The sequence below is a fragment of the Paenibacillus sp. FSL F4-0100 genome (assembly GCF_037993005.1).
Taxonomy (GTDB): domain Bacteria; phylum Bacillota; class Bacilli; order Paenibacillales; family Paenibacillaceae; genus Paenibacillus_AQ.
The window spans coordinates 82,501-140,000 of sequence record NZ_CP150303.1; the positions used below are offsets into that span (position 1 = coordinate 82,501).

Sequence of the window (57,500 nt, forward strand, 5' to 3'; positions counted from 1 at the left end):
AGGAGGCATACCCAGGGAACTGAAACATCTAAGTACCTGGAGGAAGAGAAAACAAGAGTGATTCCGTCAGTAGCGGCGAGCGAACGCGGAACAGCCTAAACCAGAGAGCTTGCTCTCTGGGGTTGTGGGACGTCTCACATGGAGTTACAAAGGAATTTATTAGGCGAAGAGGTCTGGAAAGGCCCGCTATAAGAGGTAAAAGCCCTGTAGCCGAAAGTATATTCCCTCCGAGACGGATCCCGAGTAGTGCGGGGCACGTGAAACCCCGTATGAATCCAGCAGGACCATCTGCTAAGGCTAAATACTCCCTAGCGACCGATAGTGAAACAGTACCGTGAGGGAAAGGTGAAAAGCACCCCGGAAGGGGAGTGAAATAGATCCTGAAACCGTGTGCTTACAAGAAGTCAGAGCCCTATCTATGGGTGATGGCGTGCCTTTTGTAGAATGAACCGGCGAGTTACGTTCCCATGCAAGGTTAAGGCGAGAAGCCGTAGCCGCAGCGAAAGCGAGTCTGAATAGGGCGAATTAGTATGTGGACGTAGACCCGAAACCGTGTGATCTACCCCTGTCCAGGGTGAAGGTGCGGTAACACGCACTGGAGGCCCGAACCCACGTATGTTGAAAAATGCGGGGATGAGGTGGGGGTAGCGGAGAAATTCCAATCGAACTCGGAGATAGCTGGTTCTCCCCGAAATAGCTTTAGGGCTAGCCTCGGAATTGAGAGTCGTGGAGGTAGAGCACTGATTGGGTGCGGGGCCCGCAAGGGTTACCAAGCTCAGTCAAACTCCGAATGCCATAGACTTATATCCGGGAGTCAGACAGTGAGTGCTAAGATCCATTGTCAAAAGGGAAACAGCCCAGACCATCAGCTAAGGTCCCCAAGTGTGTGTTAAGTGGGAAAGGATGTGGAGTTGCACAGACAACCAGGATGTTGGCTTAGAAGCAGCCACCATTTAAAGAGTGCGTAATAGCTCACTGGTCGAGTGACTCTGCGCCGAAAATGTAACGGGGCTAAACACACCACCGAAGCTATGGCTTGATGCTTTGCATCAGGGGTAGGGGAGCGTTGTGTATGCGTTGAAGGTGTACCGTAAGGAGCGCTGGAGAGTACACAAGTGAGAATGCCGGTATGAGTAACGAAAAGATCAGTGAGAATCTGATCCGCCGAAAGCCCAAGGTTTCCTGAGGAAGGCTCGTCCGCTCAGGGTAAGTCGGGACCTAAGGTGAGGCCGAAAGGCGTAATCGAAGGACAACAGGTTGAAATTCCTGTACCACCGTAAACCGTTATGAACGATGGGGTGACGCAGGAGGGTAGTGACGCGGACTGATGGATGTCCGTCCAAGCAGTGAGGCTGATGTGTAGGCAAATCCGCACATCGATAAGGCTGGGCTGTGATGGGGAGTGAAAATTATAGTAGCGAAGGTCATGATCTCACACTGCCAAGAAAAGCCTCTAGTCAGGTGAAGGTGCCCGTACCGCAAACCGACACAGGTAGGCGAGAAGAGAATTCTAAGGCGCGCGGAAGAACTCTCGTTAAGGAACTCGGCAAAATGACCCCGTAACTTCGGGAGAAGGGGTGCCTCGGTAGGGTGAATAGCCCGAGGGGGCCGCAGTGAAAAGGCCCAAGCGACTGTTTAGCAAAAACACAGGTCTGTGCGAAGCCGTAAGGCGAAGTATACGGGCTGACGCCTGCCCGGTGCTGGAAGGTTAAGGGGAGCGGTTAGGAGCAATCCGAAGCTGTGAACCGAAGCCCCAGTAAACGGCGGCCGTAACTATAACGGTCCTAAGGTAGCGAAATTCCTTGTCAGGTAAATTCTGACCCGCACGAATGGCGTAACGACTTGGGCGCTGTCTCAACGAGAGATCCGGTGAAATTTTAATACCTGTGAAGATGCAGGTTACCCGCGACAAGACGGAAAGACCCCATGGAGCTTTACTGCAGCTTGATATTGGATTTGGGTACGATCTGTACAGGATAGGTGGGAGCCTTTGAAGCATGAGCGCCAGCTTGTGTGGAGGCGACGTTGGGATACCACCCTGATCGTATCTAGGTTCTAACCTGGTACCGTAATCCGGTACGGGGACAGTGTCAGGCGGGCAGTTTGACTGGGGCGGTCGCCTCCTAAAGAGTAACGGAGGCGCCCCAAGGTTCCCTCAGAATGGTTGGAAATCATTCGAAGAGTGCAAAGGCATAAGGGAGCTTGACTGCGAGACCTACAAGTCGAGCAGGGACGAAAGTCGGGCTTAGTGATCCGGTGGTACCGCATGGAAGGGCCATCGCTCAACGGATAAAAGCTACCCTGGGGATAACAGGCTTATCTCCCCCAAGAGTCCACATCGACGGGGAGGTTTGGCACCTCGATGTCGGCTCATCGCATCCTGGGGCTGAAGTAGGTCCCAAGGGTTGGGCTGTTCGCCCATTAAAGCGGTACGCGAGCTGGGTTCAGAACGTCGTGAGACAGTTCGGTCCCTATCTGTCGTGGGCGTAGGAAATTTGAGAGGAGCTGTCCTTAGTACGAGAGGACCGGGATGGACGTACCGCTGGTGCACCAGTTGTTCCGCCAGGAGCATGGCTGGGTAGCTACGTACGGAAGGGATAAGCGCTGAAAGCATCTAAGCGTGAAGCCCCCCTCAAGATGAGATTTCCCAATTAGTAAGACCCCTTGAAGACCACGAGGTAGATAGGTTGGAGGTGGAAGTGCAGCAATGCATGGAGCTGACCAATACTAATCGGTCGAGGGCTTATCCAAAAAACACCCCAATATTACATTGGGGAAATGCTACGGATTCTAAAACACGCAAATTCGTTTCGTATCTAGTTTTCAGGTGATCAAGCATCTGAGCCGTTTGGTGGCGATGGCGGAAGGGTTCCACGCGTTCCCATACCGAACACGACCGTTAAGCCTTCCAGCGCCGATGGTACTTGGACCGAAGGGTCCCGGGAGAGTAGGACGTCGCCAAGCGAACAACCATAAAGACCGTTATCGAGTAATCGATAGCGGTCTTTTCCTATATTCAATAGCACGTATTTATGAAATCGAGACTATCTCGTACCAGGTTGGGTGATACTAAACGACAGCTATTCATTGAACCTCTAGGAAATACCTTAAGGGATTGGCATATTGGCAGACGAGGCTTAAACGCGGGTGATTCTCCATTTAATAGAAGAAACCCGCCGTTTGTCCATTCCTAAGGGACAGGATAACGCGCTGGATGGATACTTGCGAACTTCGGGCAAAGGGCGAATTTCAATCCTTGACAGCCTATGGGCCCTTTGCTAAGATGGCAATAATATATTTCTGAAAATACTTGAAAATGCCGTCCGGTCCAGCTCTGACAGTAGTTGTAGTCCGCAGGAAGACGACAAAAAGGAGGAATAACCCAGGTGTGGGAAGATAAGTTTAGCAAGGAAGGCTTCACTTTTGACGATGTATTGTTGGTTCCTAGAAAATCCGAGGTACTTCCAAAAGAAGTGGATGTTAGCACCAAATTGAGCGAGCATGTGAAATTAAACATCCCGCTCATCAGTGCTGGGATGGACACCGTAACGGAAGCTCCTTTGGCAATTGCCATTGCTAGAGAAGGCGGAATCGGCATTATTCATAAAAATATGACCGTTGAGCAACAGGCAGAAGAGGTTGATCGGGTTAAACGTTCGGAAAGTGGTGTTATTACGAATCCTTTTTCCCTCCATGCTAATCATCTTGTATCCGATGCAGAGGAGCTCATGGGTAAGTTCCGGATTTCCGGTGTACCGATCGTAGATGAGAACAATAAGCTGATCGGGATTTTGACGAATCGTGATCTTCGTTTTGTTCATGACTACAATACGGTAATCAGTGAAGTGATGACCAGCGAGAATCTGGTGACAGCTCCGGTCGGAACGACTCTTCAAGATGCCGAAATGATCCTACAGAAGCATAAGATTGAGAAGCTGCCTTTGGTAGACGATGATAATGTTCTTAAAGGACTTATCACCATTAAAGACATTGAGAAGGCGATTCAGTTCCCTAGAGCAGCTAAGGACGCTCAGGGTCGCCTGCTTGTAGGTGCAGCGATCGGAATCTCCAAGGATACCTTCGAAAGAGCAGAGGCGCTTGTGAAAGCTGGCGTAGACGTCATTACCGTTGACTCTGCCCACGGTCATCACATCAATATCATTGACTCCGTTCGCAAACTGCGCGAAGTGTATCCGGATTTGACGATTATCGCTGGTAACGTGGCTACAGGCGAGGGCACAAGAGAGCTTATCGAGGCCGGTGCATCCGTCGTTAAAGTCGGAATTGGGCCTGGATCGATCTGTACGACCCGTGTCATTGCCGGGATTGGCGTACCTCAAATCACAGCAATTTATGACTGTGCAACGGTTGCTAAGGAGTATGGAGTGCCAATTATCGCAGATGGCGGTATCAAATACTCAGGCGAAATTACGAAGGCGATCGCAGCCGGTGCAAATGCCGTTATGCTGGGCAGCATGTTTGCCGGTACGGAGGAGAGCCCAGGCGAAGCTGAGATCTATCAAGGACGCCGTTTCAAGGCTTACCGCGGTATGGGTTCCCTTGCTGCCATGAAACAAGGCAGTAAAGATCGTTATTTCCAAGATGACGACAAGAAATTGGTTCCGGAAGGTATCGAGGGTCGTGTTGCTTACAAAGGGCCTTTGGCAGATACTATCCATCAGTTGATCGGTGGATTGCGCTCCGGCATGGGCTATTGTGGTACGCAAAACCTGGAGGAACTACGGACGGACACCCAGTTTATCCGTATCTCTGGCGCAGGACTTCGTGAGAGCCATCCACATGATATCCAAATTACCAAAGAAGCACCTAACTATTCGTTGTAATTCACTCGAAAGAACAAGGATAAACAATATATGTCATTTATTTCCTGGACAGGCTGGATGAAATTCATCTAGCTTGTCTTTTTTTGATACCCCCCCTATGATAGAATAGAACGAGTTAATGACTTATTGAGAATTAGAGGGGAGTAGTTCCATTGATAGACATGTCTGTAAAGAAGAATAAGCGACAACGCATTCAAAGAACGTTGGCATCCTTGATGCTGTTTAATATACTTTGTTTCTCTGCTGCACCTGCGGTTTCACTCGCGGCACCTAGTATGCTGGCAACAGCGGATACAACGAACGCCACAGAGGACAAAGCGACAACCGAGAAGGCGACAACAAATAATGCGAAGCCGGATAAAGTGCCATCGATTGATCAGCTTGGACTGGATGTAAGCTCTGCCGTATTGATAGAGCCATCAACAGGACAAGTCCTACTATCCGTTAATGCTGATGAGGCATTACCACCGGCGAGCATGACGAAGATGATGACGGAATACATCGTTGCAGAGAAAGTAAAGCAAGGCGAATTAGCTTGGGATGACGAGGTCACTGTAAAAGAAAACGCAGCAAAAACGGTAGGCTCACGGATATTCTTGGCTGAGGGTGACCAACATACAGTGGAAGAGCTCTACATAGCCATGGCTGTTGGTTCAGCGAACGATGCTACGGTAGCATTGGCTGAACATGTGGCTGGTTCCGAAGAAGAGTTTGTTGCCATGATGAACGATACGGCGAAAAAGATGGGCTTGAAAACAGCTTTTTTCATCAATTCTACAGGCCTCAGCCGTGCGGATATGCCTGAAAAATATCGTCCTGAAGAGGATAAGGAAACGGTTATGTCGGCAATGGATACAGCTTTGCTTGCCAAATTCATTGTCGAGGATCACCCTGATTTTGCAAGATTCACAGCTATACAATCCCACAAATTCCGGGATCGGGATACGAATCCGATCATCAACTACAACTGGATGCTTGAAGCCAATAAAGATATTACCAACTTCAAGAAATATGCTTATGAAGGATTGGATGGTTTAAAAACAGGTCATACCAATGCGGCTAAGTATTGCTTCGCGGGCACCGCTGAGCGTGATGGCATGCGGCTGATTAGTGTGGTCATGGGTACGAAATCCGAAGGAGCCCGTTTTGTAGAGTCCAAAAAAGTCCTTGATTACGGCTTTGACAACTTCGAAGTGAAGGAAGTTCAAGCTGCCGGTGCAACCGTGCAAGGCTTTGAAAACGTCGAAGTGAAGAAGGGTAAAGGCAAGGAAGCTGCACTCGTAACCGATAAAGCAGTCACTTTTGTTGTACCCAAAGGCTCAACAGGCAAGAACATTACCTTTGAAGCCAAGCAGGACTCCTCCAGCTTGACAGCTCCTGTTGCTAAGGATACGAAGGTTGGTACGGTGACCTACACATATAAAATAGAAGGTATGAAGGACACCCAGACCGAAACGGTAAATCTAATCACCGCGGAGGAAGTTGAGAAGGCAGGCTGGTTCAGTTTGTTCCTGCGGGCGATTGGAGACTTTTTCGCCGATTTATTTGATTCCATCAAAAATCTTTTCTAACCGCCGATAAATTCCGAGTAAATGGGTTGTGTATTTGATTTTGATGCGGTAAAATATCAAGTTAGATTCATTGCAAGCATGCACCTATACAGGTACAGACTAGGTCGCCAGGTAATGCTGTAATGGCGATGAGATACAACATATAATCGGGAGGCTAGGGGACATGGAAACAGGAACATCAACTGTAAAAAGAGGTATGGCGGAAATGCAAAAAGGCGGCGTCATTATGGACGTCATGAATGCGGAACAAGCGAAGATCGCTGAAGCTGCCGGTGCAACGGCAGTTATGGCGCTGGAGCGCGTTCCTTCCGATATTCGCGCTGCTGGGGGAGTAGCACGGATGGCTGACCCAACCATCGTTGAGGAAGTCATGAAAGTTGTATCCATTCCAGTTATGGCCAAAGCTCGTATCGGTCATTATGTCGAGGCAAAAGTGCTTGAATCTCTTGGCGTGGATTATCTCGACGAGAGTGAAGTGCTGACACCGGCGGATGAAGTGTTCCATATCGATAAATGGGATTTCACGGTACCGTTCGTATGCGGTGCGAAGGACCTCGGTGAAGCGCTTCGTCGTATTGGTGAAGGTGCATCCATGCTCCGTACGAAAGGCGAGCCGGGAACAGGTAATATCGTGGAAGCCGTTCGCCATATGCGCCTCATCAACAGTCAAATCCGTAAAGTTCGTAACATGTCGAAGGACGAGTTGTATGCGGAAGCGAAGAACCTCGGTGTTTCCTATGACCTCCTGAAGGGCATTCATGAGACAGGCAAGCTGCCTGTCGTTAACTTTGCAGCTGGCGGCGTGGCAACACCTGCAGATGCCGCATTGATGATGCATTTAGGCGCTGACGGTGTCTTTGTTGGATCCGGTATTTTCAAATCGGACAGCCCTGAAAAGTTCGCTCGTGCGATTGTTGAAGCGACTACGCATTATGATGATTATAAATTGATTGCTGAAGTATCCAAGAACCTGGGTACTCCGATGAAAGGCATCGAGATATCCAAGCTTAGTCCAGCTGAGCGCATGCAGGATCGCGGCTGGTAAGAGAGAAGGGGTAACATGAAGGTCGGAGTACTGGCACTTCAGGGTGCCGTTGCAGAGCATATACGGAGCATTACGCTTGCTGGTGCCGAGGGGGTGCCGATTAAGAAGGTCGAGCAGCTAGACTGCATTGACGGCTTGATCATCCCTGGCGGCGAGAGCACCACCATCGGCAAGCTGATGCGCAAGTATGATTTTATGGATGCGATTCGTCAGTTCTCAGCCCAGGGTAAACCGATATTCGGAACATGCGCCGGACTGATCGTGCTGGCTGAGCGAATTCAAGGCGACGAAGAGGCTCATCTGAAGCTGATGGACATTACGGTGGCGCGGAATGCATTTGGACGTCAGCGTGAAAGCTTCGAGACCGATTTGCCTGTAAAAGGAATCGAGGAACCGGTACGGGCTGTCTTCATCCGTGCGCCGCTCATTCTAGAAGTGGGTGCGGGCGTTGAGGTCCTGTCCACTTATAAGGATGAGATCGTCACAGCCAGACAAGGACATCTGCTCGCAGCTTCCTATCATCCGGAGCTGACGGACGATTACCGACTTCATCAATATTTTGTGGAGATGGTTCGATCCCGGTCTACGGCACCACAGACGTAATAGTTACAGTAGAAGACATCTTGACTCTTTGGCAGTATGTGGGAGTCAAGTTGTCTTTTTCGCTGAAATACAATAAGATGTATCGTATGTAATAACGTACAATGCAGCCTTGTCCCAAGACTTTTTATCAACATATAGGGCAGCTGCTTCGATATACTTGATGGATGTTTTACTTTAGGAGGGTTTCCCGTGTTAGACGTAAAAATATTGCGCAGCGAGTACAGTCGTGTAGAAGAAGCGCTGAAGAATCGAGGCAAATCGCTCGATCTGATTGCGGATTTTCCTAAGCTTGACGCCCGGCGCCGGGAATTGCTGCAGGAAAGCGAAAGTTTGAAGAATCGCCGCAACACCGTGTCGGCTGAAGTAGCCAAGCTGAAGAAGAATCGTGAGAATGCCGATGATCTGATTCTGGAAATGCGACAAGTGTCAGACCAGATTAAAGCGATGGATGAGGAAGTTCGTGAGCTGGAAGCCAGCATATCCGAGCTTACTTTGGCGATTCCGAATATCCCTCATGAGAGTGTGCCGGTTGGCGCTTCGGAGGAGGAGAACGTGGAAATCCGCCGCTGGTCGGAGCCAAAAGCTTTCGATTTCGAGCCTAAGGCACACTGGGAGCTTGCTCAGAATCTGAGTATTTTGGATTTTGAAGCAGGTGCGAAGGTAACGGGTTCACGATTTACGTTCTACAAAGGTTTGGGTGCTCGTCTTGAGCGGGCCTTGATCAGTTTTATGATGGATCTGCACAGCGACAAACACGGCTATGAGGAAATGCTGCCTCCATATATCGTCAACCGGGACAGCTTGTACGGAACAGGACAACTGCCTAAATTCGAAGAGGATTTATTCAAAATTAGCGATACCGACTACTACTTGATCCCAACTGCTGAGGTTCCTGTGACGAACTATCATCGCGAGGAAATCTTAAATAGTGAGGATCTGCCTAAATATTACGTGGCGTACAGCTCATGTTTCCGTTCGGAAGCCGGCGCGGCAGGGCGTGACACACGAGGGCTCATTCGTCAGCATCAGTTCAACAAGGTTGAGATGGTGAAGATTGTACACCCGGAAACATCTTTTGATGAGCTTGAGAAGATGACGGCGGATGCGGAGCGTGTGCTTCAGCTGCTGAATCTTCCTTATCGCGTAATGGCTCTCTGTACCGGGGATATGGGCTTTGGATCCATGAAGACATACGATCTAGAAGTTTGGCTTCCAGAGAGCGGCGTATACCGTGAAATCTCCTCATGTTCGAATATTGGGGACTTCCAGGCTCGCCGTGCCAACATTCGCTTCCGTCCGGAACCGAAGAGCAAGCCGGAATTTGTCCACACCTTGAATGGTTCCGGGCTTGCGGTAGGACGTACCGTCGCTGCGATTCTGGAGAATTATCAACAGGCTGATGGATCCGTAGTTATTCCCGAAGTACTTCGCCCGTACATGGGGAACGTTAGTATCATCGAACAGAAAAAATGAGTTGATAAAATAGTTTGTCTTGTGGTATAATGATTTTTGCACGTGATTCATTTGCATGAATCATTACCACGTGGAGAGGTACCGAAGCGGTCATAACGGGGCGGTCTTGAAAACCGTTAGGGTGCAAGCCCACATGGGTTCGAATCCCATCCTCTCCGCCATACATAATCAAACGCAAGCCGTTTCCTTTAAGGAATCGGTTTTTTTATTGTCTTTTTTACTAGAGGAAGGTATTGATTGTTCTGTTCTGCAGTAGGTTTCTGCTTTATGGAGGCTGCTGTATAAAACATCCCCTGTTATCGCAATTTATAGAGAAGGGGAGGTGTGAACATGAACTCAGAACTGAATGTAGATCAGTCGACGCTGGTCAATGCCTGGCAGGAAAGGCTGTCCACCATATTAAAGCCGGGGGATCGCGCAGAAGTGGCAGCAGACGAAGGGGATCCAAACGCCATCCGCATTCACATTGATGCAGCAGGTCGCCAGGATTATTCGTTTGATTTTCAATGCACGTATGTGGATTCGCGGGAAGTGAAGGTCGATCTGGTCGATGTAGAGCGTGAGGGTGCGACGACGGATGAGCGTAATGAGAATATTCAGGGCATGGTGGGCGATTATACGCGCCATATTCATGAGTGTGCCCAAACGCTGCAGCAAATCACGCATCACTAGTTCCATGAATGAGTGAGACAGTTTCCATACTGTCCTTCATGATATGGACATCAAAGGTAGGATAGGCGTAGGACATCGTTGTGATCCATGAAATGGAGGGCTATCAGATGAGCAAACCAAAGGCGATTCCGGTACCGGAAGCACAGGAGCAGCCGAAGCAGCGCAAGGACCCTGACCGTGGCGGCCAGGAGCCGCTGTCAGGCTCGCACAGAGCGAAGATCCGTAAACAGGATGGACATTTCAATCCGGAGGGCTAGAAGCCTGTAGGAGCCAAATACGGAGAGGCTAGAAAGCAAGAATCGAGGGAACTTCCTGTATTTCGACAGGAAGTTCTTTTTTTCGATTTGAAACCTTTTGCGTCCAACTTCCGTATTAGTGTTCAAGTGTAATATTTTGGGGCCCCACCTTATTCGCATGTTAAGAAGTTTAAATTTAAGATGGATGGAAAAAGAAAGGAAATAAAATTTCAGTAAATATTCCAGAAAGTGTTTCTCATTTTGGTTAAATGGTTTATGATTAGAAGGTCTGTTATTTTTTTGACTGTTAGAGGGGAGAGAAATTTTAATGAACAAGAAGTTTGCAGCTATCATGCTGACACTGCTGCTCACAGTGACAGTTGTACTTTCCGGCTGCGCCAAAAAAGAAGAGCCTAAGGCAGCGATGACGAATGCTGCCACGAACGCGATGAAGATGACATCCTACGAAATGAAGAGTAAATTTGTCATTGAAGACCTTCAAGTTAACATACCTGCAGTTGAAGGCGATCCAAGCGTAACACAGGCGATGACGATGTTGAAGAATGCTGAGGTCACGCTGGACGGTATCTACCAAGCGGATCCAATGCAAACCGAGATGAAGATGGGTATCAATCTGAAGGGTGACATGGCAATGTCCTTCAACATTGATATGGTGATGACGAAAGAGAAAATCTACGTTAAGATTCCAAGCATTCCAATGCTGCCATTCCCAGAGGACGTTGTTGGTAAATTCCTCGTTATGGATATGAAAGAGCTTGCTGAGCAATCCGGTGAAACATTTAATCCGGAAAGCCTGGATACCGAGAAATCCCAAAAATTCGTAAACGAAATCCTTGAAGCTTTGCTGAGTGAATATGACCAAGCGAAATACTTCAAAGAGATCAATGTTAAAGATGCTGGCCTTCCAGAAGGCGTGGATGCCAAACAAGTGGTTCAATTCTTTGTAACCAATGATAACCTGAATGAAGCATTGGATATTATGGTAAACAAGGTTGCACCTAAGGTTGTTGACATTGCAGCTAAAGACGAGTACCGCGAATTGCTCGGTCTGACCCAAGAAGATATCGACTCTGCTAAAGCTGAAGTATCCAACGTTAACCAAGACGAATTCAAAGCGGGCTTGGAAGAGATGCAGAAGTATCTGAAGATCAACACATTCAACATCAACACGGCTATCGATAAAAAGGATTTCCCTGCATATCAGGATATTGTGTTGAACGTTGATTTCAATGATCCAGAAACGAAAGAGAACGTAAAGTTGGCTGTGAAGGGTAGCACCCAATACAACAACATCAACGCTAAACAAGAGTTCAAAATCGGTATTCCAAAAGATGCTGATGTCATCACGATGGAGCAATTTGAGGAATCCATGAGCCAAATGGGCACTTATTAATATCATTCATCGTAGACAACAAAACCCGGCCATCATGGCCGGGTTTTTACGTTTCTATACATATCTATACATATTACTATACAAGGATTATATTTTCCCGCGCAAACGTCGGAAGAACTGGGTGAGTAGTGATGCGCATTCTTCCTGCAGCACGCCCTCAATCACGTTAGTACGGTGATTAAAACGCGGTTCTTGAAGCAAATTCATCAGTGTGCCGGCACAGCCGGCTTTGGGATCGCGAGTGCCATAGATCAGCTGTGGGACCCGGGATTGGACGATAGCACCCGCACACATGGGACAGGGCTCCAGCGTCACGTACAATCGACAGTCGAGCAGCCGCCATGCTCCAAGATGTTTGCTTGCCTCACGGATAGCCACCATCTCGGCATGGGCCGTCCCATCATAAGTCGTTTCACGCAAATTGTATCCACGGCCAATAACCTCATCACCCCGCACGATGACAGCGCCGATAGGAACTTCGCCGAGCTCTTCGGCTTTCCGTGCTTCCGCGATGGCTTCTCTCATCCAGCGTTCATGATTATCGTTATCCACAGCCAGTGGGTCTATTGAATTTGATATCAAACTAAAGTCTCCTTTCACAGCCGGTTAAAACCCTGTATTTATACCCAATGTTCAACGAACATTTATTCGTTTGTTAACATGTTGTGGACAGAATTGTGGACAACTGAGATGTTATACACAAAGTTATACACATTATCCACAGATAAGTTGTGTATTTGTGCGCAATCTGTGGATACGTTGTTTTCTTACCGGGAATGGCCTCTTATATTGTAAGGATTCCCTATTTCAATAGCAATGCGATTGTGGAAAAAAAACCATATAGCCGTAAAGCTGCTTGTCTTTTCAAACGTTCGTGATCAAGGTATCATGAGGGTATTAGATTCGCAAGTCGTCTATGTGACAGCAGAAAGGTGAAGATGCCACTTGTCGATTAAGACGAAATTATCGATGATCATGTCCATATCGGTATTATTTATTCTTCTGCTCAACATTACGCTGAACTATTACACAACCCAGGAAAATTTGCAGCAGGATAGTGAAACCAAAATGGTGATGGCCGCTACTCAGATCGCCATCACGGTCCAGCAAACCGGCTTTAGTTCTGCATATGTGGATAATATATTCGGTGATATGCTGAAGGTAGCCGCGGTCAATGCGGCAAAAGCTTTGGATCCGGATATTAACAATATAACCAATCAGCAATTGGTGGAATTGAGTAAAGAGATCGGCGTCACCCACATATCACTATTGGTCCGGACGAATGATGATGTCGTTGTTGCCCGATCCTCCACTCCAGATGAAATCGGCCTTTCAACGAAGAACTGGGGGTACTGGCATACGGCTTTTCTGGAATTGTTCCAGTATGGTAAAGTCGTCTCCGTTACCGAGGGTCAGCGCGCCGATCATTTTTGGTCAGGACCGTTTGAGTTTTCCACATCCAATCCGGAATTCATTGATAAATGGGGATACTATTACGATAGCAAGCGCAATTATATTATTGATCCCTACATAAGGAATTCGAATATCAAGGACTTTGTGAAGATTACAAGTCCGGATACGGTTGTGAAGGAGACCTTGAAGTCGAATCCGCGAATATTGGAAGTAACAGGCATCAACCCTGAAACGTTTGGCAATGAATATATGAGAGAAGATGGAACGGATGATGTTCACCGCAAGCTTCGCAATCGACCGATTACATTCGGCACCTACGACTATGGGAGCCTGGACCAAGATGCGGAAGCTGTGCAGAGGGCCGTTTCTACCGGCGATAATGTGGTGTTTGTCAGTACTATCAATAACAAGAAGGTGCTAAAAAGCTTCATCCCCATCGTAACCGAAAATAAACCGACCAGTGTCATCAGTGTCGTCATGGATTATGAAGCCATCTCCTCCGTGATGAGGGAGCAGATGATCAGTCTTGTGGCCATCTCATTGGTTTTATTGGAAATCGTGATATTCGGCAGTTATATTGTTGCAGGGTATTTTACCAAGCCGATTCAGGCCATCCTGGGGACGGTAAACGATGTGTCGGATGGTCACTTTGATCGAAGGTTGGAGGTAAGCAGCCGGGACGAGCTGGGGCAGCTTGCGGGTCGAATCAATGCGATGACACGTAATCTGGGCAACTATACGAGCCAGTTGAAGCAAATGGTCGATGAGAATCAGTCCGTTAAGGAATACCTGGAGTCGGTCATTAACCAGACAGCAGATGCCATTCATACAACCGATACCTATGAACGGGTTATTAGTGTGAATAAAGCGTTTGAGCAATTGTATGGTTGGAAAGCGCACGAAGTGGTTGGACGGAAGCCTGCACTTGTGCCTCCGGCCAAGGAGGAAGAAGAAAAGGAGCGCATCCGTCGCCTGCGGGCTGGGGAACGGCTTCCTCCGGTGGAGACGATCCGTCTTCACAAAGATGGAAGCACGATCGAGGTCAGTATTAGCACCTCGCTGGTGCATGATGAGAACGGTGAGGTCACCTCCATGATTAGCGTGTCTCGGGATGTGACGGAACGCAATCGGATCGAGGAGCTGCTGCGTCGTTCGGAGAAACTCAATACCGTTGGCCAGCTGGCTGCTGGCGTTGCTCATGAGATCCGGAATCCGCTTACGACCCTCCGTGGATTTCTGCAGCTTCAGCAGCAGACCCACAAGGTTAATCCGGACCATATTGATCTAATGCTGTCGGAGCTGGATCGAATTAACCTCATTGTCAGTGAATTTCTGATATTAGCGAAGCCGCAGGCGATTCATTTCCAAGAGAGGGATGTACGACTCATCATGGGAGATGTCATTTCATTCCTCGACAGCCAAGCTCATTTGTACGGCATCGAGTTCAAATTGAAATTTACTGATGAACTTACCAACGTACACTGTGAGGAGAATCAGCTCAAGCAGGTGTTTATCAATTTGCTCAAGAATGCGATTGAAGCGATGCCCGATGGCGGCAGTATCTGGATTGAGCTTTCAAGGCCGAAGGGCGAATGGGTACAAATCGATATTCGGGATGAAGGGCAGGGCATACCGGAAGATCTGATGCCGCATCTTGGCGAACCGTTTATTACGAATAAGGAGACGGGCACAGGGCTAGGATTGATGGTAAGCCAGCGTATTATTCAGGGTCACCGGGGTATGATGGAAATCGAGAGTGAAGTAGGTGTGGGCACGAAGGTGAGTATAGTTCTGCCTGTAGTCCAGCCGAATGCTATTGACAATTAAGCAAGAAGTAGTTACAGATAAGGGGATGGCATCTTGAGAATTAATAAATTTATCAGTGAAACGGGATATTGTTCCCGTCGTGAAGCAGATAAGCTGGTGGAGAGCGGGAAGGTCACCATTAATGGCGTGGTTGCTGTCCTGGGAAGCCAGGCAGAGGAAGGCGACGATGTCCGGATCCAGGGAAAGCCGCTTCAGGATAAGAAGAAGCATGTATATATTGCTCTTAATAAGCCGGTCGGGATTACAAGCACCACCGAATCGCATATTAAGGGCAATATTGTAGACTTTGTAGGCCACAACGAGCGTATTTTTCCTATCGGACGATTGGATAAGGACTCTGAGGGACTGATTTTGCTGACGAATGATGGAGATATCGTCAATAAGATCCTTCGCTCTGAGGGGAAACATGAGAAAGAATACATTGTGACGGTGGATCGCCCGGTAACGGAATCCTTCCTTAGCGGGATGTCCAGCGGCGTAAAGATTTTGGGTGAGATAACGCTACCTTGTGAGGTCACTCGAATGTCCGAGCGCGTATTCCGAATCATTCTGACCGAAGGTAAAAATCGCCAAATCCGCAGAATGTGCAGCGCTTTTGGTTATGAAGTCCGAAAGCTGCAGCGAATCCGGATTATGAATATCCGTCTTGGCAGTCAACGCATCGGTTCATGGCGTGATCTTAGCGAGAAGGAGAAGGAAGAGCTTGGTCAGCTGCTGAACTACAGGCTCGAGTAGCTGGCTAAAATACTTCTATAATCTTAAACAAAAACAACCGATGGGATCTGTAAGACCAGATGCATCGGTTGTTTATTGTGTGTTATAGTCTGTAGGGACCCGTTCCCATTTGGGTTATTCATTCACGCTTGTAAAGGTGGCGCTATCCTGGTATTTACGTATAATGGATACCTCGACTCTGCGGTTCTTCGCTCGCCCAGCAGCGTTGTTGTTATCAGCAATCGGATGGTATTCACCATAACCGATCGGCATGAACCGTTTAGGATCCAGCTCCGAGTTGGCAAGCAGAATCTTCATGAACTGCAAGGCTCGATCCGAGCTTAAATCCCAGTTCGACGGATAGCGGCTGTTAGAGATTGGCACATTATCCGTATGGCCGGATACAATGATTTCATAGTCCGGGAACTTGTGAAGCATTTGCGAGATGGCCTTGGCCAGTTTACGGGCTTCCGGCTTCACAACGGCTTCGCCGGAAGGGAATAAGGCGTTGTCCCGTATCGTAATGACAAGCTGGGAGTGGTTCAACTTGGTGCTGAGCTCCGAGGTTAAACCGTTATTTTTAATATAATTATCGAGCTGCTTCTTCAGCTTCTCCAGATCCTGTTGTTCCTGACGCATCAGCTCTGCACGCCGTTGGTCAGGTGTTGTTGCGGGAACGGAAGGAGATGTCGCTTTATGATCCTTAATATTGGGCGGATCATCGCTGGATTCCGTTTTGCTGTAATCCAGCACACCGGTTCCGCCGGTGAGAGCAACACTGAAGGCTTCGCTCATTTCTTGAAATTTGCGTGCATCCGTCGCACTCATGGCGTATAGCACCAGGAACAAAGCCAGAAGCAAGGTCAGTAGGTCTGCGTAAGGAAGAAGCCAGGATTCGTCGGCATGCTCCTCATGCGGCTCGTGTCTAGTCTTTTTGCTCACTAGCACCAGCCTCCCTCTCGCTGAGCTCAGCCCGTTCGGACGGTGTCAGGAACACGGAGAGCTTCTGATTGATTGCAATGGTGGATACACCGGACTGAATGGACAGCAGGCCTTCTACCATCATAAGGCGGATTTCAACCTCACGTTTGGATAGACGCTTGAGTTTATTCGCAATCGGGTGACAGAGCACATAACCGGTGAAGATACCGAGCAGGGTAGCAATAAACGCGGCCCCGATGGCTTGAGCGAGTTCGCTCATATCTTCCATGTGGGATAGTGCAGCGATCAAACCGATAACGGCTCCGAGTACCCCGAGGGAAGGTGCATACATACCGGCCTGCGAGAAGATCAATGAACCGGAACGATGGCGCTCTTCGGTGGCATTAATATCTTCCATTAATACATCACGTACGAATTCCTGATCGTTGCCATCGATGATCATGCGCATCCCGTTACGCAGGAAGGTGTCATCGATCTCATCGACTTTGGTTTCAAGAGCCAGCAGACCTTCACGGCGTGTGATCGAAGCCCATTCCATAAACAGCTTGATCATTTCCGTTTTGTCCATCAGATTCTGCTTCACAAAGGTCATCTTGACCAGCTTCGGAATCTTTTTCAGCTCGACTAGCGGAAACCCGATGAATAAAGTTGCTGCCGTACCGCCAAGAATGATTAGATAGGCTGCCGGATTATACAAAGCGAGAAGGGAGGCACCTTTCAGAACCATGCCCACCAGTACCGCGACGATACCGATTATTAAGCCTATAATTGTTGAAATTTCCATACCACACCTCATCCGTGAGAAATAAAATAACGAATCCATTCGTCAGAACGGTTCTCATGGAGAACCGGACCCCTTTTGTGGGGCGTTATCCTATTTATCGTCAGGTCGGGCTTTTTTTTTTAGTTGTAATTTCCGGTATAATGGAAGGAAGGGAAACGAAGCTAAGTACGGCAAGGAAAGGAGTGATGGAGATGGGCGTTAAACACGGAAGAGATTACGGCGAAATTCTGGCAGAACTGACCGAGGCGGTCGGACGAATTACCGACAGCTATGTCTTCTTTGAAATGGAAGCTGAGGATTGGGGCAATCTGGGTGAAGCCGAGAGAAATGAGGTTCATGAAGCGCTGGCTGAGGATTTGTTCTATGCGCTAGGCACAGAGCCGGTGATTAATGTTGGCAGCGGCGTGGTCATGCATGATCAAACGAACCATCGAATACATATTTTGATTGGTGAAGAAGAGTTGGCCTTTGTGGCTCTTGTGTAATCACTCCAGTTATCAACAGATACAGGGCAGAATAGAATAGATGACAGAAAGACCATATTACGTGTAAGTCGGCTTTAAGATAGGTTTTTTTCGGGGAGGAAGATAAAAGATGCTTTATACGCAGCAAGAAGTAGAGGCTCATCTGGAAAAGCTTGAGGGTTGGGAATTTGAACAAGGGAGATGGATTGTACGGAAGTATACCTTCTCCTCCTTCATGAAGGGAATTGCTTTTGTTGATGAAGTGGCAGCTATTTCAGAAGCTTTCGGACATCACCCCTACATCACCATAGATTATAAAGTCGTTACACTTCGTCTCACCTCTTGGGACGACGGTGGCATTACGGCTGTGGATATTAAGGAAGCGCAGCAGTTTAACGAAACCTATGAGAAGAGTCGTTCGAAGGATGGCAAGGCGGCACAATAGGAGGGGGACGGTTAGTCCCCTCAGAGGTCCCGAATATGTAAAAACACGCTTGCGCCGGGAAGAACTCCAGGTGCAAGCGTGTTTTGCGTATAAGCTGATTTATTTTTTCTCAGCAAGGTATAGCGCGATGTTTGCGATTTCTTCAGGCTTAAGTTGATCTTTAAAGGAAGGCATTCCCTTACGACCTTTGGTTACAACGTTGAAGATTGCGTCCGCATCCATGTGTCCGCCTACTTGATTCAAAGCCGGCCCAGCGCCGCCTTGAAGTTGGTCGCCGTGACAGCTAATACAGCTTGCTTTCATTGTGGCTTCCGCTGCGGCAGCATCGAGAGTCACTTCCGGCATGGTCGGCTTCTCTTCCTGAGCCACCTGTTCCTTACCTGGGAGCGTAAACATCAGCGCGATAGCCAACGCACATGCGACGAAGAACAATCCGCTCATGATCCATTTTTGCATCGTCATATCGTCCCTTCTATGTATACTGCACTCTTGCACTTGTCTCCATTATAAACCAACATCCATAGACAGCATAGCCAGTTGTGACAAAAAAAGCAACTATCCGGCGTGGCTTCATAAAAAGTACACAAAATTGTGCTTTTTCATATAGACAAAGATTACTATTCCTCATTAGCCGGCGGCTCATACACCATACAGTGGAAAAGGGCATTTCCCGTTGGTGTAAGTCGCTCATACGTATCGGTGACATGAAAGCCTGCCTTTTGATACGTACGGATCGCGCGCTCATTCCAGGTCAACACCTCAAGGTCGATTTCGTCGACAGGCCGCCTCCGCCTGGCTTCCCGAACAATCGCCTCCATAAACCGTTTACCCATTCCGCGCCCGCACCAATCAGGCCGCATGCCAAGTCCGATTCGTGTCACCTCGTGAATCGGAAACAGCTGGGCAAATCCCCACAGGGCCTCCCGTTCATCCATAATCGAGATGTACTGCCTCTGGCGAATGTCGGGATCGCCAAACTCGACCTCAAGCCCTTTCATCTGCTCCCAGGGAAGAAAGCCATAGATATTATAGGGAGGAGGATAGGTCCAGGCGCATATTTCCTTTGCGTGCTCTTCACGCATGACTACGGTGTGAAATGAAATCGGTGTTGCATCCATTGGTCAAGTCCTCCTATCGTATATATGAATGATAACCCTTTTCCGAACATCCAAGTCGCATCAAAAAGCCCGTCAAAGAGAGGTAAGGGCTCCTTTAACGGGCAAGCGGTATGTATAGGGATGATTAGCCTCTAAAGCTTAGGATGATTCACCAGCCGACTCTTCATACGTATCATCGCTCATGATACGCTTTGCACCCACGTATCGCTGATCATAGTACTCCTCTGCAAGGCGGTTGATAACCACGCCGCGGTTGGTCGAGGCATGGGCAAATTTGTCATCGCCGACATAAATGCCGACGTGGGAGATGCCCTGGCCCGATGTGTTGAAGAACACCAAATCGCCAGCGCGCAGATCCTTACGGGACACGCTTGTCCCCATGTCGAATTGAGAGCCGGATTGATGCGGGAGCTTCAAACCGAGTTTGGCATATACATACATGGTGAAGCCGGAACAGTCAAATCCGCTCGTGGTCGTACCGCCGTAGCTGTATCGTGTACCTAGCACCTTATCGATTTCCTGATCCAGCGCACTATCAGCAAACACGTTGCCAACGCCCAAAGTGAATAGCAGTGTGATACTAAGGGCTGCTGTTGATAATGTTTTCTTCAGCATGGAAAGCTCCTTTTCGCTGCCGCGAGGCATAGCAATCTATGTATTAAAGCACTTACATTAATGACAAAGTTGTTACTGCGTCCATTCTATCAGACAGTAAGCGGGATTGGCAATTATTTCTTGATGGATTTTGCTATTTTTCAATCGCATTAGCTGTCGAAGCGTCAGATAAAATCAATATTTTTCCAAAACGGTGTTTAATGAAGAGAGAGAAGGGTATATAAAGAATAAGAGGATATTGAGGATGGAATAACCAAACGAAGTCATTTCAATATCTGCATTCATTTTTTTTTGAAAAGTGGAAACTTTTTCGTTGTCTTAAACGTTATAAAGGTATACACACAATCAACAAAAGAAAAAAGCCGCTGGATGAGATCGGCACAATCTCATAAACCCAGGGCTTCTTATAAGAGTAAATCAATAAAGTTCCAACATTAATTGTAGTTCACAGCTACAGATTTGTACGTATTCTGACTCATAATTCTCTTAGCGCCTACATATCGGTTGGCGTAATAGCTCTGGCTTAGCGGACTGATCATGACACCACGCGAAGATGAGGAATGAGCAAATTTGCCGCTCCCAACATAAATACCCACATGAGAGATACCTCTACCGGATGTGTTGAAGAACACGAGATCGCCAGCTTTCAGGTTGCTCTTGGATACTGCCGTTCCTACTTTGTATTGAGCTGCAGACGTTCGCGGCAGGCTAAGGCCAAGCTTCTTGTAAACATAGCTGGTGAATCCGGAGCAGTCAAAACCATTCGTTGTGGTTCCACCCGTTTTATAAGAGACACCAATGGCTGGTTTGATTGCTGTATTTAATTTGGAATCGGCGAAAGCGCTTCCGGTCCCTAATGTGAGTGCGAGTGCGAGGCCGAGAGAAACAGCCGTTAACTTCTTTTTCAAAACAAAAAGCTCCTTCCATTGCCTGCGAGGTTAGCTTAAGGGTTCGGTTGAAAGGTCCCCTATGATCCCTCTCTTGCGAGATCAATTCACCCAAAACGGATCCCCCGCTTCCCATATCGTTATGGGAATTCGGCTCCTTAAAATGTTGATGAACCCATTCATTGACGTCTGACGTTCCAACATAGTTAACGAATTTACATCGTTCCAACAAAAAAGTTACAGTAAAGATGACAAAGTTGTTACTAACATATTCGTTATTTTAGCAGAGTATTAACAATTTGGCAAACGAGGAAAGATCATTTTTAAACAAAAAACCTGTCCCCATCTTGGGGAAACAGGTTTTTTTGTAATTTGGCGCTCAGAAATTTGTAATATAGAGGATAAATGAATGCTTATTCTTTGTAAAATCAAGCTCGAGATAAAAACGTGTCACTTCGGATTACAGCTTATTCGCGAGCATGATTCACCATTTCAGGGTAACGAATTGTAACGATTAGGAATGCTGTGAGGAGGAATCTCTCCACAAATGATATTGGGTGGAAATTACCCAAATTTGGAATAGTCCATTCAGGAAATAAGAGGCCTGCTGAATAATTAAGCCGATCAACCCGGCCCAGAAGAGCGAAGCCGAGCTCAGGAGCAACAGAATGACACAGGCTGATCCGCCGATGGTGATGGACAACAGCACTGCCGTGCCCAAGCGGCGGAAGAGTGCCAGAATAGAGCTGATCATACCGAACCCCCCAGTGCGCCCGAATTGCATATAGAGCAATAACAGGCGGATCAGATAGGCGTACAAGAACCACCCAGCTGCATAGGGCAGTGCATGAAGCAGCAGAACAGGCTCTTGAATCCCATTCAGCAGAATCGGAAGGATTTTGGGCAGAATCCAGTAACCGGGCGCAAAGGTGAGAATGAGCTCTATCAGATAGAATAGCGTTACGGGTTTCCACAGTTTCCGCATCCCAATGAAGAAGAATAAACCGCGCTCGCCCTTAGCTTCCTGGTGAAGGTTGTAGAAGATGCCGGCCCGAATGAGCGGGGTGAAGATCATCCTGATCAAGAGCAAACCGGCCAGAAGCCATGCGTAGGTGTGGACCGTGCTGCTCAGGGATAGGCTCATCTCGCCCTCGTAGAAGAATAAAAGACGGCTGAGCTCGTTAGGGGCAGAATCCGGATATCGCATAAGAAGGGGAACGACTGCCGATTTTACGAGTCGGTACAGGCAGTATCCCCACAGCAAACGGTATAAGAAGAGCAGAATCGAGACGTATAGCTGGTCTTTAACACTGATCCACCCTTGGCCTGCGTAACTTTTCATGTGCTCCCCCCTCACCATGACAGGCTGCCGAACAGCGTCTCCACAAGCTTGGTAATACTGAGATTCCAGCGTGTAACCACCTTCGGATCCATTCCTGCCTTCATATAGTTATTGATGTGTTTATTCTCTAGGACGATGGAATATTTCGGATCAACCATGGCCCAGGCGAGCGGAGTGCTGTACTCCAGGGTGTAAGTAACTTTTCGGTCCTTGCCGCTCCAGGTTCGCTCCACCGTTTTGCCGTCCTCAAAGGCGAACACGATTGGCACATCGGTTATATCCCCGTCCTTGCTCGTTATCTTGACCGTAGATTCATACCGAGGATGTTCCGCCGTGCCTTTATTTTTGATTTTTATCACGTCGATGGCAACGTCCGCCATCTGGCTTCCATATACATATTGGTCAAAATACGGCTGCCAGGACGTTTTGCTTACTTGCTCTACAACTTTCTGGAAGTCGGACGTGGTCGGGTGCTTGAAGCGGTATTTCTGGGCGTACGTATGAAGAATCTTCTCCATCATCCGCGGACCGACCTGTCGTTCGATGCCTTGCAGCACCAGCTTGCCCCTCGTGTAAACATTCAGTGCGTAGTTTTCGTGCGAGCTGTATTTCCAGGATTCCATCTTCAGCGGTGCAGGGGAAGTGATGGATGCTCCCTGAGCCGCCGTATTGGAGGTAATCCCGTATTCTTTTTCCATCACTCGTTCTTCTGCATAGGTTGCAAAGGCCTCGTCCAGCCACGCTTCCTCAAATTCGTTACTTGCGATCATTCCGTAAAAATATTGATGGGCAATTTCATGAATGACGGTCCGCTCCAGCTCATATCCCGGCGAATCGTTTTTGGCCCCGAAGGCCGTGACCAGCGTCGGGTATTCCATGCCGCCTGCACCGTTGCCCGATTCTGGCGGAACGACGATGGACAACGTGGAATACGGATAGGTTCCGTACCATTTTCCAAACGAAGCGAGTGCCGACTTGGCGGCATCAAAGTAACGCTCCTTTAAGTCTTTATGGGCTGGGTCGAGATACAGCTTGATGCGGACGCCCGGTACGCCTGGTGCGGAGAATGCTTCTTCTGCCGTGACAAAGTTCGGCGATGCCGACCAGGCAAAATCATGCACATCATCCGCATAGAACTGATAAATTTTTTCCCCGTTAATTTTTTGGGCAGGCTTGGTAGGGAATCCAGTCGCAGCAACAATGTAATTTTCGGGTACTCTGATGCGAACGCTGTAAATGCCGAAGTTAGAATAGAATTCGGAGTTGCCATGGTATTGATGAAGATTCCAGCCTTCCTCTGTTCTTCCGCGAAGACCAGCCGGTTCATAGACCGAAATTTTAGGAAACCATTGCCCCGCCATAATAAAATTCTCGGTGGTACCCATGCGAGCAAATATTTTGGGGAGCTCGACCTCAAACTCCAAGTGAATGGTGACACTCTCGCCACTCTTGATGGGTTTAGGCAATCGGAGCTTGACAAGGCTGTGATCCTTGATGTTACCGTCGTCAGGTTGGACAAATTGAAGGCGATGGGTCAGGGCCAGACCTTCGGTTGTTTTCACGCTGGTAATCGTCATGGAGCCGAATCCGTCGTCTGGCATGGGATCGGAACGAAGCCGGCCACCCGATTCCTTCATAAAGGTCGTATCATTGGAAGCAAATGCATTGGGGTACAGATGAAAGTACAGCTCGTTTACGCTTTTTTTGCCTGGATGAGTCCAAGTGAGCGTCTGTTTGCCCTTAAGCTTGTTCTCCTCAGGCTCGTACCGAACATCCATATGATATTCCACTAGTCGGTCGCTTAAGGCCGGAGCGGGAATATTAGGCTGCACCTTAGGCGGTGAGAGAGGGGCCTTCTCCACAGCAGAGACGGAGGGCTTGCCCGCATTTGGGGCAAGAGCAGACGCTGAGGACCCTGGATTCAGAAATATCGGCATCGATCCTGCAAGCAAACCTATGGCAAGCAGGGATGATAGAAAGACTTTAGCACGTGGTGGGACCATATCGAACAACCTCCCGTTGACAAGCATCTAGTGCATGTATATGTTTGCTTTTGGGGGATTATTAGTTAAAATAAAATTATTGGGACAAAGGTTATCAATTTAGCAGCTGATACGTAAGAATCGGCTCTGATATAGGAGGTCGGCAGCAGTGGAGAATGAAGAGCAGAAGCAGGGTGCGAAGAAACCGATTGCTTTGAATATTATTAATAGTAAGAGTAAGCATAAAGGGTTTGGATCAGGCTCCATCGATCTGAACAGTCTGTCGCCCGTCATTATCGACAATGGCGAGGCCCGAGTGGATATTGGAGCCATGCATGCGAAGAGTAAGGTGGAGAAGGGTATCCGTTTCAGCATGAACCGGGATGAAGTGCCGAATGGACGCCAGGTATGGATCGTGTGGGTGGCTGTAGACCGTACCGCCGAAGGACAGCATTATGCAGGCATGACCGCCTGTGAAATGTGGATCGACCAGGAGGCCCGCCGCGGTTGGAAGATCCTCGCCGATCATGTGAATAAAATGGATGCGGCGATGAAGCGCAAGATCATTCTGGATGGCCTTGGCGACGTCGAGAAGAAAGCACTGCGTGAGCTGCTGATTTCACGTAACGAGGAATGGTGGAATGCATCACCAGAGGAATTCAAGGAAGCCCTTCGAACCGAGGCATGATACCATAAATAAAAGTGATTATTCTAGATGCTAAAGTGGAAAGACCGGTTGGATTCGTGAACGAATCCAACCGGTCTTTTTGTCATTGCATATGGTTAGAATGGAAGGGTGTAGGTCCGTTTTTCTTTTTGACCGAGAAACGGATTATTGTATTGGAACGTCAGCTTGCCACCGGCATATCCGATATACGTTAAACCGTCACCAATGAAGCCCACCTCGTTCGGCGGCATTTCCTCAATGACCTTGATGGTTTCCTCGTCCAGAAGTTCAGGATAGATAAGCTCGGCTGTCTTGCCTGTCGGATGAACAATATACAGGGTCGCCTTCGTGTAAGGTCGGACGAGCAGGAAGTCCTGTTCGATTGCTTCTACGATAAAACTATCCTTTACTCCCGTGAGCGCGGCCAGGTCATAAGATTTGACCGTTTTACCCATCGGATGAACCAGCGCAAGCGTACTGCCGTTCATCATTGCAATATTGCCTTTGTAACTGAGTTGGTCCGGTTTGTAGTTTATTCCGGCAAAATTGGAATGATTGGTTTTGGATAGCTTCAGGATTTTGTTGTCCTGAATGAGCACCCGATATCTTCCCTCATGAATATGAGGTTCGCCGTAATAATTGGACAAGTCGACGACATAGGTATTGCTGTTGATACGATGTGCGCTTAAGCTGACTTGATCGATCTCCTCAACGGGGATCATGCCAACTTGGGCTGGCGTGGATCCAACTTTACCCATGGACAGCATCCCATTCTCGCGATTTACCCAGAACAGCATATTGGCCTTGGAAGCATAGGCGTATTTTGACCAAGCATCAAAGGTCGTTCTAAGTCCGGATTTGCTGTCATACTTCAGAGGGATGCCGAAGGCCTTGGTAATCAGACTGGCTGGAACATAAGTCACGCCTTTCTTCACAACCGGAGCGGCCTCGAGCTTCAGAGCGGTCCCTTTGGCATTGACTGCGCGCGACTGTCCGATGGTAATGCGAACAGACTGTGTCGGGCTGTTAATGTACAGCTCGTTTTTTCCCGGGGTAGTCAAATGTAGCTGCAGCTGTTCGGAAACTTCCTTCAATGGAATGAATACAACGCCTTTATTCATATAAGGTTTATGTTTCACATCCAGCGTGCTCCATGTTACCTTGCTCTGTGATGTGGAGGCTGCTGCCGCATGGGCAGGAATCGTTGTGAGCGATGAGGACGTAAGCAATAAAGACATGGCTATGGATGCGGTACCTGCTAATTTGATGATTTGCACGGATTTCATATCATTTCCTCCTTCTGGTTTTCACACTCCCGTCTATATAAACGGCTAAATAATGGAAAATGTTTCACCCCATCACAAAATCATGTAAAAAAGGATATACGCGATGGCGAAGGATTAGAGCTGGCACGCCAAAGGGCGAACTAAAAAAACGGAGCTGCCCTGAAGGGGCGAAGCTCCGGTGATATCAATATCCTGATTTCAGCTCCTGATCCTTGCCAAGCAGAATGGTGAGACCCAACAAGGTAACGATAATGGTTGCCCCCATGTCCGAAATGATGGCGATCCACAGGGTCAGCCATCCCGGGATCGTAAGCAGTAAAGCAATGGCCTTCAGCGACAAGGAGAGCCCGATATTCCACTTAATAATCTGATTGACCCGTCTTGCGGTTTGGATGGCCCCCGGCAGCTTGCCAAGGTGATCCTGCATTAATACGACGTCGGCCGTTTCGATGGCACTGTCAGTCCCTTTCCCCATCGCGATACCCAGATCGGCAGCGGCCAATGCAGGGGCATCGTTAATACCATCACCAACCATGCCGGTTTTTTTGCGGGAAGAGAGCTCCTTAATCTTGGCAACCTTCTGTTCCGGCAGGAGGCTTGCGAATACCCGAGATACACCGGATTGCTTCGCGATCGCCTGTGCGGACTGCTCGTGGTCGCCTGTCAGCATGACCGTATCCGTGATACCGGCCTCATGGAGCTTGCGGACAACGGCTTCGGTCTCCGGTCTGATCTCGTCGGCAAGGCCGAACTGACCTAATACGCGATCCTCGCTTACGGCGGCAACGATCGTATAGCCTTGGGCCTTCATACGCCGAATGTCTTCCTCTACGGCGCTGATATGATCTTGCGGGCCGTTCACATGCTTCAACACTTCCTCGCTTCCGATCCAGAACAGTTTCCCACCAATTTCAGCTCGAATGCCTTCACCTGGCAATACCGTTATCTGTTGAGGTTCATTAAACATGCACTGCGGATTCTTGATCTCCAGATGCTTCATGACCGCTTTAGCCAACGGATGAAGAGAAGATTGCTCCAGTGCACCTACAACGGCATAAAATTTGGTTTCATCATATACCGTCTCCGCATAGACGGCAGGCTCGCCTTTGGTCAAGGTTCCCGTCTTGTCAAAAGCGATGGCTTCCAGCCGGCCAAGCTGCTCCAGATGGACCCCGCCTTTGATCAGAATCCCGTTGCGTGCCGCGCGGGTCATCCCGCTGACCAGTGCAATCGGAGAAGAAAGCACGAGCGAGCAAGGGCACCCGACAATGAGGATGGACAGCCCCTGATAGATCCAGGTCATCCAGGGCTGATTCAGCAGCAGTGGAGGAATTAGCGTAACCGCCAGCGCGATGATCATAATCGCCGGAGTATAGTATTTAGCAAACTTATCGATGAAGAGCTCTGTCGGCGTCTTGCTGTCCTGTGCTTCCTGTACAAGATGCATGATCTTGGCCAGGGAGGAATCCTCATAGGCCTTCGATATGACGATATAGAGAACGCCATCGGTACTTACACTGCCGCCAAATACAGCATCGCCCTCCCGTTTCGTAACAGGTACCGATTCCCCGGTAATGGCGGCTTCGTTCACCGCCCCGGTTCCTTGGGTTATGGCCCCATCCGAAGGAATCTTCTCCCCGGGTCTTACCCGGACAACGTCTCCGGGAGAGAGACTCTCGATCGGTACGCGCTGGGTTTGACCATCTTTCCATAGATCGGCTTCTTTCGGTGCAGCAGCCAGCAGGGCTTCCATCGATTGTCGGGCCCGATTCATGCCGTAACCTTCCAGCAGCTCGTTAAGACCAAATAGAATGGCAACCAGCGTGGCTTCCCGCCATTCCCCGATGATGACGGCGCCCACGAGCGCAACGGTCATCAGAGTATCCATATTGAATTTGAAGCGGGTCAGATTGCGCAGTCCGCGCAAAAATGTCGTATATCCGCTCAAAATCATAGCCCCTGCATATAATGCGATCACAATCGGTTCAGGGACTTTTCCTTCTAATAGAAAGGTTAAGAGATAGAAAACAGCGGAGATCGACAGCAGCCATTTCATGTTCCCTTCGCCGCCATGACTGTGTTCATGAGCATGACCATGGCTATGTTCGTGATCATGACCTTGTGCCGATCCGTGAGAATGCGATGAATGGGCAGGCTGTGCTTCAGCGCCGGCGGCCGATAAGGCTGTCTGCGGAGCATGAACGATGCGCGCACCGTCACTTTTCAGAATGGTCTCTACCCGGCTTAGATTCACATGGGGAGAGAGGGTCAATTTCCCGCTGTTGTAACTAAGTCGGGCATTGTTTCCATGATCCAGCTTCTGGATCTCTTCCTGCATTTCGCGTGTACAGTTAGGGCATGAGAGGCCCTGTACCCGGTATTCAATAAGTTCTCCGCTTGCCTCCGGAGATGATTTGGAACGTTGATGGTTGTCTGTGCTCATCTACATCTTCTCCTTCTGGTGCTCCAGCGTCATGTGAAGCAGTGTCCGGATATGGTCATCTTTGAGCGAATAGTATACATTCTTTCCGGCTTTCCGCGATTTGGCGATATCTTTGTTCTTCAGCGTACGCAGATGATGGGAGGCTGTTGCCGTTGAACTTCCGAGTACTTCGGCTACATCACAAACACATAGCTCGCCGCCACGGTCCAGCATATAGGCTACCTTGACCCGCGTCGGATCGGCCAAAGCCTTGAAGATTTCTGCCATGCCGATCATATCATCATCGGAGATCGTTTCTTTTAACAAAGCAACCCTTTCGGTTGAAGGACATTCCGTTTCGCACAGCTCAAGGGAGACTTCTTCGTTCATCGTCCGGGCATTCATAGGAACAACCTCCTTGGATTAGGAGCAATAAGTGCTCTTTATTCTTTATATTCAAACGTTGATTTGATTGTTAGTCATAATATACCCGATTTACACACAATATTCAAACGGATATTTGATTGTTCACAAGCATTTCACAGTCCAAGAATGAATCGACAAGTCCTATAGTATTAACCAATACCAACGGTTAGGTGCAACGTCGCTCCTCAGAAAATCCTTCCATTTCATATCACGCCAACTTATACTATTAGCAAAAAGATGTAAATTCGCATAAGAAGCATACCTGGGTCCAGGACACCTCATGCGCTGCATAACATCTTTGCACGGGCCAAACGTTTCGATTCGAATGTGTACATTATCTAATACCTATCCTTCGATTTGCGGATGTGTATAATAGGGGAGGCCATAGTATGACTTGTCCAATATGTCGATATGAAACGGGAGATGGGAAGTATTGCAAGAAATGCGGGGCAAGGCTGATTATCGAGGATTCACCCGTATTTGCCGCCATGAAAGAGCAAGCAGCAACGTCGGAGGTCTATAGTGTGAATAGACGAAGTGCCAGCAGTAAAGGGGAGATACCTCATGCACGCCAGATCGAATCTGCTCTGCCGGTGTATACCCCGCCGGATATTCCGTTCCGAGCGGCAGGCCGGCAGCATGCCGAAGAAGAAGAGGAACCTAATCCTTATTGGACCAGCTTAAAATTGTACGGGCAGCTCTACGGGGATTATTTTCTGAAGGGACTCAGACATCCCTTTGGCGCAGCTGCCGGAACGGAGAGCGGTCAGTTCTTCAATGCGATCGTGTCCATGGTGCTCTATGTTGTTCTTTTTCCACTCGCGCTGTATGCAGCGCTTCATCATGAACTGCAAGGGCTGCCTGAGGGGGCATTTGCAGATCTTGTCCTAAAGCCTATCATTTGGACTGCGATTTTCTTATTCTTGTTGAACGCCTTTACCTTCGCTGCGGTCAAGCTGTCCTTCAACCCGACTGCTAAGCTAAAAGAAGTGATGGCAAGATTCGGGGCTTTGCTGCCCATATTCCTCGTATTGTATGTGGTTAGTTTTCTGTTCCTGTTCCTGAATGGTGATATATCCAAGGTTATCATCCTTCTCTCGTTCATCAGCACCGTGATGACCGTGCCGTTATTCGTCATGACCAGCTACAAGAGAAGAATGGTTGGCGGTGGCCTGGATCCGTTGTATGCGATCCTACTGGTTTATGTTGCACTGATGCTCGTGATCGTGATTCTGGGTAGTTCCATGATCGAATATATAACCGTTTTATAATGAAGCCATCTACATAACCTATCGTGAAAAAGAGAAAAACAGCAGGTCCTCTTGCGGGGAAGTCCCGTAATAGGAGCTTGCTGTTTTTTTGATGTGACGGTTCGCGATCCGAGTTACTCAACCCACCATCGTTTGAAATCTTTCCACCAGGAACGTTCTTCCTGTTTCTCGGCCGCATCTGCAGGGTCCGCCTTCTTCGCAGGCTCTCCGTTTCCGTGTTCATCACAATATTCGGTAGGCTCCGTACCCTTAACGAAGACCTCCAGAATTTTGCCAGGACAGTCGGTGCCTGCGAGCTTCCCGGTCTTGGGATCCACATAAGCGCTGATGACTTCATCCGGGATCGGAAAAATCTTGGGCGGTACATTCTCCAGCGCTTTCTCCGTATACTGGGCGAAAATCGGCGCTGCCCGCCGCCCGTCGACTTTACTGATTTCCCGCCCTTTATCATATCCAACCCAAACCGCCGTTGCCAGCTCCGGTGTATAGCCCACAAGCCAAGCGTCGGAGTCGGTGGTGCCCGTCTTCCCGGCAACCGGCCGTTTCATTAAGGTAGAGACGCGGTTGCCCGTGCCACCTGTCTCGAATACCCCCTCCATCATGCGAGTCATCACGTAAGCTGCAGCAGGTTCAACCACTTGTTCACCCGACTCTTCCGGCGCTGTATACAAGCTGCGGCCAGCGGCATCGGTGATGTTCAGTACGGCGACAGGTGATACCCGTTTGCCGTTGTTAGCCATAACAGCATAAGCGGAGGCCATCTCCAGCGGGCTGACGGGTGAGGTTCCCAGGGCCAGCGAGGGGACAGGCGCAAGCGGACTTGTGATGCCCATCTTTTTCGCCATGTCGGCTACTTTATCCGGGCCTATCTTCATGATGGTATTCACGGCATAAATATTATCCGAAGCGGCGATGGCTTCCCGCATAGGAATTTCCCCTAAATATTTATCGCCGAAGTTGCTGGGCTGATACGTTTTGCGGTTGTTATCGTAATGAAACAGAGTGGGCTGGCTGTTGAACACGCTGGTGCTCGTCATTTCCTTTGATGCAATGGCTGTTAAGTACATAATCGGCTTAAATGACGACCCGGGCTGCCTTGTTTTGGCCAACGCGTGGTTGTACTGATTCTCCCGGTAGTTCTTACCGCCAACCATGGCTTTGATGTGCCCGTTACGCGGGTCGACGGACACGAGCGCCGTTTCCAGCTCGCTCTTGTTGTCCATACCTTCGGATACAGCCTCTTCTGCTGCCTTTTGGGCCCGCGGGTCCAGGGTCGTATAGATGTTGAGGCCGCCCTGTTCGAGCTGCTGATCCGTAATGTTCAGCTGTTTGGTGACGAGGCTCCGGACATAATCCCGGAAATAGGAGGCAATCACTTTATTCTCCTGACGGTCCTGAGGAAGCAGGGCGAGCTTGGCCGAGGCGGCTTTATCGGCCTCGGTCTCGGTAATGAATCCAGTCTCCGCCATGGCATTGAGGACAATCTGCTGTCTTTTGAGCGCGTTGTCCATATGATTGTAGGGCGAGTAATACGTCGGACCCTTTGGAATGCCGGCCAGCATCGCGCTTTCGGCCAAAGTCAGTTTTTTTGCCGGTTTGCCGAAGTAGAGCAGGGACGCCGATTCGATACCGTAAGCCCCGTGGCCGTAATAAATTTCGTTGAGGTACATTTCAAGTATTTGATCTTTCGTATATTTCATCTCAAGCTGGGCGGTGAATTTGGCCTCCTTGAGTTTGCGAGTCCATGTTTTTTCATGAGATAGGTATAAGTTTCGTGCAAGCTGCTGGGTTAATGTGCTGGCGCCCTGTTTGCGATCCATATGCTGCAGGTTGACCAATACGGCTCGGGCCATGCCCTTCATATCAAACCCTGGATGATCATAAAATTTCCGGTCCTCCACCGACAAGGTAGCCTGGATCAAATGAGGAGATATATCGTTCAAGCTCACTTGCTCGGATGTATGCCCAGTGGTCGAGAAAGTGGCGATTAAATCTCCTTGGCTGTCAAGCAGACGGGAATAGCGGGATGTTTCCGCGACGGGCAGTGGCGTTATAAATAAATAGGCGAGCAGAATGCCGCCGGCGATGATCGAAATGCCAAGGAGTACGAACAGAAATGTAGCAAGCCGGACGAAACGACGTTTGCGCTTGGGTGATTTTTTTTGTCCCGGCATCAGTGGTTCTCCTTCCAGTCCTTTTTGTAGAGTCGAGGCTTTTGCGCTGCCAAAAATGGAGATATGCTCAAATTCCCCTTGGTTGCCTTCTTTTTCTATATAGTATGGGGCTGCTGAGGGCAGGATATTCATCGAAAGCGATGATGTTTCTGCTTCCATTCGTTTGTGCCGGAAGTTTTGGTTGCAATTTGGGCTTGATTTAATATAATCTAATTTGTTTGGTACAATAGGAAAAGTGTGAAACTGTAAGCTAAAGGCATCTGCCCCGAATAAAGTTTTGCGGCTTGGATCTGGACGGCTGAACATTATTCTAGCGGAAAGAAGGTAGTGACGACGATGGAATTATGGTACACAGAGAAGCAAACCCCGACTTTTGGCATCACGGCTAAAATCCGGGAGACTTTTGTACATGAGAAGACGGAGTTTCAACAACTGGACATGATCGATACTGAGGAATTCGGGCGCATGCTCGTTCTGGACGGTATGGTTATGACTACAATTAAGGATGAATTCGTCTATCATGAGATGGTCGCTCACCCCGCGCTGAACACGCATCCAAATCCGAAGAAGGTTCTTGTTGTCGGCGGAGGAGACGGTGGCGTCATTCGCGAAGTGATCAAGCATCCGGGCGTAGAGAAAGCAGTACTCGTTGAAATTGATGGAAAAGTTATTGAATATTCGAAGCAGTATTTGCCTGAGATCGCCGGCAAGCTGGATGATCCGAAGGTCGAAGTACTGGTTAACGATGGATATATGCACATCATAGAGAATAAAAACGAATACGACGTCATTATGGTAGACTCCACCGAGCCTGTGGGCCCGGCCGCTCCATTGTTTGAGCGCGGATTCTACCAAGGGATCTACGAAGCGCTGAAGGAAGACGGTATTTTCGTGGCGCAAACGGACAACCCGTGGTTTAAAGCGGACCTGATTCAGCAGGTCAACAAAGACGTGAAGGAAATCTTCCCGATCGTCCGAGTGTATGGAGCGAACATTCCAACCTACCCAAGCGGTCTGTGGACCTTCACCATGGGCAGCAAAACGTATGATCCGCTTGAAGTGGACGAGTCCACGATTGATGAGATGGATACGAAATACTATTCGCCTCGCCTGCACAAAGCCGCATTCGTGCTGCCTAAATTTGTTGAAGATCTGGTGAAATAAGGAGGAGCGATAAACTGATGAAATTGGATCAAGGTTACTCCGGCAACGTGTTTATTTTGAGTTCCGAGGATTATGAGGGGTCAAAGGCTGTCATTTACGGTATGCCGATGGATTTCACGGTTAGCTACCGTCCTGGCTCCCGTTTTGGCCCAGCTCGTATTCGCCAGGCTTCCGTAGGCTTGGAGGAGTACAGCCCATACTTAGACAAAAGCATTGAAGACATGACGTATTTCGATGCAGGCGACCTCATGCTGCCTTTCGGCAATGCGGGCCGCAGTCTCGAAGTGATTGGCGATTATGTAGGCAAACTGCTGGATGACGGGAAATTCCCGATCGGACTTGGCGGCGAGCACCTCGTATCCTGGCCGATCATTCAGAAGGTGTATGAGAAGTATCCGGATCTTATTCTGATCCATATCGATGCCCATGCTGACCTGCGCGAGCATTATGAGGGAGAGCCGTTGTCCCACTCCACACCGGTCCGCAAGGCAGCGGGCATTATGGGCGGCAAGAATATTTATCAGTTCGGCATCCGTTCCGGCTCCCGCGAGGAGTTCCAGTATGGACGCGAGAACATTAATTTTTATCCGTTTGAAGTGGCGGCGCCTCTTAAAGAAGCCTTGCCTTCCATGGGCAACCGTCCGGTCTACGTGACCATCGACATCGATGTGCTTGACCCATCTGCCGCACCGGGCACCGGTACTGCAGAAGCAGGCGGCATCACATCGAAGGAGCTGCTGGAAGCCGTGCACCTCATTGCGGGCTCCGACGTGAACGTGGTCGGCTGCGATCTCGTGGAAGTGGCGCCGATCTATGATCCTTCGGAGCAGACCCAGATCGTGGCTGCGAAGCTGATTCGTGAGATGTTGTTGGGATTCGTTAAGTAGTCCACCCACCCAAACCCTCCCTGCCAGGGAGGGCCCCAAGGGCGCTGCCCTCTGGACACCCAGAACTTTGGTGTTCGGAGTTGGTACGAGGATCTGAGTGGGGCTTGTGCTTGTGCCCGGCCACCGCTCGGTCCTCCCCTGCGGGGACGTCCTCGTGGCCTTTATAGCCGTCCATATTTCAGCCGAGGCTTCGCTCCTCGGCTGATGAAGAAAAAGCAAGCCTTCCCTATCTAAGCCTACGGCTATCGGGGTCGGCTTGCTTTTTCGCGTGGTCGCGGCCCCCTCGGCAGCTTCCCTGGCGGGTCGCTCGAGGGCCTGCACTGCGTGGATGAGCAGCCGAGGCTATTCGCCCCTCGGCTGATGAAGAAAAAGCAAGCCTTCCCTATCTAAGCCTACGGCTATCGGGGTCGGCTTGCTTTTTCGCGTGGTCGCGGCCCTCTCGGCGGCTTCCCTGGCGGGTCGCTCGAGGGCCTGCATTGCGTGCATGAGCAGCCGAGGCTATTCGCCCCTCGGCTGATGAAGAAAAAGCAAGCCTTCCCTACCTAAGCCTACGGCTATCGGGGTCGGCTTGCTTTTTCAACTGAGCAATTGAGAAGAAATTATGGGTGGTCATATGTTATAAACTTAAGAGGAAGCTTGACCCGGATTTGGATGAAATCTTTTTGAAGGGTATTATGACGCCAATAAGGAGGTTAACATAAATGGGGGATTCGTCCATTAAGAAGAGAATTGACTCTGCTTCGAGAATGATTAAGGCATCGCCACAAACCATATATCAGGCATTTACTGACCCCAAGGCTTGGGTATCGTGGCTTCCGCCAGAGGGGATGTCAGGTCAGATCGACACCTTTGATGCCTGTGAAGGCGGGACTTATCGAATGGTACTCACCTATAATGGAACAGACCAAGTCAACCTCGGTAAATCATCGGAAGGTACGGATATCGTCCAAGGTAGATTCCTGGCGTTGGTGCCAAACAAGAAAATCGTGCAGTGTTTTGAATTCGAGTCGGAAGACCCCGCTTACGGGGGCCTGATGACCATGACATGGACGTTGACAGCACTTGCGGAAGGCACGGATGTGACGATTGTTTGCGAGGACGTTCCTGAGGGCATACGTCAGGAAGATCACGAAGAGGGCTTGAATTCTACGCTTGAGAATCTCGCGGTCTTTACTGAATGATAGCGGACAGGCTGCCGCGCCTCACAACGTCCCTTGGCAGTAAAAAAAGCAAGCAACCCTACTTAAGCCTAGCGGCTAATCGGGTTGCTTGCTTTCGTGTTATTTCAGGGTGATACCGAATGCGGAGCTTGGGGCACCGGCAAATACGACAGCTCCATTGGCTGGGAGCTTCACTTCATTACTGCCGCTGACGATGCTGTAGTTCACAACGGCACCTTTTTCGTCATACACGGCGAATGCGCCTTGTGCTGGCAGGGTGACGGTCATGGTTTTGCCTGCAGCTTGTTTAGGGACGGTGTACCATTTGGCATAGCCATCGGCTTGCAGGGTGACGGTTGATTTTTTTCCTTTATAAAGCGGCTTAACGTCCTTACCACTCACAAACAGGGCTCCTGCCCCTTCGAGATACTCTACGCCTTTTTCCTTATAGAAGCGGAATTCGGACGTATCCCGGCCACCCATAGCCGGAATCTGATGCTGGCTTACCGCGGTGTCCGAGTCGATGATCTTTTTGTCGATCATATAGCCTTCCAGACCGCTCTTGCTGTTAATCTCTACCGTTGGTTTCGTGATGAAGTACATCAGCGATGTGAATTTCTCGTTCAATGGATAGAACGTTTCACCTTCGCGCTTGGCCCAAGCGGCAGCGGTCTCCTTGGACAAGGGGTTTGCTTCCAGTTTCTCGGCGGAATAATGCGATAAAGCCATTTGTCCAAGTCCAGGGATCGAAATATATTGTCTTACCCATAGGTAGATGCGGTCATTCTTTTCTTTGACAAAGCTGACCTTCGTGCTGCCATCCGCGCTGACAAATGTTCCATCCGCGGTGTATACATATTTCTCCGCAGGATAATCCGGAATCATGGGAACGGTAATGGACAGTTCGCCGTCCTTGAGGTCGACTTTCATTTGCTGATTCGTCACGCCATAATAACCGGCATATTTGGTGATGTCGCTTGGCATATCAGCCTTTACCGGTTTGCCGAAGGATTTTTCCGGCTTGAGTTCCTTGATCGTGCCTTTCTCCTTAAGAGCATGCAGCAAAATCTCATTAGCCAACAATTGGTTGGTTGAGCTGGAACCACCGGAAGATAATACAGCGGCAGCCATATTCTGCTCCGGAAGAACGACGAGCGAAGCGTGATACAGGATGGTGTCACCACCTTTGGTTACGGCTTTCATGTCATATTGATTGAACGGGAATAGTCTCACACTGTCCCAGCCAAGCCCGTAATCGAACGAGTTATCAGCATCTTCGGGCCACAGACCCTTTTTATATTCTTCCTGCTCCATGGCTTTGACGGATTTGTCGGAAAGAATGCCTTCGGCTTCCCCGGTGAAGATCTGCGCGAACTGCACCAAGTCTTCAGCCGTAGAATAGATGCCGCCGGTTCCGATCACATTGACCGTCTCGTTAGGAAGTTGCCCTTGGTGAGTAGGATAATACAGACCTGCCATTTGGCTTAACTCCAACGTATCTTGGGATGTCTTCGTGTGGTCCAAATCTAACGGCTCGGTAAAATATTGATGAATGAATGCGGTAAACTCCTTGCCGCTCACTTTCTCTACCAGTATCTCGGCCAGCGTGAATCCATCATTACAATAAACGGAGAACGCACCCGGGTCTGCTTTCAGATTTTGGGTGGACAGCTGCTTGAGCAGCGTGTCATGTGCATGAGGGTCATTATCTTCGAACAAAAATGCATTGTTCAGGCTGGAACCCTGCAGTCCGGAGGAATGGTTGATCAGCATGCGCGGCGTAATTTTTTTGTAGCGTTCGTCTTTCATCGTGAATTCGGGTATGTACTGAACCAGAGGCGTATCCAGGTTGATTTTCCCCTCATCCACCAATTTCATGACCGCAGCGGCGGTGAACACTTTACTCGTGGAGCCGATGCCATACATCGTATCCTTGGTCAGCGGTTTCTTTCCTTCGATATCATTGACGCCCGCTTGACCGGACACGGTAATCACTCCGTTGTCGATAAGGGCATATTGAACGCTTGTCGTACCATAAGTCTCGGTGAGCAGCTTGGCTTTCTCTGCGGCGGTTTTCTGAAGGCCTCCTCCCGCGGCAACTTGGCTGTTATCTGCTGCCATTACCCCAGCAGGAAGAACCAGTGTGACTGCGAGAAGGGTTACGAGCATCCGTGATAGTCTTTTCTTCAATGAATAAATACCTCCTTATTATGAATGTACTTAGTTAGTACGATTTACCAGCCCGAATGGTTCAATCTTTTTTCGGAAAATTTACAAGTGCGGGGAGGAACAAAAAAACAGGCATCCCATCCAAAGCCGTAAAGCCATGTGGGGATACCTGTTTTTTAACTGAGCACGATAAGCAGTGCCGAGGTGGTTCCGACGAAACAGCCTGCCAAACAATCCGAAGGATAGTGAAAGCCAAGATAAATGCGTGACAGGCTGACCGTAAGGGCCAGTAGGATCAAGAGCAATGACAGCCAGGGCGTTATAAACAGAAACGGCGTGATAATGGAAAAGATGGCCGTCGAGTGTCCGGAAGGAAACGAATGGTCCTTCATCGGTTTTTTTTCGAACCGTACCTTTTCAAGTGCCAGATAGGGCCGGATGCGCCGCATCTTCCTTTTGATGAGGGCCGTAATCAGGAAGCTGAGGGAAAGTGCAATAAAACTCTGCCACCCCATCGTATTCCATGGCTCAGGTGCAAAAAACGCTATCGAAAGTGTCAGCACAATGGTAAAGATAGCACCCCCCATATGGGTGACCAGCGCGAGCATCGAATCCACCGTTTTGTTGCTGATCTTGCGGTTTAACCAGCGGAAGATAAGGTGGTCATGTTGCTGAAGCCAATCCATCGAACGAGTAATCATTGTGAACAGAACACCTCACATTATAATTTTGTAAGCAGTCAGCCCAAAGATAAATAGGCTGCGATATATGCTTGTAAGGGCCGAGATTCATAGTGTAGACAAGAGGCTTACATACGACAGTATACAGGAGAATTGTTAAGCGTGGGTATGAATGACATGTATTTTTTCATAAATTGAACTTTCTTTGTCGCAGGTGGGTTTGATGATAGCCGTTTTGAGTGTGTTGTAAGCACGCTTCACAAGATTATGGTTTCCCAGGGATGATAACTTCATGTCCCCATGTTCTCGAAGCCCGGAATCCGATATAATGAAAGCATCTAACCATGCCTAAGGAGGAGAAGCATGAAATTCCGCGTTTCTGCCGTGCAATATCATCTGCACACCATTCAATCTTTTGACGATTTTGCCCGTCAGTCGGAGCATTATATCCGGACGGCGGAGGAATTTGAAGTCGATTTTGTGCTGTTTCCGGAATTTTTCACAACCCAACTGATGTCCATCGGGGATGATCAGGGCAAGGCATTGACGATCAATGATCTTCCGGATTTCACAGACCGTTACCGCGAGCTGTTTCAAGGCTTTGCGAAGCAATATAACATGCATATCATTGGCGGGACGCACGTCATTCGCCGGGAAAGGAAGCTGTACAATGTAGCGCATCTGTTCTATCCGGACGGCCGCATTGCGGAGCAGGCCAAGATCCATATCACGCCTTCGGAGATTAGCGGATGGAATATGGGAGCGGGTGAAGAACTCGAAGTGTTCGAGACGGAAAAAGGCACCATTGCGATGCTGACCTGCTATGATATCGAATTCCCTGAGATTGTGCGCATGGCCAAGGCTAAAGGGGCTGACGTCATTTTCTGTCCGTCCTGTACGGATGACCGTCACGGATTCCACCGCGTGCGTTACACCAGCCATGCCCGCGCCATTGAGAATCAAATCTATGTGGTGCTGACCGGTACCGTTGGCTCGCTGCCAACCGTGGATCTGATGCGTGCCAACTTCGGACAGGCGGCCATCATTACCCCGAACGATATCCCGTTTCCTCCGCAGGGCCTGCTGGCCGAGGGAGAGCTGAACAACGACATGATCATTACCGCCGATCTTGATCTGGATTTATTGTATCAAGTGCGCGAGAAGGGATCCGTCACGACATGGCGCGATCGCCGCACGGATTTGTATCCGGATTGGGAATAAGCCCGTTTATCAGCACGTGAGGAAAATAGGAAAAAGGCGGTGCAGAGGAAATGGCCCGGTTTCATCAACAGTTTTATGTATTTGACGACGCTCGGCCGGTGCCGGTTGTCATTCGAAGCTACACGGAAGCGGATTTTGACGAGCTGATCTTCATTCAATCCGAGACGTTCCCGCCCCCATATCCGCCGGAGCAGTGGTGGAACAAGGAACAGCTGAATCAGCACGTCACCTTATTCCCTTAGGGCGCTCTCTGCGTTGAAGTGGGCGGGATGCTCGCCGGGTCGATTACCTCGCTCATTGTGGATTACGATCCATGGGAGCCTGCGCACTCCTGGGCGGAGACCACGGATAACGGGTATATCCGGACCCATAAGCCGGACGGGAATACGTTATACATTGCCGACATTTGTGTCAGGCCGCGCTTCCGTAAGCTTGGACTCGGCAAATGGCTGATTCAGTCGCTGTATCATGTGACGGTGAATCGGGGACTGGACCGACTGCTTGGCGGCGGACGGATGCCCGGCTATCATCGGCATGCCCATGAAATGTCGGCTGCGGAGTATCTGGACGCTGTTGTCCGAGGAGATCTCAAGGATCCGGTGATTACCTTCCTGCTGCGTTGCGGCCGGACGCCCGTCGGGGTGGCAGCGGAGTATTTGGAGGATGAGGAATCCTGCAATTATGGGGCTCTGATGGAATGGAAGAATCCGTTTAGAGGATGAAGAAGTTTCGCTTGAACGATAATGAATGGACTTCATATATAAAGATGGATTTTTTTATTACATATATAAGGAGGCTTTTATTTGATGGAATATATCCGTATTACAAGCATCGACGATCCCTTGTTCCGCAAAATGCACAATCTGATGAAGGACGTGTTCCCTCCGGAAGAGGTGCTGGAATTCAGTCTATGGAAAGAACCGCTTGAGGATCCGGGTATTCGGGTCTTTGTTGCCCTGCATGAGGACGAAGTGGTGGGTACGACGGAATACCGCTATTACGAGGACTGGAATGTAGCGATGACCGATTTTACCATTATCGGGCGCGAAGGGCTTGGTATTGGCCGATTCCTGGCACAGCATCGCTTGAAGGATCTGAATCAACTGGCGGCCGCAAACGGTAAAACGTTGTTCGGCATGTTTGCCGAAATCTACGATCCATATCGGGTACAGGACTATGCATTCGGCGGGGTAAAGCCGATGGATCCGTTTGTTCGCCGCGAGGTGCTGTCACATCTTGGCTACAAACGCACGGATATCGCCTACGTTCACCCATCCTGGAATAATGATGGCGAAGCGGTGAGCGGGCTCGACTTCTGCTTCATGCCGGGTGATGATACTGTCAATGAATTGCCTGCAGAGCTGATCGTGAACTTCCTGAAACGTTACTATTCGGTGCTGCCTGAGAAACCACAAGCCTGGAACGACATGGTGGCCAAACTGGAAACGCAGGAGAAGGTATCCTTGCTCCCGCTGTAACCTATATGATAGCTCATGCCTGATTCGTAACGGATCAGGCATATTCTTGTCTAGTTACGCCCACAGCATGTGATATTTTGGTATTCTGATCGTAGAATGACCGTAACTCCCTATATTCAAACATGGAGTGTGCAGAGCCATGATCAGGCAGCTTATTTTGGCAAGGAAATCACAGGATTAAGTTATAGTGAGTGGCACAAGCAATAGGCCGAGAAATACGGGGATTGAGGATGCGGTCGGTCTTCCGGGTAAGCACGTGGATAGGCTTTTTCTTCACATTTGCTAAAATCCTCATTTGAATTGCAAGGCTATACTGGATATAGTAATACAATAGGTAAGGAAAAGAGGAACGTACATGAACGACCGAAAACAAGTGAGCATCCGTCTTCAAAGCCTTCACGAAGGGGAGAATACGATACAGGAGCTTCCGGCGGAGGCGTTTATTAAAGGGAATGTCCTGTATGTTCGCTATACAGAACCAGCGCTTGGACCGCATCAAGGGGAGACCCGGGCGATGCTTAAGCTGACGGAGGACGAGCTGAAATTGATTCGTCACGGCGAGGTGGAGTCCGAGCAGTCGTTTCGGTTAGGCCAACGATTGCCGGGGTATTACCGCTCCCCGTTCACTTCATTTAATCTCTCTACGTACACGCAGCGTCTGGAGCTAGCGCTTGAAGGCGTGTCCGGACGAGCGGCTTGGGCGTACGATTTATATGTGTCGGGCGAGTTATCGGGACACTTTTCTATTAGTTTGACTATTCAGGAGGCACATGAATCATGACAATGAATCCATTAGATCACATTAACGGGCTGGTTGCAGAAGCGGTGGCTGACGCTGCCGTTGCTGCAGGACTGGTTTCCCGTGAGGAATTGCCGGGCATAACGCTGGAAGTTCCCAAGGATAAGTCGCATGGCGACCTGGCTACGAACGTAGCGATGCAGTTGACACGAATCGCCAAGAAGAACCCGCGGCAAATTGCGGAGTCTATCTTGGAACATTTGGACATGGCGAAAGCTTCGATTGAAAAAGCAGAAATAGCCGGACCCGGATTCATTAACTTTACCTTGGACAAGGGATACCTCTATCCGATCGTTGCATTGGTAGAAGAACAGGGTGACAACTACGGACGGATTGCTACGGGCGAGGGGCAAAAGGTTCAGATGGAGTTTGTCAGCGCCAATCCCACCGGAAGTCTGCACCTGGGACATGCCCGCGGAGCAGCGGTAGGCGATGCCCTCTGCAATGTGCTTGATTTTGCAGGATACGAGGTTACGCGCGAATACTATATCAATGATGCTGGCAACCAAGTGGTGAACCTGATTAAATCCCTCGAAGCCCGTTATTTGCAGGAGCTCGGCCAGGATGCCGAAATGCCGGAAGATGGATACCACGGCGAAGATATCAAAGGGTTTGCCAAAGAGCTTGTAGCTGAGAAGGGCGAATCTTTGCTGTCCATGGATCCAGGCGAGAGAACGGCATTCCTTCGTCAGTTCGGACTTGAGAAGGAACTGGATAAAATCAAACGCGATTTGAATCGATTCCGCGTTCATTTTGACGAATGGTTTAGTGAGACATCCCTGTACGAGAATGGACTCGTGGAGAAATCCCTGGAAGAGCTGAAATCGAAGGGCGAAGCTTATGAGAAGGATGGGGCAACCTGGCTTCGTACAACTGACTATGGGGACGACAAAGACCGCGTCCTCGTGAAGAATGACGGAACTTATACTTACCTGACGCCGGATATTGCATACCACCGTAATAAATACGAGCGCGGCTATGACAAGATTCTTAATATTTGGGGAGCCGATCACCATGGTTATATTCCACGGATGAGGGCTGCTATGGAGGCACTCGGCAATGATCCAGACAAACTGATTGTATTGATCGCCCAGATGGTCAGTCTGTTCCAGGATGGCGAGAAAGTGAAGATGTCCAAGCGTACCGGTAAAGCGGTCACGATGGAAGATCTGATGGATGAAGTCGGCGTGGACGCAATCCGCTATTTCTTCACCATGCGCAGCATGGACTCGCACCTGGATTTCGATATGGATCTGGCGGTGTCTACGTCCAATGAGAATCCGGTCTTCTATGTGCAGTATGCTCACGCACGTATTTGCAGCGTATTCCGCCAAGCGGAGGAGCAAGGCGTTAACCTCCTGTCGCTTTCCGAAGTGAACCTGAGCGTTCTTACAACCGAGCATGAGTACGACATTTTGCGCAAAATAGGAGAGCTCCCGCAGGAAGTGTCGCTTGCTGCTGAGAACTATGCTCCGCACCGACTCATTCGGTATGTATATGAGCTGGCTTCCTTGTTCCACAGCTACTATCGAGCCGAGCGCGTGATTACGGAGGATGCGGATCAAACGCAGGCTCGCCTGGCTTTGCTTCGAGCTGTTCGTACGGTCATCGCTAACGTGCTTCGCCTGATGGGCGTATCAGCGCCGGAACGGATGTAATGGATTTTGCTTTAATATGTGAAAACAGCCGTCTTTCCGAGGAAAGACGGCTGTTTTTAATTTATAAACGGACATTCTTTTATAGTTGTTGAAGAATCAGTTTATAATTTCATGCCCTCACGCAAAAATTTCAAGGCATTTACCTCTCCATCGGAGGCGCTGTGTCCTTTTTTGAGCTTTAGGGGAGAGGAGGTGCGTCGCAGCAGGGCCTTAAGGGTAGCCGTTTTTTTCAGGTCGGGCTTTTGCGCAAGCAGAAGGGCAATCGCTCCGCTGACGTGGGAAGTCGCCATGGAGGTGCCACTCATCTCGTGGTATTTTCCTTGCAGCCACGCGGACACGATTTTATCTCCAGGTGCATAAATATCGACAAATTGTCCACGATTGCTAAAGGAAGGGATTTTCCGGTTGCGGTCGGTAGCTCCGACAGATATGGTTTGAGGATAACGGGCAGGATAGTCCGCGGTACGGCGTTTACCGTCATTGCCGGAGGAGGCAACAATAATGACGCCTGCTTGGTTGGCCTTGCCTACAATATCCAGCAACGTACGGCTTCGGGTCTGCATACCGAAACTCATATTAATGATATCGATCTCGGCTCGTACGCACCAGTCGATGGCCAGAATGATATCCGACACAAAGGCGGATCCGTTATAATCAAAGGCTTTGACTGGATACACTACAGATCTTGGAGCAACGCCAATCATTCCCTGTGTGCTGTTCGCAGCAGCGATGGTACCCGAAATATGTGTTCCGTGCCCATTGTCATCATATGGCGGTATGTTTCGGTGGACGAGGTTAACCCCTCGAGTCAGCGAATACTTCAGATCGGGGTGAGCGAAATCCACCCCCGTGTCGATAACGGCAATCTTCACGCGGTGTCCTGTCGAGATAGACCAGGCTTGAGGGGCTTTAATTTGCTTGATACCCCATGGGATTCCGGTTAGCGTTCCAATTGTCCCTTGTGTGGCTTGGATATGAACCCGGTCATCCTCTTCAACCATCAGTTCATTCTGAAACTCCGCTTCAAACTTCGCGGTTTGGGGAGCTGGAGCGATGATGGTTTGGGTAACCGGCGAACAGCTGACTGAACTCGGAAAACGCCTTTTCCCGACAAGTCGATTCCATTCTCGGATACATTCTTGGTACAGCTGAGGGTCATGAAACGTAAGGAGCCGCCGGTTCATTTCCCGGACGTTCCGCATAGGGTTCGTCTCTGTAAGTAGTGATTGCATGATCCGGGTGTAATCCATATGTGGCAATCTCCCTTCTCGATGAACCGTTGCTTCAGTATTGTATGAACCGGGGAGAGTGCCCGAATGGGATGTTGCCCTTTTTCCGGGAAATAGGCCCTGTTTACCGTGTCAAAGCAGCAGGGCTAACATAAGATACATGAGGAGAACATCAAGGTTCTCTTATCTAATCCCGTAAGGAGTCGATCCTTGGGGCGGGTACAGTCAGAAGACGGGGACAATTGTCTCCGTCTTTTTCCTTTTTGGTATCTGATGGGTAATGGTGCATAAAAACTTGATTTTTATTTCCAAATAGGTTTTACTTAGTTTTGATAATGGATATGTTGAGGGTATAACGTGAAGATTGTGTGAGAGGAAGTGTGCGTTAGTGAGTAATCCGCTCAATTTAAAGATCGATCCGGAGAAGATTCAGGAAATCCCAATGGTTGACCTGGCTTTTATGGTTCTGAAGGCGGCGAATACGCCGTATTATTACCGTGACCTTATGAATGAGGTGGCCAAGCTTCGTGGCTTTACGGAAAAGGAAATTAACGAAACGATTGCCCAGTTATATACCGAGATCAATATAGACGGACGTTTCGCTTGTGTAGGAACGAATCTGTGGGGACTAAAGCGCTGGTATCCGCTGGAGAAGTCCGAAGATCCGATTGCGAACGCCAAGCGTCCGCGGATCATCAATGATGAAGATGATGATGACGATGACTTCACCGATGAAGAGGAGACTTACAGCGGTGACGATGCCGAGGAGGATTTCGACAGCATCGATGACGAAGATGATGATCACGACGATCTCTTCCCGGATGATGACGATGCCGAGGACGATGTAGACGAAGAGGTTGTTCTGGATGATGACGAATTGGATGACGAGGATTCGGAATCCGAAGAGGAAGATGATCTGGAAGAGGAAGCCTTTGAGGAAGACGATAAGGATTAATCCGTCATACAGCAGGGTCTTTAGGACTTGTCTGCGCTGATAATGACTGTGTTTTACAGTGTCAGCCAATTGGGCAATTTTGAGGTTGCTTCTTCTCTTGACAAGCAGACAAGGCACAGAGTAAACTATTGCTTGGGCTTATGATTGTGGATTAAATATGTTTAATATAAAAGTGCCCCGTTATTTATTCGGGGTCACTTTTTTTGTTTTTAAGGCTCAGAAAGTGGAAACGACGCTAGCTTCTGAACCTAATAACGCTAGAGAAACTACCTTATCAAAAGCAGTCTGTCTTCTGGAAGTTTGTCGATGGACATTTTTTCTTCGGGCTGTGGAAGCATCCTTCTTGTGTGGACTGGACTTTCATGGTTTCTTGCAGTGAATATTCCAAGTTGTTTAAGATGAGGTATGGGAACCGCTCGTCTTGAAGCCTCATAACGTATGCCGGGTTAAGCGGCTCGATATGAGGATCATTTAAGCGTCAATATATGCGGTTTGTAATAGGTCGGAGGTCAGCTCGCTCACCATTTTTGGAAGCGAGCGATGCTTTTTGTTGGTCCCTCTGATGAATCAGGGGAAAACGGGTTAGGATAAACATCATATGTCGCCTGAAGTTATGGAGATTATATAGGAGGGTTTTTAACAGTGACAAAGTATATTTTTGTAACAGGCGGGGTCGTGTCATCTCTTGGTAAGGGAATTACCGCCGCTTCGCTCGGTAGATTGCTTAAGAACAGAGGGCTCAAGGTAACGATTCAGAAATTCGATCCGTACATTAATATAGATCCGGGCACCATGAGTCCTTACCAGCATGGCGAAGTATTCGTTACGGACGACGGTGCGGAAACCGACCTGGACCTGGGACACTATGAGCGCTTCATCGATATTAACCTGTCGAAGAACAGCAATGTGACAACAGGGAAAGTATACTCTTCTGTTATCAGCAAGGAACGTCGGGGAGAATATTTGGGCGGTACCGTGCAGGTAATCCCTCATATTACGAACGAAATCAAGGAGCGCGTGTTCCGTGCAGGCCGTGAAGCGGGTTCGGATGTGGTTATTACCGAAATCGGCGGTACGGTTGGCGATATCGAAAGCCTTCCTTTCCTTGAGGCTATTCGTCAGATTAAGAGTGACGTTGGCCGTGAGAACGTGATGTATATTCATGTAACCCTCATTCCATATATTAAGGCAGCCGGTGAAGTGAAAACGAAGCCGACCCAGCACAGTGTAAAAGAACTCCGCAGTATCGGCATTCAGCCGAATGTTATCGTGTGCCGTACGGAGCATGAGCTTTCAACCGAGATGAAAGCAAAAATCGCGCTCTTCTGCGACATCGACCCTAACGCGGTTGTAGAATGTCGCGATGCCTCCTCGCTGTATGAGGTACCGCTGAATCTGCGTGAAGAAGGCCTTGATGAAATTGTTGTCAATCATTTGAAATTGACCACCCCTGCGCCGGATATGAGCGAGTGGGAGGATCTGGTGGAGCGTGTATCCAAGCTGGAGAAGACCGTTGAGATTGCGATTGTCGGTAAGTATGTCGCACTGCACGATGCCTACCTCAGTGTTGTTGAATCCCTGTCTCATGCAGGCTTTGATGCTAATGCCGACGTGAAGATCCGCTGGGTGAATGCCGAAGAAATTACGGCAGACAACGTGGAAGAGGCGTTGAGTGGCATTGGCGGTATTCTTGTACCGGGTGGATTTGGAGATCGGGGTATCGAAGGCAAGATCAGCGCGATTCGTTATGCTCGCGAACGCAATATTCCATTCTTCGGCATTTGTCTTGGGATGCAAGTGTCCGTTATTGAATATGCCCGTTCGATTGTCGGCCTGAACGGCGCGAACAGCTCGGAAATTGATCCGGCTACCGAATATCCAGTCATCGACCTGCTGCCGGAGCAGAAGGATATTGAGGATCTTGGCGGAACGATGCGCCTGGGTCTGTATCCATGTAAGCTGGTTCCAGGATCGCTTGCAGAGTCCTGCTACCAGGACGAGCTGGTTTATGAAAGACATCGCCACCGGTATGAGTTCAACAATCAATACCGCGAAGATATTGAAAAAGCAGGCCTGCGTATATCCGGTACTTCTCCGGATGGACGTCTGGTAGAAATTGTAGAGCTGCCAGGACACCCTTGGTTCCTTGCTGTGCAATTCCATCCGGAATTCACGTCCCGTCCGAACCGTCCGCAGCCGCTGTTCCGTGAATTTGTAAAAGCCTCGATCCAGCATCAGGCATAATGGGAAGAGCCTCTTTTGCAGAGGCTCTTTTTTGCGTATAAAGCCGTTGTCATAACTGTGGACAGGGTAAGCTGACGTTCAGATCGGATGTCCAGAGCTCATACATCTTTTTTTCTTACTTTTTTTAGGACAGGAAGGAATTCGACATCTACAAGCGAATACAAATAATGGTCGGTTTATGGGAAAGTTAGGAACTTTCGAGTTTGCATATACTCATTGTACGATTTAAGTATCGGGGAGGTTGAAGGGATGAGCAAAGAAAGCAAACACAAAGTGCTGATTGTGGATGACCAGAATGGTATCCGCATCTTGCTTGTAGAAGTGTTCAGCAGTGAAGGATATGAGACGTTTCAAGCGGCGAATGGCAAGGTTGCACTTGAAATTGTGAAGATGCATGCCCCGGATTTGGTGCTGCTGGATATGAAAATTCCTGGAATGGACGGGCTTGAGATTTTGAAGCATATTAAACAGATGAATCCGGACATTAAGGTGATCATGATGACTGCCTATGGAGAGCTTGACATGATCAAGGAAGCAACCGATCTTGGTGCGTTGATGCATTTTACCAAACCCTTTGATATTGATGAGATGCGGCAAGCCGTCAATATGCAGCTGAAAGGGACCGCCAATAATATCGGTTGAATGATGAATTCTGCTCAAAGGGCGGAATTCTTTTTTTTGCCAGAATGTGAGGTCCTTCGCAGCATTTTAGGAAATGCTTGTTTAGTATTTATGACGCGATGTGGTATAATAAGTCCGTGTGTTATATCGGCTAAAAACCATAGACAAACTAAGCATCTATAGGAGGATGAAACCATGCCATTAGTATCAATGACAGACATGCTGAACAAAGCACTTGAAGGTAAATATGCTGTTGGTCAATACAACATCAATAACCTGGAGTGGACATATGCGATTCTTGAAGCGGCTGAGCAAGAGAAATCACCAGTAATTCTTGGTGTTTCCGAAGGCGCAGCTCGTTATATGGGTGGATTCAGCACCGTCGTACACATGGTAAAAGGTTTGATGGAGGACCTGAAAGTGACAGTTCCTGTTGCCATTCACCTTGACCACGGTTCAAGTGTTGAGAAATGTAAAGAAGCAATCGATGCAGGATTCACTTCGGTTATGATCGATGATTCCCACAGCCCGATTGAGACGAATATTGCAACAACGAAACAAGTCGTTGAGTATGCTCATGCCAAAGGCGTTTCCGTTGAAGCTGAAGTCGGCATGGTCGGCGGACAAGAAGATGACGTCATCGGTGATGTAATGTACGCGAAGCTTGACGATTGCGTTCGCATCGTGAACGAAACGGGCATCGACACTTTGGCACCTGCGCTTGGTTCTGTTCATGGTCCTTACAAAGGCGAACCAAACCTTGGTTTCAAAGAGATGGAAGAGATTCGCAATGCTGTGAAACTTCCGTTGGTGCTTCATGGTGGTACAGGCATCCCGACGCATGACATCAAGAAAGCTATCTCCTTGGGTACTTCCAAAATCAACGTGAACACCGAGAACCAAATTTCGTTCTCTAAAGTTGTTCGTGAAGTGCTTGCTGCTAAACCAGAAGCTTACGATCCACGCACATTCCTGAAACCAGGCCGTGAGGCAATCAAGGAAACTGTGGTTGGCAAAATCCGTGAGTTTGGTTCCAACAATCAAGCCTAATAAAGTCGCTTGTAGTCCTAGTGGCCACAACATGATGATTGGAATCACCTAAGATATTTAGGCTGTCTTATGCTGTAGTATACAATGAAATGGAAAGCACACCGCATAGCCGGTGTTTTTCCATTTCATTTATTAAGTATCAAAAGTACAAGCGGGTTGTGAGCTTCACAACCGGATAATCGAGAACAAAAAAGAACGCAAAATGCGGTCTGTCATCCTTTAGGAACGTCGATAAGACGTTTTTCTTGTATGACGGCCATCAGAACCATTTCCGGCTGCGAAGTGATGTAGGGGGACCCGAAAGCTTATGGAAAAATTGATGATCAGCGGTGGACGCCCACTGCGAGGTACTGTAACAATCAGTGGTGCCAAAAACAGTGCTATTGCGTTAATTCCCGCCGCAATCCTGGCGGAATCGGAAGTCGTACTTGATAATTTGCCGCTTCTCAGCGATGTGGCTGTATATGCTGAGATTTTGGAAGAATTGGGCGGGCAAGTTTCATGGGAAGGCAATCAGATGAGAATTGACCCTTCTGATATCAAATCTATTCCGATGCCTAACGGACCCGTTAAGAAACTGCGCGCGTCCTACTATATGATGGGCGCCATGCTTGGAAGATTTAAAGAAGCCGTGATCGGCCTGCCGGGCGGCTGTAATTTTGAACCTCGTCCCATCGATCAGCACATCAAGGGTTTTGAAGCGCTTGGCGCAACCGTCACCAATGAACACGGTTCGATTCATCTGCATGCCAAAGAGCTGCGGGGCGCGAAGATCTATCTGGATGTGAGCAGTGTTGGTGCAACGATTAATATTATGCTGGCGGCTGCTAAGGCCAAAGGCTCCACAATTATTGAAAATGCGGCGAAAGAGCCTGAAATTATAGATGTTGCAACACTTTTGAATTCCATGGGAGCTGTCATTAAGGGCGCCGGAACGGAAACGATACGGATTGAAGGCGTAACTGAGATGCATGGCTGCCGACATTCCATTATTCCAGACCGGATTCAGGCCGGTACATATATGATTGCTGCCGCAGCTACACGCGGCGATGTTCTGATTGACAATGTCATCCCGAAACATCTTGAAGCCCTTACGGCCAAGCTGATCGAGATGGGTGTTGGTATTGAGGAGCTGGACGAAAGCATTCGCGTGATCGGTAAGGATCGATACCAGCATGTGGACGTTAAGGCGCTTATATATCCTGGATTTGCAACGGATTTGCAATCACCGATGACCAGCCTGCTTACGCAAGCGGAAGGCGTCAGTGTCCTTAGTGATTTTGTATATAGCAACCGATTTAAACATGTTCCGGAGTTAGTTCGCATGGGCGCCAAGATCCGCGTGGAGGGACGCTCTGCTATTATAGAAGGCGGTCCGCTGAACGCAGCCAAAGTCAAAGCGACCGACCTGCGCGCAGGCGCGGCTCTTGTCATTGCTGGACTAACCGTACCCGAAGGGGTAACGGAGGTAAGTGGCGTAGAATTCATTGACCGCGGCTATGACCATCTGGTATCCAATCTGCGTATGCTGGGTGCCGACGTATGGCGTGAGACTGAGGAAGAATGATTTTTTTACCAAAACGAGGGAAATGTGTGGGTAAAACTGCATATCTCCCTCTGATTTGGGTAATGCTCCTAGTAAAGCTCTCATAGAATAATAGACTACATGCAGCAGGACTTGCTGTGACAGAAACAAATAATTGAATAGGTGGTTATTGAATGGATTTACAAATAGCCGATTTGGAAGGCATGAAGCTGACGGATCTGTATAAGCTGGCCAAAAAGTATCAGATCCCTTATTATGGCCAGTTGAAGAAAAAAGAATTGATATTTGCCATTCTCCGGGCGCAGGCCGAACAGAGCGGCTTGATGTTCATGGAGGGCGTACTTGAGATTTTGCCAGAAGGTTACGGTTTTCTTAGACCGATCAACTATTTACCGAGCACGGAGGACATCTACATTTCGGCCTCCCAGATTCGTAAATTTGATTTAAGGACCGGAGATTTGGTTTCGGGCAAATGCCGGACACCTAAAGAGAACGAACGTTACTTCGGGCTGCTGCAGGTCAACGCCGTGAATGGTGAGAATCCTGCCGTCGCAGCGGAACGATTGCACTTCCCAGCCTTGACTCCTCTATATCCGCAAGAAAAGCTTGTTCTTGAAACATCCCCTAATCAGTTGTCAACCCGAATTATGGATCTGCTTGCACCTGTAGGTTTAGGACAACGCGGTTTAATCGTAGCACCGCCAAAAGCAGGGAAAACGCTCCTCTTAAAAGAAATCGCCAACAGCATCTCAACCAACAATCCAGAGATTGAACTGTTTGTTTTACTCATCGATGAACGGCCTGAAGAAGTGACGGATATGCAGCGTTCCGTTAAGGGCGAGGTGGTTGCTTCTACTTTTGACGAGCTTCCGGAGAACCATATTAAAGTGGCGGAACTGGTATTGTCCCGTGCCTTGCGGTTGGTGGAGCATAAGAAGGACGTTGTTATATTGCTGGACAGCATCACCCGTCTTGCCCGTGCGTACAACCTGGTCATTCCTCCGTCCGGCAGAACGCTGAGCGGCGGTATTGATCCTGCGGCATTCCATCGTCCGAAACGTTTCTTCGGTTCGGCGCGTAACGTGGAGGAAGGCGGAAGTTTGACGATTCTGGCTACAGCCTTGGTTGAAACCGGATCGCGGATGGATGACATTATTTATGAGGAATTTAAAGGGACAGGCAACATGGAGCTGCATCTGGACCGCCGCTTTGCGGAACGCCGTATTTTTCCGGCGATCGACATTCGCCGCTCTGGCACCCGGCGTGAAGAGGTGCTGCTGAACAAGGATGAATTGGATACCATTTGGGCGATCCGTAAAAATATGAACGACTCTGCTGACTTTGTGGAAGGATTCCTCAAAAAAATGCGTGACAGCAAGAATAACGCGGAGTTCTTGGCATCATTTGATGTGAATGCCAATAACGGGAGCGGAACCGGGACTCAGAGCCAGACAGCTAGACGCCCATCGCGCGCATCGGCTGCGACGGCCCCTCAGAGCTAAATCCTGAATCAACCGGAGAATAGGAGATCAACATGTATTTGGTTTATGCAGATGAGCAAGGGAATGTTTATGATCATTCTGATCTGTTTGGGCTTGCCCGCAGCGGAGATATGATCGTTGAGATATTGGATGATGAATTAATCCCTTTGCCAGAGGGGGCTACATTGGTCGGACTACCGAGCACCCGAGCGATCGGAATGGATCCAGAGACTGGTGATATGATGCCGCTTGAGGACGGGTACACTGCTGTCGGAGCGCTGTTGCCGCAAGGCTATACCCGGTTGTGCTTGCCAGGATACGTGAAGTCGGACAAGGAATATAAGCTGCCGCTATTTGGTTACTCGGCGGTGGTATGGAAGGATGGCGCTTTCTATACAACAGCGCGTTTATCCGATGACCCGGAGAAGTGGAACCCGGTGAACTGCGATCTGAACGATCTTGAGCTTGGGGTTAAGACGCTGAAGGAGAAATATCCGGAGAATCGGCTCTATGAGCATCTGTCTAACTGTGCATTAGGATATGAATGCCTGACGGCATCCAATACCTTCCTGAATCGCTGGGAAGGCGCTGTTCCTGTATCGTACTCTTGCAATGCCGGTTGCTTCGGTTGTATTTCGGAACAGCCGGATGACAGCGGCTTTGTCTCGCCACAGACCCGTATGAACTTCCGTCCGAGAGTGGATGAGTTGGTGCAGGTCATGCTGGAGCATCTGAAGACACCGGAGTCGATCATCAGCTTTGGCCAAGGTTGTGAGGGAGAACCCTCCACGCAGGCGAAGATCATTATAGAAGCCATGAGAGAAGTTCGGGCACAGACTGATATGGGATACATCAATATTAATACCAATGCGGGATTAACTGATTTTATCCGTGGTATCGTGGATGCGGGTCTTGATCTGATGAGGGTCAGTACGATCAGTGCATTGGATGATCATTATAACGCATACTACAAGCCAAGGGGCTATACGCTGGCCAATGTGGAGAAATCTCTTCGTTATGCAACCGATCAAGGTGTATATACCTCCATCAACTATCTGATCTTCCCGGGCGTAACTGATCGCGAGGAAGAGCTGGAAGCCATGATTGAGTTTGCCCGCCGCACGGATCTCAAATTGATTCAGCTCCGCAATCTCAACATTGACCCTGAGAGCTATCTCGAGCTTATTCCGCCTGCACAAGGCGAGATTCTGGGGATGAAGCAGGCGATTGAGATTATGCAGGAGGAGCTGCCAGATGTGGTGATTGGCTCCTATACGCATGTGCCACCTGCAGGACAGGTAAGACCGAAGAAGAGACCATCGATTATTTAACAGAACCGTACTGAACATCGGATGTGTTAAAAACAGGTTGAAATTCCAATTGTGGACTTGTCTGATGATTTGTGTATGAGCTATTGCGCATTCATTTTGCTCGTGATATACTCCATTTATGTGTCCATATAACTCTGGGTCCGCATGAGGCTCAGGGCGGAAAGAGGTGAAAGCTACAATGAAACAAGATATTCAACCGAAATATCACGTTACTACAGTTACTTGTGCTTGCGGTAATACGTTTGAAACAGGTTCTGTAAAACCAGATCTTCGTGTAGAGATTTGCTCGAACTGTCATCCGTTCTTCACAGGTAAACAGAAATTCCTGGATGCTGGCGGTCGTGTTGATAGATTCAAGAAGAAATACGGTATCTAATAAACAAACCCTTCGCCCTTGTGGTCGGAGGGTTTTTGTCTGTTTACAGGGCTGGTGGAGTATGCAACTTCTTCCGTCGGTTGCTTTTTTGATAGCCATGCGATATACTAAAGTTCGCCGTGCTAGACGGGGAGGTAGCGGTGCCCTGTAACTCGCAATCCGCTGTAGCGAGGTTGAATTCCTGTTAGAGGTATTGTCGATGTGAGGCTGGTCCCTGCGCTCAACGTTGACGGTTGGGTCCTCCGCAATGAGCACTTGTGAACCTGGTCAGGTCCGGAAGGAAGCAGCCATAAGCAAGATCGCTTTTGTGCCGGAGGGGTGCCTAGCCCGAGTTGTTGCTCAGGATTGCCGCTCGGATCGCAATTATCAATAACAGGTGCACGGTATACATATCTGCACATAACACCTTTGCCATATTGGCAAGGGTGTTTTTTGTCGAAACGGCTATCCATTCAAGCTGATCCTTCATGTGCACTTTGGATAAAGTTTTCCAAGTAAACGTTTTGCTAAGGCAGGGGAAAGTAGTATAGAATGTAGTATAATATAACCGTTAAACTCACGCCTTTTTGGCTGGGAATGACCATGAATGCAACAGTAAAGCACGCGAGGATCGGGTTTAGTATAAACTTAAGGTTTTCTCGATCTCGTGAAGTGGAAGTTGAAAGAGGGTAAAGCACAGTGGAACATATCGCGTTATATCGTGCTTGGCGACCACAGTCGTTCGGCGACATGGTGGGCCAGCAGCATATTATCCAGACCCTGCAGAATGCCATTCGCGAGCAGCGGGTTTCCCATGCCTACCTGTTCAGCGGTCCACGGGGTACGGGCAAGACCAGTGCCGCTAAAATTTTGGCCAAAGCCGTGAACTGCGAGCATGGTCCGGCTGAGGAACCCTGCAATGAATGCGAGGCCTGCCGGCGTATAACGTCCGGAGCCGTCATGGATGTTCAGGAGATCGATGCTGCATCCAACCGCGGTGTCGAAGAAATCCGTGATTTGCGGGAGAAAGTCAAATACGCACCGACCGAGGTGCGGCGTAAGGTTTATATTATCGATGAAGTACACATGCTGACGACGGAAGCGTTCAATGCCTTATTGAAAACGCTGGAGGAACCGCCGGCACACGTGATGTTTATACTAGCGACAACAGAGCCCCACAGGCTTCCGGCAACGATCATCTCACGCTGTCAACGGTTTGACTTCCGGAGGGTTTCCTTGGACGAACAGACCGGGCGTCTGGAGCAGATTTGCGGAGAAGAAGGCATTACGGCAGAGCCTGAAGCACTGCAGTATATCGCACGTCTATCGGATGGCGGTATGCGGGATGCACTGAGCATTCTGGATCAGATTGCCTCCTTCACAGGAGGCACGGTATCTTACCAGCAGGTCATGGACATGACGGGCGGGATTGCCTCGGAGCAGTTTGGCCTTCTGGCCAGTGCCGTGAAACAGGGGGATGCCGGACTTGTGCTGCAGATCGTGGAGCAATTCATGCAGGAGGGAAAAAGTGCAGATAAATGCATGGAGAATCTCCTGTATTATTTCCGCGATTTGCTGATGATCAAGATGGTTCCTAGCGCCGATAAGCTGACCGACCGGGTTTTGAATCCGGCAGAGTTTCAGGAGATGGCGAATGCCTTCAGCCGAGACGAACTATTTCAAATGATCGATACGCTGAACCGGTATCAGAGTGAGATGAAATACGCCTCGCAGCCGCAGACTCTGTTTGAGGTGGCATTGCTCAAGCTTTCCGGTATAACTCAATCAGCGGGTGGGGCAAGAGCTCAGAATACAGCCGATGCGGGGGAGCTCGCTCAGCTGAAGCAGCATGTAGCCTCACTTGAGAAAAAGCTGGAGCGACTGATACAAAACGGTGTTCCTGCATCTGGTCACCGTGAACCGGCCAAGTCCACCCGTACACCGGCACCGAAAGCAGCTTCATCAGCCAAGATCCCGCAGCATATGGATCAGTATATATCTTGCCGAACGGGGGAGGATTATACTTCTGTTCATCGACAGTGGGCCCAAATTCTGCAGAATGTGAAAGAGGAGAAGGTGACGGTCCACGCTTGGCTGATGGATGGAGAACCTGTGTCCGTATGGGAAGACAAGGTTCTTGTCGCTTTTAAAAACAACATCCACCGCGAAACCACGGAGAAACCTGCCAACAAACAGGTGATTGAAGGGGTTCTTGAGTCCACGCTTGGCAAGCCGTATCATCTGGTTACCATGATGCTTCGTGATTGGAGTGACGCGGTAGAAGGAGTGGGCAAACCTCAGGCAGAGGAGCTTAAGCTTGAGCACGAAGAAGCGGAGGCCGGTGGGGAGAAACCATGGATTGATGAGGCGATCCAGTTGTTTGGAGAAGACCTCGTTGTCATAAAAGACTAGCACGTCCCTACGTGCACCCTATTATAAGGAGAGATGAATCATGAATAATATGAACCAAATGATGAAGCAAGTGAAAAAGATGCAGGAGCAAATGCTGAAGGCTCAGGAAGAGCTCGCTACGAAAACCGTTGAAGGAACTTCCGGCGGTGGCGTGGTTACCGTGGAAGCGAATGGACATAAACAAATTTTGTCCATCAACATCAAGCCTGAGGCGGTTGACCCGGATGATGTGGAAATGCTGCAGGATCTGGTACTGACTGCGGTTAACGATGCACTTGCCAAGGCTGAAGAAATCGCAAATGCTGATATGGGCAAATTCACAGGCGGCATGAAAATTCCGGGCTTGTTCTAATCTAACCTAGAAGGAGTAGTTACATTTGTACTATCCTGAACCGATCGCGAAGCTCATCGACGCCTTTACGC

Annotated in this window: 48 protein-coding genes, 1 tRNA gene, 2 rRNA genes, 1 other RNA gene, 1 pseudogene and 1 riboswitch (2 of these 54 only partly in view); of the genes and pseudogenes, 37 read left to right on the forward strand and 16 right to left on the reverse strand. The window is 49.1% G+C overall.

What is annotated here, in order from left to right; genetic code table 11:
• From MHH48_RS00390 to MHH48_RS00440, 11 genes are all read left to right on the forward strand, one after another.
• Positions 1-2,751 (forward strand): 23S ribosomal RNA (locus MHH48_RS00390) (it extends 176 nt beyond the left edge of the window).
• 96 nt (positions 2,752-2,847) lie between these two features.
• Positions 2,848-2,964, forward strand: a 5S ribosomal RNA gene (gene rrf, locus MHH48_RS00395).
• A gap of 422 nt (positions 2,965-3,386) precedes the next feature.
• Positions 3,387-4,844: an IMP dehydrogenase gene (gene guaB / locus MHH48_RS00400; protein ID WP_076326357.1), complete on the forward strand. Its 1,458-nt coding sequence runs from the start codon at positions 3,387-3,389 to the stop codon at positions 4,842-4,844.
• A gap of 152 nt (positions 4,845-4,996) precedes the next feature.
• Positions 4,997-6,415, forward strand: coding sequence for a D-alanyl-D-alanine carboxypeptidase family protein (locus MHH48_RS00405; protein ID WP_076326358.1), 1,419 nt, complete (start codon positions 4,997-4,999; stop codon positions 6,413-6,415).
• A gap of 163 nt (positions 6,416-6,578) precedes the next feature.
• A complete protein-coding gene (gene pdxS, locus MHH48_RS00410) occupies positions 6,579-7,460 on the forward strand; it encodes a pyridoxal 5'-phosphate synthase lyase subunit PdxS (RefSeq protein ID WP_071221106.1) in 882 nt (293 codons plus the stop codon).
• Positions 7,461-7,475: 15 nt separating this feature from the next.
• Positions 7,476-8,063 (forward strand): pyridoxal 5'-phosphate synthase glutaminase subunit PdxT, encoded by a 588-nt coding sequence (gene pdxT / locus MHH48_RS00415; RefSeq protein ID WP_076326359.1) that lies wholly within the window; start codon positions 7,476-7,478, stop codon positions 8,061-8,063.
• A 189-nt stretch (positions 8,064-8,252) separates the two neighbouring features.
• The gene (gene serS, locus MHH48_RS00420) at positions 8,253-9,536 is read left to right on the forward strand and encodes a serine--tRNA ligase (protein WP_076326360.1); all 1,284 of its coding nucleotides are present in this window, start codon (positions 8,253-8,255) and stop codon (positions 9,534-9,536) included.
• 72 nt (positions 9,537-9,608) lie between these two features.
• Positions 9,609-9,697 (forward strand) — tRNA-Ser (locus tag MHH48_RS00425).
• A gap of 169 nt (positions 9,698-9,866) precedes the next feature.
• Complete coding sequence (locus tag MHH48_RS00430; protein WP_076326361.1) at positions 9,867-10,208, forward strand: hypothetical protein; 342 nt, start codon at positions 9,867-9,869, stop codon at positions 10,206-10,208.
• Between the two features lie 107 nt (positions 10,209-10,315).
• Positions 10,316-10,465: a spore protein gene (locus tag MHH48_RS00435; protein WP_076326362.1), complete on the forward strand. Its 150-nt coding sequence runs from the start codon at positions 10,316-10,318 to the stop codon at positions 10,463-10,465.
• Positions 10,466-10,772: 307 nt separating this feature from the next.
• Complete coding sequence (locus MHH48_RS00440; RefSeq protein WP_076326363.1) at positions 10,773-11,858, forward strand: hypothetical protein; 1,086 nt, start codon at positions 10,773-10,775, stop codon at positions 11,856-11,858.
• Positions 11,859-11,945: 87 nt separating this feature from the next.
• Here the strand turns inward: MHH48_RS00440 and tadA are convergent, their stop codons facing one another.
• Positions 11,946-12,383: a tRNA adenosine(34) deaminase TadA gene (tadA, locus tag MHH48_RS00445; protein ID WP_251036189.1), complete on the reverse strand. Its 438-nt coding sequence runs from the start codon at positions 12,381-12,383 to the stop codon at positions 11,946-11,948.
• Positions 12,384-12,803: 420 nt separating this feature from the next.
• On the opposite strand from tadA, the gene MHH48_RS00450 reads away from it, so the two are divergent.
• Together MHH48_RS00450 and rluF are read left to right on the forward strand one after the other, a co-directional pair.
• Positions 12,804-15,098, forward strand: coding sequence for an ATP-binding protein (locus tag MHH48_RS00450; RefSeq protein WP_076326365.1), 2,295 nt, complete (start codon positions 12,804-12,806; stop codon positions 15,096-15,098).
• A 33-nt stretch (positions 15,099-15,131) separates the two neighbouring features.
• A complete protein-coding gene (gene rluF / locus MHH48_RS00455) occupies positions 15,132-15,833 on the forward strand; it encodes a 23S rRNA pseudouridine(2604) synthase RluF (RefSeq protein WP_076326366.1) in 702 nt (233 codons plus the stop codon).
• 114 nt (positions 15,834-15,947) lie between these two features.
• On the opposite strand, the gene motB is transcribed toward rluF, so the two are convergent.
• Complete coding sequence (gene motB, locus MHH48_RS00460) at positions 15,948-16,754, reverse strand: flagellar motor protein MotB (RefSeq protein ID WP_076326367.1); 807 nt, start codon at positions 16,752-16,754, stop codon at positions 15,948-15,950.
• Positions 16,738-17,538 (reverse strand): flagellar motor stator protein MotA, encoded by an 801-nt coding sequence (motA, locus tag MHH48_RS00465; RefSeq protein ID WP_076326368.1) that lies wholly within the window; start codon positions 17,536-17,538, stop codon positions 16,738-16,740. Before motA ends, motB begins: the two co-directional genes overlap by 17 nt.
• 191 nt (positions 17,539-17,729) lie before the next feature.
• Here motA and MHH48_RS00470 point away from each other — a divergent pair, with 191 nt between their 5' ends.
• Positions 17,730-18,023 carry a hypothetical protein gene (locus MHH48_RS00470; protein ID WP_076326369.1) on the forward strand — a complete coding sequence of 98 codons (294 nt, stop codon included), beginning with the start codon at positions 17,730-17,732 and terminating at the stop codon, positions 18,021-18,023.
• 109 nt (positions 18,024-18,132) lie between these two features.
• On the forward strand, positions 18,133-18,447 hold the full coding sequence (locus MHH48_RS00475) for a 4a-hydroxytetrahydrobiopterin dehydratase (RefSeq protein WP_076326370.1): 315 nt from the start codon (positions 18,133-18,135) through the stop codon (positions 18,445-18,447).
• Between the two features lie 99 nt (positions 18,448-18,546).
• On the opposite strand, the gene MHH48_RS00480 is transcribed toward MHH48_RS00475, so the two are convergent.
• From MHH48_RS00480 to MHH48_RS00505, 6 genes are all read right to left on the reverse strand, one after another.
• A complete protein-coding gene (locus tag MHH48_RS00480) occupies positions 18,547-18,903 on the reverse strand; it encodes a cytochrome c (RefSeq protein ID WP_076326397.1) in 357 nt (118 codons plus the stop codon).
• A gap of 161 nt (positions 18,904-19,064) precedes the next feature.
• Entirely contained in the window at positions 19,065-19,565 is a 501-nt protein-coding gene (locus tag MHH48_RS00485) for a GNAT family N-acetyltransferase (RefSeq protein ID WP_076326371.1), read from the reverse strand.
• A 138-nt stretch (positions 19,566-19,703) separates the two neighbouring features.
• Positions 19,704-20,177 carry a C40 family peptidase gene (locus MHH48_RS00490; protein WP_076326398.1) on the reverse strand — a complete coding sequence of 158 codons (474 nt, stop codon included), beginning with the start codon at positions 20,175-20,177 and terminating at the stop codon, positions 19,704-19,706.
• Between the two features lie 437 nt (positions 20,178-20,614).
• Positions 20,615-21,088, reverse strand: coding sequence for a C40 family peptidase (locus MHH48_RS00495; RefSeq protein ID WP_076326372.1), 474 nt, complete (start codon positions 21,086-21,088; stop codon positions 20,615-20,617).
• A 4-nt stretch (positions 21,089-21,092) separates the two neighbouring features.
• Positions 21,093-21,233: riboswitch (cyclic di-AMP (ydaO/yuaA leader) on the reverse strand.
• 348 nt (positions 21,234-21,581) lie between these two features.
• Positions 21,582-22,409 (reverse strand): hypothetical protein, encoded by an 828-nt coding sequence (locus tag MHH48_RS00500; RefSeq protein WP_076326373.1) that lies wholly within the window; start codon positions 22,407-22,409, stop codon positions 21,582-21,584.
• A gap of 11 nt (positions 22,410-22,420) precedes the next feature.
• Positions 22,421-24,412, reverse strand: a complete 1,992-nt coding sequence (locus MHH48_RS00505; protein ID WP_076326374.1) for a M1 family metallopeptidase — start codon at positions 24,410-24,412, stop codon at positions 22,421-22,423.
• Positions 24,413-24,560: 148 nt separating this feature from the next.
• On the opposite strand from MHH48_RS00505, the gene MHH48_RS00510 reads away from it, so the two are divergent.
• Complete coding sequence (locus tag MHH48_RS00510; RefSeq protein ID WP_076326375.1) at positions 24,561-25,079, forward strand: YwhD family protein; 519 nt, start codon at positions 24,561-24,563, stop codon at positions 25,077-25,079.
• A gap of 95 nt (positions 25,080-25,174) precedes the next feature.
• On the opposite strand, the gene MHH48_RS00515 is transcribed toward MHH48_RS00510, so the two are convergent.
• From MHH48_RS00515 to MHH48_RS00525, 3 genes are all read right to left on the reverse strand, one after another.
• Complete coding sequence (locus MHH48_RS00515; RefSeq protein WP_076326376.1) at positions 25,175-26,344, reverse strand: copper amine oxidase N-terminal domain-containing protein; 1,170 nt, start codon at positions 26,342-26,344, stop codon at positions 25,175-25,177.
• A 184-nt stretch (positions 26,345-26,528) separates the two neighbouring features.
• Positions 26,529-28,787, reverse strand: a complete 2,259-nt coding sequence (locus tag MHH48_RS00520; RefSeq protein ID WP_076326377.1) for a heavy metal translocating P-type ATPase — start codon at positions 28,785-28,787, stop codon at positions 26,529-26,531.
• Positions 28,788-29,171 carry a metalloregulator ArsR/SmtB family transcription factor gene (locus MHH48_RS00525; protein WP_076326378.1) on the reverse strand — a complete coding sequence of 128 codons (384 nt, stop codon included), beginning with the start codon at positions 29,169-29,171 and terminating at the stop codon, positions 28,788-28,790. It lies immediately after the preceding gene.
• Positions 29,172-29,581: 410 nt separating this feature from the next.
• Between MHH48_RS00525 and MHH48_RS00530 the strand changes: the two genes are divergently transcribed.
• A complete protein-coding gene (locus MHH48_RS00530) occupies positions 29,582-30,463 on the forward strand; it encodes a hypothetical protein (RefSeq protein WP_076326379.1) in 882 nt (293 codons plus the stop codon).
• Positions 30,464-30,576: 113 nt separating this feature from the next.
• Here the strand turns inward: MHH48_RS00530 and MHH48_RS00535 are convergent, their stop codons facing one another.
• Positions 30,577-32,637 carry a PBP1A family penicillin-binding protein gene (locus MHH48_RS00535; protein WP_076326399.1) on the reverse strand — a complete coding sequence of 687 codons (2,061 nt, stop codon included), beginning with the start codon at positions 32,635-32,637 and terminating at the stop codon, positions 30,577-30,579.
• Positions 32,638-32,973: 336 nt separating this feature from the next.
• Between MHH48_RS00535 and speE the strand changes: the two genes are divergently transcribed.
• The 3 genes from speE to MHH48_RS00550 all read left to right on the forward strand — a co-directional run bounded on the left by speE (position 32,974) and on the right by MHH48_RS00550 (position 35,869).
• Positions 32,974-33,801 (forward strand): polyamine aminopropyltransferase, encoded by an 828-nt coding sequence (speE, locus tag MHH48_RS00540; protein ID WP_076326380.1) that lies wholly within the window; start codon positions 32,974-32,976, stop codon positions 33,799-33,801.
• A 17-nt stretch (positions 33,802-33,818) separates the two neighbouring features.
• Positions 33,819-34,688, forward strand: a complete 870-nt coding sequence (gene speB / locus MHH48_RS00545; RefSeq protein WP_076326381.1) for an agmatinase — start codon at positions 33,819-33,821, stop codon at positions 34,686-34,688.
• A 701-nt stretch (positions 34,689-35,389) separates the two neighbouring features.
• A complete protein-coding gene (locus tag MHH48_RS00550; protein ID WP_076326383.1) occupies positions 35,390-35,869 on the forward strand; it encodes an SRPBCC family protein in 480 nt (159 codons plus the stop codon).
• A 99-nt stretch (positions 35,870-35,968) separates the two neighbouring features.
• Here the strand turns inward: MHH48_RS00550 and MHH48_RS00555 are convergent, their stop codons facing one another.
• Together MHH48_RS00555 and MHH48_RS00560 are read right to left on the reverse strand one after the other, a co-directional pair.
• Complete coding sequence (locus tag MHH48_RS00555; protein WP_076326384.1) at positions 35,969-38,038, reverse strand: serine hydrolase domain-containing protein; 2,070 nt, start codon at positions 38,036-38,038, stop codon at positions 35,969-35,971.
• Positions 38,039-38,193: 155 nt separating this feature from the next.
• Positions 38,194-38,718 carry a phosphatase PAP2 family protein gene (locus MHH48_RS00560; RefSeq protein ID WP_071221142.1) on the reverse strand — a complete coding sequence of 175 codons (525 nt, stop codon included), beginning with the start codon at positions 38,716-38,718 and terminating at the stop codon, positions 38,194-38,196.
• A gap of 342 nt (positions 38,719-39,060) precedes the next feature.
• On the opposite strand from MHH48_RS00560, the gene MHH48_RS00565 reads away from it, so the two are divergent.
• The 5 genes and pseudogenes from MHH48_RS00565 to argS all read left to right on the forward strand — a co-directional run bounded on the left by MHH48_RS00565 (position 39,061) and on the right by argS (position 43,853).
• Positions 39,061-39,918: a carbon-nitrogen hydrolase family protein gene (locus MHH48_RS00565; protein ID WP_076326385.1), complete on the forward strand. Its 858-nt coding sequence runs from the start codon at positions 39,061-39,063 to the stop codon at positions 39,916-39,918.
• Between the two features lie 50 nt (positions 39,919-39,968).
• Positions 39,969-40,640 (forward strand): annotated as a pseudogene (locus MHH48_RS00570) (GNAT family N-acetyltransferase).
• 84 nt (positions 40,641-40,724) lie between these two features.
• Positions 40,725-41,396: a GNAT family N-acetyltransferase gene (locus MHH48_RS00575; RefSeq protein WP_076326386.1), complete on the forward strand. Its 672-nt coding sequence runs from the start codon at positions 40,725-40,727 to the stop codon at positions 41,394-41,396.
• A gap of 355 nt (positions 41,397-41,751) precedes the next feature.
• A complete protein-coding gene (locus MHH48_RS00580; protein WP_076326387.1) occupies positions 41,752-42,177 on the forward strand; it encodes a DUF1934 domain-containing protein in 426 nt (141 codons plus the stop codon).
• Entirely contained in the window at positions 42,174-43,853 is a 1,680-nt protein-coding gene (gene argS / locus MHH48_RS00585; RefSeq protein WP_076326388.1) for an arginine--tRNA ligase, read from the forward strand. The genes MHH48_RS00580 and argS overlap by 4 nt, the downstream gene beginning before the upstream one ends.
• A gap of 101 nt (positions 43,854-43,954) precedes the next feature.
• Here argS and MHH48_RS00590 read toward each other — a convergent pair whose 3' ends face one another.
• Positions 43,955-45,103, reverse strand: coding sequence for a S8 family peptidase (locus MHH48_RS00590; RefSeq protein WP_076326389.1), 1,149 nt, complete (start codon positions 45,101-45,103; stop codon positions 43,955-43,957).
• A 367-nt stretch (positions 45,104-45,470) separates the two neighbouring features.
• Between MHH48_RS00590 and rpoE the strand changes: the two genes are divergently transcribed.
• The 12 genes from rpoE to recR all read left to right on the forward strand — a co-directional run.
• Positions 45,471-46,037 carry a DNA-directed RNA polymerase subunit delta gene (rpoE, locus tag MHH48_RS00595; protein ID WP_076326390.1) on the forward strand — a complete coding sequence of 189 codons (567 nt, stop codon included), beginning with the start codon at positions 45,471-45,473 and terminating at the stop codon, positions 46,035-46,037.
• Positions 46,038-46,679: 642 nt separating this feature from the next.
• The gene (locus MHH48_RS00600; RefSeq protein ID WP_071221150.1) at positions 46,680-48,281 is read left to right on the forward strand and encodes a CTP synthase; all 1,602 of its coding nucleotides are present in this window, start codon (positions 46,680-46,682) and stop codon (positions 48,279-48,281) included.
• Between the two features lie 249 nt (positions 48,282-48,530).
• Positions 48,531-48,923: a response regulator gene (locus MHH48_RS00605; RefSeq protein WP_076326391.1), complete on the forward strand. Its 393-nt coding sequence runs from the start codon at positions 48,531-48,533 to the stop codon at positions 48,921-48,923.
• A 174-nt stretch (positions 48,924-49,097) separates the two neighbouring features.
• The gene (gene fba / locus MHH48_RS00610; RefSeq protein ID WP_076326392.1) at positions 49,098-49,952 is read left to right on the forward strand and encodes a class II fructose-1,6-bisphosphate aldolase; all 855 of its coding nucleotides are present in this window, start codon (positions 49,098-49,100) and stop codon (positions 49,950-49,952) included.
• Between the two features lie 307 nt (positions 49,953-50,259).
• On the forward strand, positions 50,260-51,519 hold the full coding sequence (locus tag MHH48_RS00615) for a UDP-N-acetylglucosamine 1-carboxyvinyltransferase (RefSeq protein ID WP_071222334.1): 1,260 nt from the start codon (positions 50,260-50,262) through the stop codon (positions 51,517-51,519).
• A 152-nt stretch (positions 51,520-51,671) separates the two neighbouring features.
• Positions 51,672-53,000: a transcription termination factor Rho gene (gene rho, locus MHH48_RS00620; RefSeq protein WP_071222335.1), complete on the forward strand. Its 1,329-nt coding sequence runs from the start codon at positions 51,672-51,674 to the stop codon at positions 52,998-53,000.
• 32 nt (positions 53,001-53,032) lie between these two features.
• Complete coding sequence (locus tag MHH48_RS00625; protein ID WP_076326393.1) at positions 53,033-54,310, forward strand: radical SAM protein; 1,278 nt, start codon at positions 53,033-53,035, stop codon at positions 54,308-54,310.
• Between the two features lie 178 nt (positions 54,311-54,488).
• The gene (gene rpmE / locus MHH48_RS00630; RefSeq protein WP_006207505.1) at positions 54,489-54,686 is read left to right on the forward strand and encodes a 50S ribosomal protein L31; all 198 of its coding nucleotides are present in this window, start codon (positions 54,489-54,491) and stop codon (positions 54,684-54,686) included.
• Between the two features lie 117 nt (positions 54,687-54,803).
• An RNA gene (gene ffs / locus MHH48_RS00635) (signal recognition particle sRNA large type) lies at positions 54,804-55,070 on the forward strand.
• Between the two features lie 294 nt (positions 55,071-55,364).
• The gene (gene dnaX / locus MHH48_RS00640) at positions 55,365-57,077 is read left to right on the forward strand and encodes a DNA polymerase III subunit gamma/tau (protein WP_076326394.1); all 1,713 of its coding nucleotides are present in this window, start codon (positions 55,365-55,367) and stop codon (positions 57,075-57,077) included.
• A gap of 40 nt (positions 57,078-57,117) precedes the next feature.
• Positions 57,118-57,429 (forward strand): YbaB/EbfC family nucleoid-associated protein, encoded by a 312-nt coding sequence (locus MHH48_RS00645; protein WP_009595540.1) that lies wholly within the window; start codon positions 57,118-57,120, stop codon positions 57,427-57,429.
• Between the two features lie 25 nt (positions 57,430-57,454).
• Positions 57,455-57,500 carry the 5' end (the start) of a recombination mediator RecR gene (gene recR, locus MHH48_RS00650; protein WP_071222338.1) on the forward strand. 554 nt of this gene lie beyond the right edge of the window, so only the first 46 of its 600 coding nucleotides appear in the window; its start codon is at positions 57,455-57,457; the stop codon falls past the right edge of the window.

What these genes read in the sequence shown, in the direction of transcription:
- motA (WP_076326368.1), bottom strand. Translation starts at nt 17,538, where the DNA reads ATGGAAATTTCAACAATTATAGGCTTAATAATCGGTATCGTCGCGGTA.
- MHH48_RS00590 (WP_076326389.1), bottom strand. Translation starts at nt 45,103, where the DNA reads ATGGATTACACCCGGATCATGCAATCACTACTTACAGAGACGAACCCT.
- pdxS (WP_071221106.1), top strand. Translation starts at nt 6,579, where the DNA reads ATGGAAACAGGAACATCAACTGTAAAAAGAGGTATGGCGGAAATGCAA.
- MHH48_RS00580 (WP_076326387.1), top strand. Translation starts at nt 41,752, where the DNA reads ATGAACGACCGAAAACAAGTGAGCATCCGTCTTCAAAGCCTTCACGAA.
- tadA (WP_251036189.1), bottom strand. Translation starts at nt 12,383, where the DNA reads ATGAGAGAAGCCATCGCGGAAGCACGGAAAGCCGAAGAGCTCGGCGAA.
- MHH48_RS00485 (WP_076326371.1), bottom strand. Translation starts at nt 19,565, where the DNA reads ATGGATGCAACACCGATTTCATTTCACACCGTAGTCATGCGTGAAGAG.
- MHH48_RS00440 (WP_076326363.1), top strand. Translation starts at nt 10,773, where the DNA reads ATGAACAAGAAGTTTGCAGCTATCATGCTGACACTGCTGCTCACAGTG.
- MHH48_RS00470 (WP_076326369.1), top strand. Translation starts at nt 17,730, where the DNA reads ATGGGCGTTAAACACGGAAGAGATTACGGCGAAATTCTGGCAGAACTG.
- MHH48_RS00550 (WP_076326383.1), top strand. Translation starts at nt 35,390, where the DNA reads ATGGGGGATTCGTCCATTAAGAAGAGAATTGACTCTGCTTCGAGAATG.
- MHH48_RS00605 (WP_076326391.1), top strand. Translation starts at nt 48,531, where the DNA reads ATGAGCAAAGAAAGCAAACACAAAGTGCTGATTGTGGATGACCAGAAT.
- MHH48_RS00645 (WP_009595540.1), top strand. Translation starts at nt 57,118, where the DNA reads ATGAATAATATGAACCAAATGATGAAGCAAGTGAAAAAGATGCAGGAG.
- MHH48_RS00525 (WP_076326378.1), bottom strand. Translation starts at nt 29,171, where the DNA reads ATGAATGCCCGGACGATGAACGAAGAAGTCTCCCTTGAGCTGTGCGAA.
- rho (WP_071222335.1), top strand. Translation starts at nt 51,672, where the DNA reads ATGGATTTACAAATAGCCGATTTGGAAGGCATGAAGCTGACGGATCTG.
- MHH48_RS00535 (WP_076326399.1), bottom strand. Translation starts at nt 32,637, where the DNA reads ATGCCGGGACAAAAAAAATCACCCAAGCGCAAACGTCGTTTCGTCCGG.
- rpmE (WP_006207505.1), top strand. Translation starts at nt 54,489, where the DNA reads ATGAAACAAGATATTCAACCGAAATATCACGTTACTACAGTTACTTGT.
- MHH48_RS00475 (WP_076326370.1), top strand. Translation starts at nt 18,133, where the DNA reads ATGCTTTATACGCAGCAAGAAGTAGAGGCTCATCTGGAAAAGCTTGAG.
- MHH48_RS00500 (WP_076326373.1), bottom strand. Translation starts at nt 22,409, where the DNA reads ATGAAAAGTTACGCAGGCCAAGGGTGGATCAGTGTTAAAGACCAGCTA.
- argS (WP_076326388.1), top strand. Translation starts at nt 42,174, where the DNA reads ATGACAATGAATCCATTAGATCACATTAACGGGCTGGTTGCAGAAGCG.
- MHH48_RS00615 (WP_071222334.1), top strand. Translation starts at nt 50,260, where the DNA reads ATGGAAAAATTGATGATCAGCGGTGGACGCCCACTGCGAGGTACTGTA.
- MHH48_RS00515 (WP_076326376.1), bottom strand. Translation starts at nt 26,344, where the DNA reads ATGAAATCCGTGCAAATCATCAAATTAGCAGGTACCGCATCCATAGCC.
- fba (WP_076326392.1), top strand. Translation starts at nt 49,098, where the DNA reads ATGCCATTAGTATCAATGACAGACATGCTGAACAAAGCACTTGAAGGT.
- speE (WP_076326380.1), top strand. Translation starts at nt 32,974, where the DNA reads ATGGAATTATGGTACACAGAGAAGCAAACCCCGACTTTTGGCATCACG.
- MHH48_RS00530 (WP_076326379.1), top strand. Translation starts at nt 29,582, where the DNA reads ATGACTTGTCCAATATGTCGATATGAAACGGGAGATGGGAAGTATTGC.
- MHH48_RS00505 (WP_076326374.1), bottom strand. Translation starts at nt 24,412, where the DNA reads ATGGTCCCACCACGTGCTAAAGTCTTTCTATCATCCCTGCTTGCCATA.
- pdxT (WP_076326359.1), top strand. Translation starts at nt 7,476, where the DNA reads ATGAAGGTCGGAGTACTGGCACTTCAGGGTGCCGTTGCAGAGCATATA.
- MHH48_RS00430 (WP_076326361.1), top strand. Translation starts at nt 9,867, where the DNA reads ATGAACTCAGAACTGAATGTAGATCAGTCGACGCTGGTCAATGCCTGG.
- MHH48_RS00480 (WP_076326397.1), bottom strand. Translation starts at nt 18,903, where the DNA reads ATGCAAAAATGGATCATGAGCGGATTGTTCTTCGTCGCATGTGCGTTG.
- speB (WP_076326381.1), top strand. Translation starts at nt 33,819, where the DNA reads ATGAAATTGGATCAAGGTTACTCCGGCAACGTGTTTATTTTGAGTTCC.
- MHH48_RS00575 (WP_076326386.1), top strand. Translation starts at nt 40,725, where the DNA reads ATGGAATATATCCGTATTACAAGCATCGACGATCCCTTGTTCCGCAAA.
- MHH48_RS00565 (WP_076326385.1), top strand. Translation starts at nt 39,061, where the DNA reads ATGAAATTCCGCGTTTCTGCCGTGCAATATCATCTGCACACCATTCAA.
- MHH48_RS00435 (WP_076326362.1), top strand. Translation starts at nt 10,316, where the DNA reads ATGAGCAAACCAAAGGCGATTCCGGTACCGGAAGCACAGGAGCAGCCG.
- MHH48_RS00520 (WP_076326377.1), bottom strand. Translation starts at nt 28,787, where the DNA reads ATGAGCACAGACAACCATCAACGTTCCAAATCATCTCCGGAGGCAAGC.
- MHH48_RS00625 (WP_076326393.1), top strand. Translation starts at nt 53,033, where the DNA reads ATGTATTTGGTTTATGCAGATGAGCAAGGGAATGTTTATGATCATTCT.
- MHH48_RS00560 (WP_071221142.1), bottom strand. Translation starts at nt 38,718, where the DNA reads ATGATTACTCGTTCGATGGATTGGCTTCAGCAACATGACCACCTTATC.